The sequence below is a fragment of the Streptomyces amritsarensis genome (assembly GCF_001953875.1).
Classification (GTDB): Bacteria; Actinomycetota; Actinomycetes; order Streptomycetales; family Streptomycetaceae; genus Streptomyces; species Streptomyces amritsarensis.
Genome location: NZ_MQUR01000014.1, coordinates 1 through 55,113 on the forward strand (window position 1 = coordinate 1; position 55,113 = coordinate 55,113).

Here is a 55,113-nt window from a genome sequence, read left to right on the forward strand (position 1 = left end):
CGAGTTCGGGCCCACGGCCGTGCCGCGCCCGGGGAGCAGCGCCGTCGTACGGCCCCGTCTCCCCGAACCCGCGCGCGTGATCGGGCCGCTGCCGGGTACCCGCGCAGCAGATATCCGAACGCGGACAACTCCCAGGAGAGGAAAGCCCCATGACGCTGATACCGCACGTGAACGACAAGTCCGTCCCCACCTCGGCGGAGCTCCGCCGACAGGTCGCCCGCGCGACCGACCGGCTGAGGGACACCGCCGTGCACGTCGGGCGGCTCGTCGAGGACAAGACCCCCGACCCCGTTCTGGCCGGGGCGTTGCGGACGGCGACGCGCGTCCGGGACACGGCCGCCCGTGCCGGGCGGCTCGCCGGGCACCGCGACCTCGACTCCGTGCGGGCGAACGCCGGCCGGGCCGCGACCGCGGCGCGGACCCACCGCACCGCGCTGGCCACGGCCGCCGGCGTACTCGCCGCCGCCGCGCTCGCCCGGCGCGCCCGGCGGGCACGGCGCGCGAAGTAGGGCGTCCGAAGCCGGCCCGGCCCGGAGCCGACGCGACCCGGTCCCGGTCGGGCCGGGCCGTGCGCGGCGGCTCCGGGCCGGGCCGCCGACGTTCACCCCCGAGGTCCGGCCGCCGGCCTGCGCGCCCGCTCGGCGTTGAACTGCGCACCCGTCAGCAGGGCCAGGTTCGCGAACCAGAGCCAGATCACGAAGACCACGATCCCGGCCAGCGACCCGTACAGGCGGCCGTACGTGTCCAGTTGCGTGTACAGCGTGAAGAGCCCCGACGCGGCCAGCCACAGCAGCGCCGCCAACACGCCGCCGGGCAGGCCCCGCCGGGTGCCCCGGCTCTGGACCGGGCCGGTCCGGAAGAGGACCAGCACCAGGAGGGTCACGACCACCAGGAGCACGGGCCAGCGCAGCAGCGCGACAGCCTGCGGGCCGCTCCCGCCGACCGCCCGTGCGGCCCACCGGGCCGGCGGCCCGGACAGGACCAGCCCCACCGCGCCGACCACGAGCAGCACCAGCAGCAGCCCCGCGTGGACGAGCAGTGTGTGCGCGGCGCGCAGCGGACGCCGTGTGTCCGGCACCCGGTGCATGGTGTGCAGGGCGCGGCGGAACACCGCCAGGTAGCTGCACGCCGACCACAGCGCGCTCGCCACCCCGCCCAACAGCAGGGCCCACATCGACGACTGCCCCTCCGGGAGGCCGCCCAGCGCCTCGCGGAGCACCTGCGCCGACTGCGGGGGTGCGTACGCGGTCAGGTCCGCGACGAGGCGGTCGCGCCGCGCCCCGCCCAGCAACCCCACGACGGATACGGCGATGACGAGCGCGGGCAGCAGCGCGAGCAGGGCGTAATAGGTGAGGGCAGCCGCGTGGTCGGCCAGGTTGTCCGTCCAGACGCGGACGGCCGTACGCCGCAACTCGGCGCGCGTGCGCGCCGCGAGGGCGGTGGGGGTGGTGGGGGCGACGGCGCAGGAGGGCGGGCCGCCGGGCTGCGATGCGGTGCGGGGGATGTCGGTCACCCCGTGCGCGTGCCCTCTCGGGGACGCGCGCATGCGCCCGCGGGGCAGCCGCGTAGGGGCCCGTCCGCCGGGTACACGCGCCCTCATGACATGGAGCCGCGCGCGACGGCGCGACGCACAACCGCGGGAAGCGGTGCAACCGGCCACGGCAACGGCGGCCAAGACCCGCCCGGCACACCCGGCGGTGCGGGCGCTGGCCATGCTGGCCGCCTTCGCCGGGACCGTCCTGTTCAGCGTGGTCCTGGCCCGGCTGACGCTGGAGCCGTCCGCGGCTTCGGCGGCCCTCGTGCACAGCAACCTCCGGCCGGGCCGCTCGATCGACGCCTACCTGGAGCACGCGCCGGCGCTCGAAGCGGCCCGTCAACTCGGCGGCAACCTGCTGCTCGGCGTGCCGTTCGGCGTGCTCCTGCCCGTCCTGCTGCCCCCCGCACGCGGACTGCTGCGGGTCGCCGCGGTGACCGTGTGCCTGATGACGCTGGTGGAGTTGGTCCAGGGCGCCCTCGTCACCGGACGCGTCTTCGACATCGACGACGTCATCCTCAACACGGCCGGAGCGCTCCTCGGGTACCTCTTCATCGGCCTGCGCCTCGGCCGCGCCGTACACCCGCGCCGCAGGCACTGGTGGCACCGCCGTCCTTCGTGAGGCGTGAGTACGGCCACGGCCGGGTCTGCCACCGGCCGAGGGAGCAGGTGGGAACAAGGGGTACGCCGCCTTCTGCGACGCCGGCCGCTGGTCCTACGACGCGCCGTACTGGCGGGGCCGGCGAGAGCTACCCGCCCACGTTCTTCCGATGCCCGAGCGGCTCGAACTGCCTGCCTGTCCTGCCGGCCACCGGCTGCGCCGCGACCGGGCCGCTGGCGCGGCTCGCGGGCCTCGAACGCGTACCGGCCGTACGCGGCACCTTCACCGTCGGCGACGGCCGGCGCGGGGCCCGCCCGAGGACCTGGCAAGCCCGACGCCCACCCGTTGTCGGCCGGTACGGGCGTCGTCCCTCGGTGAACGAACCGACAGCATCACGCGGCTGTCCCCGGACGGGAGATGGACGCCACTGCGGGGATTCGGCTCCGCCGCGGCGGGTCTCCCCCTTGAGCACCGGAGCCGTCCCGCCCCACCCGCCCCGTAGGACCGGAGGCAAGGGTTCACACCCCGCGCCCCGAATCCCCGCGCCCTCACACCTCGCGCCACCGGGCCATCGCCCAGGAGAACGCCCCGAAGAGGACGAGCCCCACGGCGACCGCGACCAGCAGCCACGGACCCGCCGGTGTCCCGGCGAACGTCCTCAGGGTGTCGTCGAGCCCCTTGGCCTGCCCGGGGTCGTAGCGCAGCGCCGCGTACACGACGAAGCCGCCGGCCGCCGCGAACACGGCCCCGCGGGCCAGCCCGCCGGTCACCCCGAGGAAGTCGACCGCCTTCCGCCAGCCTCGCGAGGCACCTCCCATCGCGAGGTGCTCGCGGAAGCGGCACCGTGCCGCCTGTACCGCGATGACCACGCCCGCGATGGCGATCCCGACGCCGACGGCACCCACCAGCCACTGGCCGGCGGGCAGACCGAGCGACTTCGCGGTCATGTCACGCGACTGCTCGTCCCCGGAGCTCCCGCCGCCGCCCGAGGCGAACACGAGGACGGAGAAGGCCGCCACCGCATAGAACACGCACCGGCCCGCCGAGGCCAGGCGTTTGGCGGGCTTGTCGCCGTCCGGACCGGCCGCGCCGAACACCGCCTCCGACAGCCGCCACAGCACCATGCACACGAGGCCGATGCCGACGGCCCAGATGAGGACCGAGCCGAAGGGCTGGTCCGCCAGCTCCTGGAGGGCACCCTGCCGGTCGGCCTCCCGGTCGCCGCCGCCGAAGGCGACGCGGACGGCCAGCACCCCGATCAGCGCGTACAGCACCCCGCGCGCCACCAGCCCGGACCGGGCGGTGACCTCCCGCAGCGTGCCGCCGCGCGACGCGGCCCGGGCGCCCTTGCGCGCGGTCTCCCCGCTCACCCCGCTCACCCCGCCGCCCACCCCGCTCACCCCGTTCATCCGGCCCATCGCGATCAGACCTCGCCGCGCCAGGCGCCCGTCTCGACCCCGCGGGACTCGATGAACAGCTTGAACCGCTTCAGGTCACCGCCCACCTGGCGCTTGACGAAGCCGAGCTTGTCGGCTGCGGCCTCGGCGATGCCGTCGGGCACCCAGTTCATCTGCAGGACGACCTTGGTGGTGGTCGCGTCGATCGGCTGGAAGGTGACGAGGCCGGCCTGGCGGGCCTCACCGTCGACCGTCATCCACGCGACGCGCCGGTCCGGGAGCTGCTCGGTGATCTGCGCGTCGAACTCGCGCCGGACCCCGTTCACGTTCGTCACCCAGTGGGTGAGCGTGTCACTGCGCTGCTCGATGCGCTCGACCCCCTCCATGAAGGCGGGGAAGTCCTCGAACTGCGTCCACTGGTTGTAGGCCGTGCGTACCGGGACGTTGACCTCGACATACTCCTCGACGTGCGACATGCGCACTCCTTCCGCGTCATCGGCGATCCCGCACCCCCGAGGTGCGGGGCGTCCGTCTGGACGTCTCGAGGCGCGGCTACCCGGACCTCCGCACGGCATGCGACCCGTACGGCGCGTGTACGGCCGACGACGCAGGGCACACGCGGGTGCATGACCGTAGTGAAGACAAGCGTCATCGTCCTGGACTGCGCGGACCCCGAGCCTCTGGCCCGCTTCTACGCTGACCTGCTCGGCGCGACGGCGGGCCCCGCCGCCGACGACGGCGACCTGTTCCTCGTCACGGGCCGCGCCGGCGTGCTGCTCGGCATCCGCCGCGACCCGCAGCACACACCGCCGACCTGGCCGCTGCCGGAGGGGAGCCAGCAGGTCCACCTGCGGATCCTGGTGGCGCAGGACTCCCTCGACGAGGCCGAGCGCGAGGCCGTCGCCCTCGGGGCGCGGCCGGTGGCGGCGGAGGAGGACGGCACCCGCCCGGACAAACGCACGACCCTGCGCCGCTACGCGGACCCGGCGGGCCACGCGTTCGTCCTCGCGTCCGTCCGGTCGGCCGGCGGCTGACCGCTCAAGGACGCGCTCCGCCGAAGGCGGCGCCGCAGGTCGGGGCGGCCGAGCCGGCCCGGACCTGACCCGGCTGCCGCCGCGGGGGGAAACCGGGCGCGCCCGCCTGGGCGGAGGCCCCGAACCGATGGCCGCGGCAGCAAGGGCTCGCGGTCGGCGAGCTGTTCGGGGCGGACGCCTCGGGCCGTCCGCTGCCGCAGCTCGGGCGCCGCGCGCCGCCCCGCCGATCCGCATTCCTATGCCCCCGCGGACCGCGGGGGCGCCTCCACCACCCGCGGGCGCGGGCGGTCTAGTGCTGTGGCCGGAAAGGTGTGCCGGGGCGCGGCGTCCGGTGCGGTGCATCGCAAGGCGGAGGGCCGCGGCTCGTACTGGACGTACGTGCGCGGTCCGACAACGCGGCGAGGTGCCGTGCCGGGCGTCGCGACCCGGTGAACCCTGCCGGTCACAGCACTAGGGAGGCGGCCGGTCCGGGAACAGCGCCGGGGGTCAGCCCTCGTCGCCCGCCAGGTGGCCGAAGTCGCGGTGGAAGTCGGAGGGAAGGGTCGTGTCCAGGCCGTAGTGGTGGTAGAGCTGGAGTTCCTGCTCGGGAGAGAGGTGGCGGCCGACGCCGAAATCCGGTGCGTCCTTGATGAGGGAGCGTTCGAAGGGCACCCGCAGGGTCTCGCCGACCATCTCGCTCGGCTCCAGCGGGACGAAGGCGTCCCGGCTGAACAGGCCGGTGCGGACGGCGGCCCACTCCGGGACGCCCGTGGCATCGTCGAGGTAGACCTCGTCGATGGTGCCGATCTTGGCACCGTTGCGGTCGAATGCCTTGCGGCCGATCAGGCTGCGCGGATCGATGTCGGTCTGCACGGTCCCTCCAAATGGTCGCAACTGTCGCAACTGCTCCGTAGTGACAACAGAAGAGCATTTCCGCAGAGGAGGCCACTCGGGGAGCCTCTTGAACCCCGCTGGTAGTCTGGGTGACGGCTGTCGACCCTGTGCGGGAGAGTCCTCCGAGTGAGCAAGACGGAGGCGCCGAAGGAGCAAATCCTCCCCGGAATCTCTCAGGCATACGTACCGCACGGACGAGGCCACTCTGGAAAGCAGGGCGGGTACCGGGCGCGCAGTGCCGGTCCCCCTCCTCACCGACGGTGAAAGCCGGATCTCTCGGGAGACCCCCGTGACTCCGGTGAAACTCTCAGGTGCAGATGACAGAGGGGGAGGCCGTCCGGGTGCCCGCGCCGTGGTGCCCCTCGCAGGTCATATGACCAGGAGGCCTCCGTACATGACCGCCAACCGCATTCCGCTCTCCCAGCTGGAGCGAGGCATCCCCTTCGAACAGCGCCACATCGGCCCGGATGCCGAGGCGCAGGCGAAGATGCTCGCCCAGGTGGGCTACGGCTCCCTGGACGAACTGACCGCCGCCGCGGTCCCGGATGTGATCAAGACCGCCGACGCGCTCGCCCTGCCCGAGGCGCGGACCGAGGCCGAGGTGCTCGCCGAGCTGCGCTCGCTCGCCGACCGCAACCAGGTCCTCACCTCCATGATCGGCCTCGGCTACTACGGGACCTTCACCCCGCCGGTGATCCTCCGCAACGTCATGGAGAACCCGGCCTGGTACACGGCGTACACGCCCTACCAGCCGGAGATCTCGCAGGGCCGCCTCGAGGCCCTCCTGAACTTCCAGACCGTGGTCGCCGACCTCACCGGCCTGCCGACCTCGGGCGCCTCGCTGCTCGACGAGGGCACCGCGGCCGCCGAGGCCATGACCCTGGCCCGCCGCGTGGGCAAGGTCAAGGGCAACGTCTTCCTCGTCGACGCCGACGCCCTGCCGCAGACCGTCGCCGTCATCGAGACCCGCGCCGAGCCGATCGGCATCGAGGTCGTCGTCGCCGACCTCTCCGACGGCATCCCCGCCGAGATCGCCGAGCGCGGCGTCTACGGCGTACTGATCCAGTACCCGGGTGCCTCGGGCGCCGTCCGGGACATCAAGCCGGTCATCGACCAGGCGCACGAGCTCGGCGCCATCGTCACCGTCTCGGCCGACCTGCTCGCCCTGACCCTGCTGACGTCCCCGGGCGCCCTCGGTGCGGACATCGCGGTCGGCACCACCCAGCGCTTCGGCGTCCCGATGGGCTTCGGCGGACCGCACGCCGGCTACATGGCCGTCCAGGACAAGCACGCCCGCTCGCTGCCCGGCCGCCTCGTCGGCGTCTCGGTAGACGCGGACGGCAACAAGGCGTACCGCCTGGCGCTGCAGACCCGCGAGCAGCACATCCGCCGTGAGAAGGCCACCAGCAACATTTGCACCGCGCAGGTGCTGCTCGCCGTCATGGCCGGCATGTACGCCGTCTACCACGGCCCGGACGGCCTGCGCACGATCGCGCGCCGCACCCACCGCTACGCGACGCTGCTCGCCGCCGGTCTGCGGGCCGGCGGGGTCGAGACCGTGCACGGCTCCTACTTCGACACGATCACGGTCCGCGTCCCCGGCCGTGCGGCCGAGGTCGTCGCCGCCGCCCGCGAGGGCGGGGTCAACCTGCACCGCGTCGACGCCGACCTCGTCTCCATCAGCTGCGACGAGACCACCCTGCGCGCCGACATCGAGGCCGTGTGGGCCGCCTTCGGCGTCACCGCGGACATCGAGGCGCTCGACGAGGCCACGGCCGACACGCTGCCCGAGGCCCTGCTGCGCTCGGACGCCTACCTGACCCACCCGGTCTTCCACCAGCACCGCTCCGAGACCGCGATGCTGCGCTACCTGCGCAAGCTCTCGGACAAGGACTACGCGCTGGACCGCGGCATGATCCCGCTGGGCTCCTGCACCATGAAGCTCAACGCGACCACCGAGATGGAGCCGGTGACCTGGCCCGAGTTCGGCCAGCTGCACCCCTTCGCCCCGGTGGAGCAGGCCGAGGGCTACCTCACGCTCATCAACGAGCTGGAGGAACGTCTCTGCGAGGTCACCGGCTACGACAAGGTCTCCATCCAGCCGAACGCCGGCTCCCAGGGTGAGCTCGCCGGCCTGCTGGCCGTGCGCGCCTACCACCGCGCGAACGGCGACGAGCAGCGCACCATCTGCCTCATCCCGTCCTCCGCGCACGGCACCAACGCCGCCAGCGCCGTGATGGCCGGCATGAAGGTCGTCGTCGTCAAGACCGCCGACGACGGCGAGGTGGACGCGGACGACCTGCGCGCCAAGATCGAGCAGTACCGCGACGAGCTCGCCGTGCTGATGATCACCTACCCCTCCACGCACGGTGTGTTCGAGGAGCACGTCGCCGACATCTGCGCCCAGGTGCACGAGGCCGGCGGCCAGGTCTACGTCGACGGTGCCAACCTGAACGCCCTGGTGGGCCTGGCCAAGCCGGGTCACTTCGGCGGCGACGTCTCGCACCTGAACCTGCACAAGACCTTCTGCATCCCGCACGGCGGCGGCGGTCCGGGCGTCGGCCCGGTCGGTGTCCGGGCGCACCTGGCCCCGTACCTGCCGAACCACCCGCTGCAGCCGACGGCCGGCCCCGAGACGGGCGTCGGCCCGATCTCGGCCGCGCCGTGGGGCTCGGCCGGCATCCTGCCGATCTCCTGGTCCTACGTGCGCCTCATGGGCGGCGAGGGCCTCAAGCGCGCCACCCAGGTGGCGGTGCTCGGCGCCAACTACATCGCCAAGCGCCTGGAGCCCCACTACCCGGTGCTCTACACCGGCCCGGGCAACCTGGTCGCGCACGAGTGCATCATCGACCTGCGCCCGCTGTCGAAGGCGACGGGCGTCAGCGTGGACGACATCGCCAAGCGCCTGATCGACTACGGCTTCCACGCGCCGACGATGTCCTTCCCGGTGGCCGGCACGCTCATGATCGAGCCGACGGAGTCCGAGGACCTCGCCGAGATCGACCGCTTCTGCGACGCGATGATCGCCATCCGCGGCGAGATCGAGCGGGTCGCGGGCGGCGAGTGGCCGGCGGACGACAACCCGCTGGCCAACGCCCCGCACACGGCGGCTTCGCTGGGCGGCGAGTGGAACCACCCGTACACCCGCGACGAGGCCGTCTTCCCCGGCGGCGTCACGGCCGCCGAGAAGTACTGGCCGCCGGTGCGCCGCATCGACGGTGCGTTCGGCGACCGGAACCTGGTGTGCTCCTGCCCGCCGCTGGACGAGTACGACAACTGAGGCGCCCGCCTGTGACGGCCGCCGCGTGACGTGACGAAGGGGCCGACCGGGAGACTCTCCCGGTCGGCCCCTTCGCCGTACGACGTCGGCTACGCCGCCGCGAGCGGGCGGTGCGGAGCGATGATCTGCCCGTCCGGCAGCAGCTCACCGGTGTCCTCGAAGAGCAGGACGCCGTTGCACAGCAGGCTCCAGCCCTGTTCCGGGTGGTTGGCCACCGGGCGAGCGGCCTCCCGGTCGGCGGATTCGGCAGACGGGCAGGCTGGCTGGTGCTGGCACATGGATGCGTTCTTTCGCTGCGGTGTGGTCTGTGTGCTACGGCTCGTTACCTGATTCATGGCCGTCCCCCTGGGTCATCCCCGCAGCCGCGGGGCGCTTGCCATCAGTGTTCCCCCACGACAGCCGCTTCGCAGGGATTTCCCGGCAGCTGTCCTCATGGATTGATGACGCATCACTCGTGCGGGCGGTTCAGGCCAACTACCCTGTCATTTCGGATGGTTCGCGGGTGGCCCGGCCGGACTAGGCCGAATGGGCGAATCAGGTCAGGCGGCGGGCGCGGCCAGCGACGGCGGGACCGGCGCCGTCGCGGGCGTGAGCCGGTGGGTCAGCACGGGCAGGAGCTCGGAGACCGGATGCGGCCGGTACGCGGCGATGCCGGGCGGGGCCGGGGCCAGCGGCACCAGCAGGTCCTCGCCGGCGGGCAGTCCGGCGGCGGCGTCCGCGCCCACCGCCCCGTGCAGCCACAGCGTCAGCATGTAGAGCTCCGGTACGGACAGCAGCCGCGGCTGGTAGCCGGTGGCGAGCAGTTCGGCCTGGCGCAGGGCGCGCTCGGTGGCGGCGACGTAGGGGCCCTCGAAGAAGTGGGAGAAGGCCCAGCCGTCGGGCGTCAGCCGGGTGTCGGCCGCCGCGACGTGGCGGTCCCCGCTGCGGATCAGGAACCGCCAGCCGACCAGGCGCGTCCGGGGCGGCCGGCCGGCGGACGCGAGGTCCGAGAGGTTCAGCCGGTCCAGGACGTGGACCGGCAGGGGGAGTTCGGCGGTCAGCGGCCCCTGGATGGAGCGCAGGGCCGGAGTGTGCGCCTCGTGGACGGCGGTGGGGGAACCGAGTGCCGCGAGGACGCTGCGCAGGGCGGGAGCGGGAGCCGGGGGGACATGCAGCGGCATGGTGGGTCGCCTCTCACTTGGGAGACCTGTGGAACGGGGGCAGGTGCGGGACGGCGCTGTCGCATTCTGGGGCCAGAGGGGGGCCGAGGGGCAATGGCCGCGCGCCAACTCTCTGCCTCGTTTGCGGAGTTTATACGACATGTGTTCACGCAGTGTTTCGGCTAGCTGTCCCGCCTATTGCCGACAAGGCGCTTACCGGTCCCGCTGACATGGCATTCATGCCGGATGTGCGCGAACGTGCCGCGCTGACCTCGGAGGTTACCGGAAGGGGGCTCGGCTGGAAAGCACCTGTTTTCGGGAGCGGGCAAATGTCAAGATGAATTTGCATGAGGCGACTTGCCAGGTGAATGTGCCGAAGCGCCCTTCGGCCAACCCGGCGCGCGCTCCTCGCCACGCACGCCCCCTCCGCGTTATGGATCACGATGCCGGGGCATCATCGACCGTAACGCGCGCCTGGGTGCCCCGGGCCAGGCCCACTCGAGGAGGGACGCTTCGATGGGGGAGAAGGTCGTGGCGGGCGGATTCGACCTGTCCGATCGGCAGCGGTATCGAAGGAAACTCCACGAGTGTCTGGAGGGACTGGAGCGACTTCTGGCGGAGAAGAGGTTCGATCGTCCGAAGAACATGATGGGGCTGGAGATCGAGTTGAATCTCGCGGGAACCGACGGGTTGCCGCGCATGGTGAATGCCCAGGTGCTGGAGCGGATTGCCAGCCCTGATTTCCAGACCGAGCTGGGAATGTTCAATCTGGAGGTGAACGTTCTGCCGCACCGGCTCGACGGCCGGGTATTCGACCGGCTCGCCGAGGAACTCAGCGCGGGGCTGGGATACGCGCACCGGCAGGCCGCGGAGATCGACGCCGGAGTGGTGATGATCGGCATCCTGCCGACGATCTCCCGGGCGGACCTGGTCACCGCGAACCTCTCGGCGGTGGACCGCTACTCGCTGCTGAACGAGCAGATCCTCATGATGCGCGGGGAGGACTTCACCCTCGACATCGACGGCGTCGAGCGGCTGACCTGGACCTCCGGGTCGATCGTGCCCGAGGCCGCCTGCACCTCCGTACAACTGCACCTCCAGGTGACGCCGGCCCGGTTCTCGGCCGTGTGGAACGCGGCGCAGGCGGTGACCGCCGCGCAGATAGCCGTGGGCGCCAACTCGCCCTTCCTGTTCGGGCGGGAGCTGTGGCGGGAGTCGCGGCCGCCGCTGTTCACGCAGGCCACCGACACCCGGCCGCCGGAGCTCCAGGCCCAGGGCGTGCGGCCGCGCACCTGGTTCGGCGAGCGGTGGGTGGACTCCGCGTACGAGCTCTTCGCCGAGAACGTCCGCTACTTCCCCGCCCTGCTGCCGATATGCGACGAGGAGGAGCCCCTGCGGGTCCTGGCCGAGGGCGGCGTGCCGAGCCTGCAGGAGCTGGTCCTGCACAACGGCACCGTCTACCGCTGGAACCGGCCCGTGTACGGGGTGGCGGGCGGGGTGCCGCACCTGCGGGTGGAGAACCGGGTGCTGCCGGCGGGGCCGACGGTCACCGACGTCGTCGCCAACGCCGCCTTCTACTACGGGCTCGTACGCACGCTCGCGGACGAAGCGCGCCCGGTGTGGACCCGGCTGCCCTTCGCCGAGGCGGAGGCCAACTTCGACGCGGCCTGCCGGTACGGGATCGACGCCCGGCTGCGGTGGCCGCGCCGGGGCCGGGCCGGCGGCCTGGTCAGCGTGCCGGCGGTACGGCTGGTCCTGGACGAGCTGCTGCCGATGGCGGCGGCCGGCCTGGACGCCTGGGGCATCGAGCCCGCGGACCGGGACCACTACCTCGGCATCATCGAGGAGCGCTGCCGGCGGCGCGTGAACGGTGCCACATGGCAGGTCGACACCTACCACCGGGCCCTCGCGGCGGGGCTGGAGCGGGAGGCGGCGCTGGCCGCGACCACCCGGCGCTACAGCGAACTCATGCACAAGGGCGACCCCGTGCACACCTGGCCCGTGGGGCTGACGGAGGAGGCGGGCGCGGCGGTGCCCGTCGCGCGCTGAGCCGCCGCGCAGCCGCCGGCCGCCTCCCGCGCCGCCTCCCGCGCCCCCCTCCCTCGGTGATCGTCCGCCCTGCCGACGAGGCAGTATGGGGTGGTCGCAACGGGATGGCAGGACGGGAGTCGGGCGTGCGGGCTGAGCCGGAGCCGGTGTTCGTGGAACTGGGCGAGGACGGGCGGCGGGACCTCCTGCGCACCGAGACCCTGCTCGTCCTGGCGTTGTCGCTGGGCGCGAGCGGGGTCTCGGCGCTGATCAGCTTCATCGGATCGCTGACCAGGCCGGGCGGTCTGAAGGACCAGGCCGCCACGCTCAACGGCTCCTACGCACCCGGCCGGCCGTGGCTGGACCTCGCGTGGCAGCTGTTCGGCATCGCGAGCGCGCTGGTCCCCGTGCTGCTGGTGGCGCACCTGCTCACCCGCGAGGGTGCCCCCGGGCTGCGGGTGCTGGGCTTCGACCGGACCCGGCCGCTGTGGGACCTGGGCCGGGGCGCCCTCGTCGCGGCGGGGATCGGGAGCGCGGGACTGGCCTTCTACCTGGGAGCGCGGGCCGCCGGCTTCAACCTCACGGTGGTGCCGGAGGCCCTGCCCGACGTGTGGTGGAAGTTCCCCGTGCTGATCCTGTCCGCCATCCAGAACGCGGTGGTGGAAGAGGTGATCGTGCTGGCCTACCTGCTGCGCCGGCTCGGCCAGCTCGGCTGGTCGCCGATGGCGGCGCTGGCCGCCAGCTCGCTGCTGCGCGGCTCCTACCACCTCTACCAGGGCATCGGCGGCTTCATCGGCAACGTGGTGATGGGCGCCGTGTTCGTGCTGGCCTACCGCCGCTGGGGGCGCGTAGGGCCGCTCGTCGCCGCGCACGCGCTGCTCGACATCGTGGCGTTCGGCGGGTACGCCCTGCTCGCGGGCAAGGTGGGCTGGCTGCCCACGCCGTAGACGCGGCGGCCCACCCGATCGGCCGCGCAGGGCGGGGCCGCTGTCCGCCGTGGTGCGACGCTGGGGGGAGTGAGGAGGCACGCGCGGTGGCTGTCATGGACTCCCTGGCGTCGTTCGCCCCGTTCTTCGTGCCCGTCATCAGCGGGCTGGTGGGCGGAGCCAGCCTCCTCATCCGGGACCGCCGCGAGGCGCGCAGCGCCGACCACAAATACCGCAGACGGCTGGAGAAGGCCCACCTGGAGATCCAGTTCATCACCGGATGGATCCAGGCCAAGGAACTGGCCCCGACCGACGGCCCCGCCCCCGACCCGGAACCGGGGCGCTGGCTGGACGAGTGCTACGCCTCCGTGCGCCGGGCCCACAACGACGTCGGCGGCCGGCAGCGGACGGGGCCCGTCTCGCTGCGGCGCCTGCTGCTGCTGGGCGAGGTGGCGGGCCCGGCCAGGAACATGCGCGTGGCGTACTGGATCTCCCTCGCCCTGTTCAACCTGGCGCTCGCATGGTGGGTGAACGCGCTCGTCTCCGGCGTACCCGGCTTCATGCACGAGGCGGGCGTCCCCGAGTCCGAGGAAGTCGGCTCCTACCTTCTGACGGCGGTCGTCCTCTTCGCGGTGTCGGCCGTCCTGTGGCTGTGGACCGTGCGTCTGGGCGCGGCCGAGCCGGGACAGGTCCATCGCAAGCGCATCGACTCCGAGGCCTGGGAGCGCACCGAGCAAGAGCGGCGGGCCGCGGCGCGGGCGAAGGCGCAGGCGAAGACCCGGGCGCAGGCGGCCCGCGGGGAGCGGGACGGGCCGACGGGCTGACCCCGCACCTCGTGTCCGCCCCTCGTGTCCGCCCCGCGCCGCGCGCATCCCGTGGCGTCCGACCCGCGCCCCTTGCGTGCAGCCTTTTTGCGGGCGCCCCCTTGCGTCCGCCCTCGCCTCCGGGCCCCTGCCGTGCGACCGCGCCCGCGCCCGCCCGTGCTCGCTTCTCAGCCCCGTCCGCTCACGGGGCCGTCAGGAGCTCCCCGTCGACGACGGTGACGGCGTGTCCGGTGAGCAGGGTGCGGTCACCCGCCAGGGTCACCCGTACGAGCCCCTGCCGGGCGCCGCCCTGGAGGCCGGTCAGTTCGGTGCGGCCAAGCCGCTGCGCCCAGAACGGGGCGAGCGCGGTGTGGGCGCTGCCCGTGACCGGGTCCTCGTCGATCCCGAAGGCCGGGAAGAAGCCCCGGGAGACGAAGTCGTAGCCGCTGGCGGGGTCCTCGGCGGCGGCGGTGACGATCACTCCCCGCTTGGCGAAGGCGCGCAGGGCGGCGTGGTCCGGCTCCAGCTCGCGGACGGTCTTCTCGTCGGCGAGTTCGATGACCAGGTCGCCGATGTGCGCGGCGGTGTCGTGGACGGAGAGGATCGGCGCGCCGCCGAGCGCGTGGTCCACGGCGGGCGGCGCGGGGACCGGGGTCAGTGAGGACGTCGGGAAGTCCATCGTGATCGTGCCGTCCGCGGCGGTCTCGGCGGTCAGGACGCCGCAGCGGGCGGAGAAGCGGATCAGCCCCTCGGCCAGCCCGTCGGCGGCCAGCACGTGCGCCGTGGCGAGGGTGGCGTGGCCGCACATGTCGACCTCGGCGGCCGGGGTGAACCAGCGCAGCGCCCAGTCGGCGTCCCCGCCGGGCGGCAGGGGATGGGCGAAGGCGGTCTCGGAGAGGTTCACCTCGGACGCCACCTGCTGGAGCCAGGCGTCCGGCGGGAACCCGCCCTCGAGGAGCAGGACTCCGGCGGGGTTGCCGCGGAAGGGGCGGTCGGTGAAGGCGTCGACGATTCGGATGCGCATGGAGCGACGTTAGGACGGTTCCTTGATCGTCGACAAAGGCCAATCCGGGGTGACTGGCCTTCTTGGGACCGCTCGGTGAAATAGTTTCCGATATATCGTTGACGGATCGCGATCGTTCATTGAGAGTGGATACATCGGAGAACCGGTGAAACGGACACCACGTGACGAGAGGAGCGCAGCCATGCGTTCACACGGACAGCACGGACAGCACGGCCACGGGCACGAGCACGGACGGGGCCACGGCCACTGCGGACCGGACCGTCGGGAGGGGTTCCAGGGATTCCGCGCGGCCTTCGGCCCGTTCGGACCCCCCTTCGGCGCGGGGCCCTTCGGCGGCCGCGGCGGCCGCGGAGGGCCGCGGGGCCGGGCGCGGCGCGGTGACGTGCGCGCCTCGATCCTGGCGCTGCTCGCCGACCGGCCGATGCACGGCTACGAGATGATCCAGGAGATCGGCGAGCGCAGCGGCGGGGCGTGGAAGCCCAGCCCGGGCTCGGTCTACCCCACCCTGAACCTGCTGGAGGACGAGGGGCTCATCAGCAGCGAGAGCGAGGGCGGCAAGAAGCTGTTCACGCTCACCGAGGCCGGCCGCGCCGAGGCCGAGTCCGGGCCGGACGCCCCCTGGGAGGACGCCGGGCGGGGCTTCGACTTCGAGGCGGCGCACGAGGCCCGGCAGGCCGCCGCCGGCCTGATGGAGGCCTTCGGGCAGGTCTTCCGGACCGGCTCGCCCGAGCAGCGGGAGAAGGCGCTCGCGGTGCTGGGCGACGCCCGCAAGAAGCTCTACCTGATCCTGGCCGACGAGCACTGAGCCCGGCGGCCGTACGTACGGCTGCGCGCCCCGCGGCCTCTCGTCGCGGGGCGCGCCGCCCTTCGGGCGCCGGTGGCAGCGGGCCGGGTCAGGTGACCAGGCCGGCGAGCTTGCGCAGCGATTCGTTCAGGGCGGCGGTGGCCGAGTCCTTCAGCTTGCCCGCCATGAGGGAGACGGCGGCCCCGGTGAACTCGCCGTCGATGCGGACGGTCGTGGCGCCGCCGTCCGGCGTCAGGGTGTAGCGGGTGAGGACGGCGACGCCCATCGGGCCCTTGCCGGTGATGGCGAAGAGGCGTTCGTCCTCCAGCTCCGAGACGGTCCAGACGACCTCTGCCGGAAAGCCCATCATCTTCATGTTCTCGGCGAAGGTCGCGCCGACCGCCAGGGCCTGCGGCCCGCCCTGCGGGAAGTTCGTGTGGGTCATGCTCCACTGCCCGTACGCGTCCCAGTCCGTCAGCTGGGACCAGAGCTGCGCGGCGGACGCCTCGATGCGTGATTGCGCGGTGACTTCAGCCATGCGACCACCCCTTCTCGTCGGGTTCGTGCGGCGGAAGGTAGCCCCGGCGACCGGAACATTCAATACTGACGACCTGTCAGATCCGGTGGGGGCGGGAGGGGCGTGATCTCAGGTCTGTCTCAACAGGTGTCACCGCAGTGACGCTCCTGACCGACCCTGTCATGATGGCCGGATGCAAGCGTCAGGGAAAAACGCCGGACTGGGCCTCGCCCTCGTCTCGGCGTTCGCGTTCGGTGGTTCCGGAGTGGCTGCGAAGCCGCTGATCGAGGCGGGTCTGGATCCCCTCCACATGGTCTGGCTCAGGGTGGCCGGCGCAGCGCTCGTGCTGTCCCCGCTGGCCTGGCGCCACCGCGACCTCCTCCTGCGCAGGCCGGCGCTGCTCGCCGGCTTCGGCCTGGTCGCCGTCGCCGGCGTGCAGGCCTTCTACTTCGCCTCCCTGTCGCGGATCCCGGTGGGCGTGGCCCTGCTGCTGGAATACCTGGGCCCCGCGCTGCTGCTCGGCTACATCCGCTTCGTGCAGCGCAAGCCCGTGACCCGCGGTGCCGCCGCCGGTGCGGCCGTGGCCGTCGTCGGCCTGGCCTGCGTGGTCGAGATCTGGGCCGGACTGAGCCTGGACCCGCTCGGTGTGCTCTTCGGCCTCGCCGCGGCCTGCTGCCAGGCCTTCTACTTCGTCTTCGCCGACCAGGGCGCCGACGGAGAGGACGCCCCCGACCCGCTCGGCGTGATCGCCTACGGGATGCTCATCGGCGCGCTGGTGATGACCGTGCTCGCCCGGCCGTGGGAGATCGACTGGCAGGTGCTCGGCGGGGAGGCCTCCGTCGGCGGGACGATGGTGCCCGCGCCGGTGCTGCTCGGCTGGGTCGTGCTCGTCGCGACCGTCTTCGCGTACGTGACCGGAGTGGTGTCGGTGCGCAGGCTCTCGCCGCAGGTCGCAGGTGTGGTGGCCTTCCTGGAGGCCGTCGTGGCCACCGTGCTGGCCTGGATCCTGCTCGGCGAGTACCTCTCGACCTGGCAGATCGTCGGCGGCGCCCTGGTGCTGGGCGGTGCCTTCATCGCGCAGTCCTCCCGGCCCGCCCCGCAGCCCGCGGGCGAACCGGTCCCGGTGGACCGCGAACCCACCAAAGCCCCGCTGTAGGGTGGCGGGCATGCATGCGACCGTGCTTCCGCCTCCCGCGTCCTAGCGGGCGGCGCCTCCACATCCGACGACCCGGCCCGGGGAGCACCCAGGGCGGGTCGGTGCTGCCCGCGAAGCGATGACCCGATCCCCTCATCCTTCACGCACGCGCGGAGAACACACGTGTCGAACCACTCGCCCGCTGCCGGGCGCAGCCTGCTGTACCTCGTCGTCGCCGGAGCCGCCTGGGGCACCGCCGGGGCGGCCGCCTCCCTCCTCTTCCTGGCCAGTGACCTCGGCCCGCTCGCGCTGTCGTTCTGGCGGTGCGCGGGCGGGCTCGTGGTGCTCCTCGGGGTGCTCGCCGCACGGCGGGCCCACGCCGGGCGCGGCCGCGCCCGGCCCGCGGCGGCCTCGACTGCGGCGGGGACGCCGTCGGCGGGTTCGCTGATCGCCACCGGGCTGTTGTTCACCCTCTTCCAGGCCGCCTACTTCGCCGCCGTGCGCGAGACCGGGCTGGCCGTCGGCACCGTGGTCACGCTCGGCGCCGGGCCCGTGCTCATCGCGCTCGGCGCGCGCTCCTGGATGGGCGAACGCCTCGGCCGCGGCGGCGCCGTCGCCGTCGTGGGAGCGCTCGCCGGCCTCGCCGTCCTGGTGCTGGGCAGCGGCGGCGCCGAGGTGCGCCCGCTCGGCGTCGGCTGGGCGCTGCTGTCGGCCGGAGGCTACGCCGCGATGACCCTGCGGGCCCGCCGGCTCGGGCAGCGCGGGGAGGCAGGGGACCCCCTGGTGACCACTGCCTGGTCCGTCGCGGTGGGCGCGGTGTGCCTGCTGCCGCTCGCCGCCGCGGAGGGCCTGCTGCCGCACACCGCGGACCTGGCGCGGGTGCTGTGGCTGCTGGTGTACGTCGCCACCGTGCCGACGGCGCTGGCGTACGCGCTCTACTTCACGGGCGCCGCGGCCGTGCGCGCCGCGACCGTTTCGGTGATCATGCTGATCGAGCCGGTGAGCGCGGCGGCGATCGCCGTCCTCGTCCTCGGGGAGCGGCTGACCGGCGCCGTGGTGCTGGGCACCGTACTGCTGCTCACCGCGGTCGGTGCGCTGATCGTCGCGGAGTCCCGCCGTCCGGCGGACCGGCCCGCACGGGCCGCCGCAACCGGGGGACCCGGGGGGCCCGGGGGACCTGACGGACCCGCCGCCGTGCGGCCGGCTTCTCAGAGCGCGGCGAGGTAGTCCGGGAGGGCGATGGCGGGGTCCAGGTCGGCGGCGGGCACGGGGGTCCCGTACGCCGTGCCGACCGGGACCACGCCCGCCCAGTGCGGCAGGCCCAGGTCCTCGGCGTCGTCGTTCGACGGTCCCGTGCGGAGCTTCGCGGACACCTCGTCCAGGTCCACCCGGATCACCGCCGTCGCGGCGAGCTCCTTGGCGTTGGCCGGCCGCACGTCGCGCGAGCGGCCCGGGGCGACGGCGTCGATCATGGCATCCAGGGCCGTGCGGCACTCCTCCTCGTCGGTCACCTGGTAGGCGGTGCCGTGGACGACCACGGAGCGGTAGTTGAGCGAGTGGTGGAAGGCCGAACGGGCCAGCACCAGGCCGTCGACGTGGGTGACGGTGACGCAGACGGGCAGGCCGGGGTCGGTGCGGCCGGCCGCGAGCAGCGGGCGGGACCCGGTGGAGCCGTGCATGTAGAGCGCTTCCCCGACCCGGGCGAACAGCGTCGGCAGGACCACCGGCGCGCCGTCGCGGACGTAGCCGAGGTGGCAGATGAAAGCCCCGTCGAGTATCGAGTGCACCGTCTCGCGGTCGTAGCGCGCCCGGTCGCGGGAGCGGGTGGGGACCGTGCGGGCGGTCGGCTCGTACGCACCGGTCGTCCCGGTGCTGTCCGTCGTCTCCGTGGCAGGCGTGGCGGTCATGGCGCGGACTCCATTGCACTAGTGCATAATATTGTTTGTGCTAGGAGAGTATCGGATCACAGGGCGTCGCACATCTGAAATCGCGGCCAGCGTCGAGGCGGGCGTGGCGTCGGGCGGGCTGCCGCCCGGATCGCTGCTGCCGCCGATGCGGGAGCTGGCGGGTGTGCTGGGCGTCAATCCCAATACCGTGGCGGCCGCCTACAGGACCCTACGCGAGCGCGGGGTCATCGAAACCGACGGGCGGCGCGGGAGCCGTGTGCGCTCCCGCCCGGCGAGCACTCCGCGGGACGCGCTGCGGATGGTGGTGCCGGCGGGCGTGCGGGACGTCGCGGAGGGCAATCCGGACGTGTCGCTGCTTCCCGCGCTGGAAGGGGCGCTGGCCGCGGCCGCCCGACGCCACCGGCAGGCGCCGACCCTGTACGGCGCGGACCCGGTCGCGCCCGACCTGGCGCGGATCGCCCGCGCCGACTTCGACGCCGACGGCGTGCCGCCGGGACCGGTCGCGGTGACCTCGGGTGCGCTGGACGCCATCGAGCGGGTCCTGGCCGCCCACCTGAGGCCCGGTGACGCGGTCGCGGTCGAGGACCCGGGGTGGGGCGGCTCGCTCGACCTGGTTCCGGCCCTCGGGCTGCGGGTGCTGCCGGTGGCGGTGGACGACGACGGGCCGCGGACCGACGACGTCGCCCGGGCCCTCGACGCGGGCGCGCGAGCGCTGGTGGTGACCTCCCGGGCGCAGAACCCGACCGGCGCGGCGGTCGGCGCGCAGCGGGCGGGGGAGCTGCGGGAACTCCTGGGGCGGCGCCCTGACGTGCTGCTGATCGAGGACGACCACGGGCACGGCATCGTCGACCTGCCGGTGTACCCGCTGGGCGGCGTGACCCGGCACTGGGTGATGATCCGCTCCACCGCCAAGGCGTACGGGCCCGACCTGCGGCTCGCCGTCCTGACGGGCGACGAGGTGACCCTGGACCGGGTGCGGGGACGCCAGCGGCTGGGCCCGGGGTGGGTGAGCCGGCTGCTCCAGTACGCGGTGGTGGAGCTGTGGGCCTCGCGGGCCGTGGACCGGGCCGCGGTCGCGCGGTCCTACGGGGAGCGGCGGGACGCGCTGGTCGAGGCCCTCCGGGAGCGCGGAGTGCGGGCGCACGGGCGGACCGGGCTGAACGTGTGGGTGCCGGTGGCCGACGAGACGGTGGTGGTGACGAGGCTGCTCGCCGCGGGGTGGGCGGTGGCGCCAGGGGCCATCTTCCGCGTGGAGGCGGGACCGGGGGTGCGGGTGACGGTGTCCCGGCTGGGGGTGGCGGAGATGCCGGTGCTGGCCGACGCCGTGGCCGCGGCGGTCCGGGCCGGCGTGCCGGGCGGGCGCAACGACTGACCGGGAGTTCCCGCGCAACGACCGACGGGGGAGTTCCGGCGCAACGACCGACGGGGAGTTCCTGCGCAACGACCGACCGGGAGGCCCGCGCAGGGACCGAACCGGAGTGCCGGCGGCGGGCGGGGGCGCCGGTCGGGGCCGTGCCCGCCGCCCCGGTGGTCCTGCCGACAGGACCACCGGGCGCGCGGGCTCAGAGTGACCCGAGCAGGCCGCCCAGGGTGAAGACGAGCCCGCCCAGCGAGAGCACCGAGGCAGGAACCGGTAGAAAGTGGTGGATGCCACCCGCGCCCCCGGGCCGAGATCACCCCGGGCGTGCCTCGCGAGCTCGGTGTTGGCGGCCGACCGGCGCGCCAGCGCGTCGGCGGCGCCCCGGATGTTCAGCGCCACCCAGGTCCCCGCGACGACAGAACGCACGGAGGCTGACAGGCGCCGCCTCAGGCCGGCTTGCGGGGGCCGGGGCGGGTCTGGGTGAGGGCGGCGCCCGCCAGGACGATCGCGGCCCCGACCGGGGTGTTCCAGTGCAGTTGCTCGCCGAGGACCAGCACGCCGGCCGTCGTGGCGATGACGGGGATGAAGTAGGTGACCATCTGGGCGGTGGTCGGGCCGACCTCCGTCACCAGGCCGTACTGCATCTGCAGGGCCATGCCGGTGCCGAGCGCCCCCAGCGCGATCACCGACAGGGTCGGCCAGAGCGGGAACGAGGCCGGGGCCGAGGTGAACAGGGCGCTGACCAGCGTGAGCTGGAGGGTGGAGACCATGAGCTGCCCGCCGGTGAGGGCCACCGGGGACCCGGGGGTGCCGGCCAGCGTGCGCCGGACGTAGATCCAGCCGATGGGGTAGCACAGCGAGGCCAGCAGGGCGAACGCGGTGCCCTTGGCGTCGACCCCGGAGAAGCCGTGCCAGGCGCCGAGCACGGTCAGCACGCCGAGGAAGCCGAGGCCCAGGCCGGCGAAGCGGCGGCGCGTCGGGCGGTCCTCGGAGAGGGCGATCAGCGAGAGCGCCATGCCCCACAGCGGGGACGTGGCGTTGCAGATGCCGGCCAGGCTGGAGGGGATGGTCAGCTCCGCGTACGCGAAGAGCGAGAACGGTGCCGTGTTGAGCAGGAGCGCCGCCACGGTGAGGTGGCCCCAGGTGCGCAGGCCCCGGGGCAGCCGCTCACGCCGGACCAGCAGTACGGCCAGGAGGGCGAGCGCACCGAACAGGACCCGGCCCAGGGCCACCTGGAAGGGCGCGTACGCCTCGGTGCCGACCTTGATCAACAGGAAGCTGAAGCCCCAGACCACCGAGAGGATCGCGAACCGCACGCGCCAGTCGAGGAGACCGCGCCGACGGGTCGCGGTGGCCGTGGCCGCGGACGTCGCCGTGGCATTCGTCGTGGCCGTGGCCGTGGCGGGGGCGCCGGACGGCGGTTCGGTGGTCGGCCGGGGGGCTGCGGGTGCGCTCATGGCCTTTACTGTGCTCGTATCAACTTCGTAGGACAAGCGAGAGTTTCTCCTGGCGACGGCGTAGCATCGCTTACATGTTGAATCTGGAGCGCCTGCGCACCCTCGACGCCCTCGCCCGCCACGGCTCGGTCAGCGGCGCGGCCGACGGGCTCCACGTCACCACCTCCGCCGTGTCCCAGCAGATGGCCAAGCTGGAACGCGAGGTCGGCCAGCCGCTGCTGGCGAAGAACGGCCGCGGGGTCCGCCTCACCGACGCGGGGCGACTCCTCGCCGACCACGCGGCCCGGATCATCTCCCAGGTGGAGCAGGCCCAGGCCGACGTCGAGGCCCAGCGCGGGTGCGCCGTCGGTGAACTGCGCATCGGGGCCTTCCCGACCGCCATGCGCGGGCTGCTGCCCCAGGCCCTGACCGCACTGCGCACCGGCCACCCGGACCTGCGGGTCCGGGTGCGCGAGCAGGAACCCGAGGAGAGCATGGCGGCCGTCGTGCGCGGCGACCTCGACATGGCGCTCGCGATCGATTGGCACAACAAGCGGATGCCGGTGCCCGCCGAGCTCACCCGGACGCACCTGCTGGACGACTCCGTCGACATCGCGGTCCCGGCCGGCCACCGGCTGGCGGACCGCGCCGCGATCTCCCTCGCCGAGTTCGCGGACGACGAATGGATCTCCTGGAACGAGGGCCAGTTCTGCCACGAGTGGCTGGTCTTCACCCTGCGCGGGACGGGGATCGAGCCGCGCATCGCGCACATCGCCGAGGAGCACCACACCCAGCTGGCCTTCGTGGAATCCGGGCTCGGGGTGTGCGTCGCGCCGAGGCTGGGCCGGGGCCCGGTGCCGCCCGGGGTGCGGCTGCTGCCCGTCTCCGACTCCGTACGCCGCCACGTGTACGCGGTCTGGCGCGCGGACGCCGACCGCCGGCCCTCCATCCGGGCCGCGGTCGACGCCCTGCGGGCGACGGCCGCCGAACTCCAGCAGGCGTAGCGCCGCCGGATCCGGCAGGGAGCGACGGCGCCGCGGCCGTCAGATCTTGCGGAAGTCCCAGGAGACGACCGTGTCCGGAGTGAGGCGGATCCACGCGTGCCGGCCGTCGTGCGGCATCTCCTCGATCCCGAAGTTCTTGACCGGGAAGATCCGCTCCGCCTCCGCCAGTTCGGGACACGGCTCGCCCGTGCGCGGGGCCTCGCCCACGAAGACCGCGCTGCCGGACAGCTCCACACCGCGCAACTCGTCGTAGGACTCGCCCGCGTCCACCACCACCGAGATCCGCGGATCCTTGCGCAGGTCCGCCCAGCGCCGGCTGCGGGTGATCGAGTACAGCCACAGCGAGCTGCCGTCCCACGCGAACCACAGGGCGCCCACGTGCGGGCGTCCGTCGGGCGAGACCGTCGCCACCCGGCAGGTCCGCTGCTCCCGCAGGAACGCGTCCACTTCGGCCTCGCTCATCATGATGCGGCGGCCCCGCCGCTGAGTCTCGTCCATCGGTCCCGCGCCCCTTCACATCTGACTGTGTGTCAGGAATCATGGGGGCTCTCGCGACGCCACGCCAGGGGGAAGCATGCCGGATCTCGATCCCGCCACGACCGCGCTGCTCACCGTCGAGTGCCAGAACGGCGTCGTGGGCGAGGAGAGCGCGCTGCCGGAACTCGCCAAGGAGGCGCGGGAGTCCGGGATGCTGGGGCGGGTGGCCGCGCTGGTCGACGCCGCCCGCGGGGCGGGCGTACAGGTGCTGCACGCGGTCGCCGAGCGGCGGCCGGACGGGCTCGGCGCCAACACCAACGCGCGGCTGTTCCGGGCCGCAGGGAAACTGCCCGTGCGGCAGCTGGCCGGGAGCCGTGCGGTGGAGGTGGCGGCGCCCATCACGGTGGCCGAGCGGGACCTCGTCGTACGCCGGCTGCACGGGCTCTCGCCCATGGCGGGCACCGACCTCGACGCGCTCCTGCGCAACCTCGGGATCCGCACGCTCGTCGTCACCGGGGTCTCCTCGAACATCGCCATCCCGAACACCGTCTTCGACGCCGTCAACCTCGGCTACCGGGTCGTGGTCCCGGCCGACGCGATCGCCGGAGTGCCCGCCTCCTGCACGGCGGAGGTGATCCGCAACTCGCTCGCGCTGGTGGCGGCCATCACCACCGCCGAGGCGCTGATCGGCGAGTGGGCCGCCGCGAGCTGACCGCGCTCGGCGCAGGACGACGGAGCGCGCACATCCGGACAGGCCGCCTCGTCTCCGCCGCCGCGCTCCTCCGCCTGGCCGGTGCCACGCATCGCCCGGGCCCGGCCCGAGAGCCTGTACGCACCCCCGGCCATGATCTTCCGCATCGCGCAGGGGGACGAGATGACCGCGCCCACCGTCCTGCGCGCCACCGCGGTCAGCCGCGCGCCCGGCGCCAAGGCCGCCGGCGGCTTTTTCGACCGGCTGCTGTCCACGCGGAACCAGGACCGGGCGTGCCCATGCACTACGCGCCAGTCACCGCGTCCGCGGCCGGCGTGTGGCAGGGCCGCCGTCCGGACGGGAAAGGGCGCGTCGGGCCCAGCCGGCCGCGGCTCTCACGCCGCCGGGAGCTCCTGCGCGGGCAGGCGGCCCGCCCGCACCGCGTCGACGAGGGCGTGGTGATCGCGTTCGTTCTGGTCGGCGTACGCCTCGGCGAACTCGGCGAGTGCCCGGTCGAAGACGTCGCCCCGGCCGAGGTAGGCGGCGATCGCCACCCGGTCGCCGGACCGCGCGTGCGCGCGGGCCAGGGTCATCCCGCAGGCGTTGCCGAACGTCTCCAGCTGCGCCGGCGACATCGTCTCCGGCATCGCGATGCCCTTCCAGTCGCGCAGTTGGCGGATGTAGAAGTCCCGCTTCCTGCCGTCGATGCCGTCCACCCGCTCCCAGCCGAGGAAGATGTCGCTCGCCGCCTGCATCAACCGCTGTCCCGAGACCACGCGTTCGCCCTGGTTGTCGTACAGGCTGGCGCCCACGTGGTCGGCGAGCACCGAGGTGTCGGCCTCCTTGGCCTGGAGGAAGAGCGGGTCGCGGCCGTCCCTGCCGAGCAGGAGCAGGATCCAGCAGCGGGTGCCGACACTGCCGACGCCGACCACCTTGCGGGCGACGTCCACCAGGCGGTAGTCCTCCAGCAGCGCCCGCCGGTTGCTCTCCAGCGTGCGGCCGTAGTGGCCGACCAGCGCAGCCAGCCGGTCCACGAGCTCGTCGCGCTCGGAATCCGGCAGCAGGTCGGCGAGCGGGACCAGCAGCGGGGGGTCCGCCGCGATCCTGGGCCGGCCGTCGACCACCTCGGTCAGCTTGTCGAACACCTGCAGGCTGTCCCGGGAGCGGGCCTTCGCCATCGCCGTGGCCAGCTTCTTGCGGCCGCGCTTGTCGAGCCGTTCGGTGACGAGGGCCTCCAGGCCCTCCGCGTCGATCTTCGCGTACCAGACGTCGAGATTGCCCATCCCGGCGAAGCCCGTCATCGCCTCGCGGTACGAGCGCACCGCGGAGTTCACGATGCGGGCGCGCTGGGCCTCGTCGAAGCCGTTCGCCCGGGCGGCGATGACGAGACTCGCGGACAGCCGCTTGACGTCCCACTCCCAGGGGCCGGGCAGCGTCTCGTCGAAGTCGTTGATGTCGAACATGAGCCGCCGCTCCGGCGAGGCCAGCAGGCGGAAGTTCAGCAGGTGCGCGTCACCGCAGAGCTGTACCGCGATGCCCGAGTCCGGGCTGCCCGCCAGGTCGGAGGCCATGATCGCGGCGGCGCCCCGGTAGAAGCGGAACGGGGACTCCGTCATCCGTGCGTAGCGGATCGGGACCAGCTCGGACACCCGCGTCGCGGACTGCGCCTCCAGGATGGCCAAGGGGTCCGGCCGGTCGGTAGACGGCTGGTACACGGCGTGCCCCGACCGGGGGCAACGGCGCCGGGCCTCCCTGCCCATCTCCACGCGCTCCTCGGGCGTGGCACCGGGCACCGCGCGCATCGCGGTGATCGCACTCCGGGACATGGAGCCCTCCTGACTCACTGCCTGCCAAAGTGACCGCCCCGCCCCACGCACGGCGGTCCCGACGCACGGCCCGGCCGATCGGGCCGACCCGACCCCGAGCGGTCGGACGGCCGACCCGACCCGACCCGACCCGGCCCGAGCCGGTCGGGCCGGCCGGCCCGACCGGTCCGGCTGTCGTTCCGCGTCAGCCCATGGCGTCCATCTCCGCCTGGGCCTCCGCCTCGGCGACGGCGATCGCCACGCCGAGCGCCCGGGTGATGTTGCCCGCCGCCGTCATGACACGGGCGGTGCCGACGATGGGCGCGATGGCGACCAGTACGTCCTGCAACTGCTCCGCCGTCAGGCCGGCCTTGAGCGCGGGGTCGATGTGGGCGAGGTAGGAGATCGGGGGAGCGTCCGAGGCGGCGAGCGCCGCGATCCGGGTCATGAGCAGCATGGACGGGTCCATGCCGCACCGCTCGAGCGAATCGACGGTCATGGCGGCGAGGGTGTCCAGAACCGGGGTTTCAGATGCAGTGGACATGTCGCATGCCCTCCTGGGGTTGTCGCGCCCTGGCGCGGGGACTGGGCCAAGGGAGCGGCCGCCCCGAGTCCCGGCACGCCACCTCGCCCTCAACTCTAGGTCTGCCGCCCGCCGGGCGCGCGAGGGCGGCCGGCCGTCACCGTGCGGGACGGACGCCGTACGCAGTGCCGCCGGGGAGCGCGCGTACGGGCTGCGGATGCGGGGACGCTCGGCGGTGCGCAGCATGGAAGCACCCTCGCCGGAACCTCACCGGGAGCCTGCCGTGAAGAGACCGCGCCCCGCCCCGCCGGCCCGCGCCGCCCCGGTCCTCCTCGCGGCCGCTCTCACCGCCCTCGTCGCCCTGCCGGGCGGCCCGGCCCACGCGTTCACCGGCGACCACCACGAGGCCATCACCCGGGGCGCCCTGCCCTGGCAGCCCGCCACGCTCGCGGAGATGGCCGACGCCCGCGACGGGGCGATCAACGCCAACGACAAGCGCCCGTACTTCGACGTCGGCCCCCTGCACTGCGACAACGCCGACTACCTCGCGCCCCGCCACGACCCCCGCTACCCCCGCACCCGGGACGAGGCCACCACCGAGCTCATCGCATGCGTCGGTACCTCCGTCGCACGCTTCCGCAACGCCGTACGGGCGGCCGACGGCCTCGTCGACGCCGACGGCAGGGTGCGCGCGGACCAGACCGACCTGTCCGCGCCCTGCACCTGGGACGAGCGGCCGGGACCGGCCAAATGCGACGTCCTCGAACAGCTCGGGCGCGGATGGCACCAGCTCGAGGACTTCTACTCGCACTCCAACTGGGCCGACGAGGCCGCCCCCGGTGCGATCGGTGTCGCCAACCCGCCGGGGCTGGCCCGCACCGGCGTCGCCCCGTTCTTCGACATCCGCCGCTACAGCGGGATGGAGGACGCCGACTGGAACCGGGAGGTCCGGGCCCTCGTCCCCGAGGACCTCGCGACCGGCTGCTACCCGGACTTCGACTCCACCGGAGTCAAGCCCGCCGACTGCGAAGGCCGCGTCGCCCACAACCGCGCCCTGAACAAGGACACCCCCGCGTCCGCCCGCGCACAGACGGGCGACAACTTCCGCCGCGCCACCGCGGGGGCCACCGCCGAGATCGCCCGGCAGTGGAAGGCCTTCGAGGCGGAGCTGCTCGCCGCCTACCCCGAGGACCGGCGCGGCGCCCAGATGGTCTGCGCCCTCGTCCACGACGATCCCGTGGCCGACTGCCCGGCCCATTGACCGCCGGACCGGTTGGCCACCCGGCCGGTTGACCACCCGGCCGGTTGACGGTCCGGCCGTCGACCGCCGGGCCGGCTGATTGTCCGTCCGGCTGACTCCCGGGCGGGTCGTCCGGGCGCTCCCGGGGACGGCTGGAAGCATGCAGCCATGGCATCCAGGGCAGGGACGGCGACCGGGAACCCGTCGAAGGCGCGACTCGTCCTGACGACACTGGCGGCGGGCCAGTTCCTGATGGCGCTCGACAGCTCCGTCATGAACGTCTCCATCGCCACCGTCGCCGGCGACCTCGGCACGACCGTGACCGGCATCCAGGGCGCCATCACGGCCTACACCCTCGTGATGGCCATGCTCATGATCCCCGGCGGCAAGGTCGGGGTGCTGATCGGACGCAAACGCGCCTTCCTGATCGGCTGCGTCATCTACGGCTGCGGCTCCCTCGTCACCTCCATCGCACCCAACCTCACCGTGCTGCTGCTCGGCTGGTCATTCCTCGAAGGGGTCGGGGCGGCGCTCATCCTGCCCGCGATCGTGGCCCTCGTCGCCGGGAACTTCCCCGCCGAACGCCGTCCCGCCGCCTACGGCCTCGTCGCGGCGGCCGGAGCCATCGCCATCGCGCTCGGACCCCTCATCGGCGGGATCGCCACGACCTACTTCTCCTGGCGGTGGGTCTTCGCCGGCGAGGTGCTGATGGTGGCCGGGATCCTCGTGCTCGCCCGCCCCATCGCGGACGCCGTGGGCGAGGAACGCCCGCGCATCGACCTCACTGGCGTCGCCCTGTCGGCGCTGGGGCTCGGGACGTTCGTCTACGGAGTGCTCCGTTCGGACGAGTGGGGCTGGTTCAGGCCGAAGGAGGGCGGGCCCGCGTGGTTCGGGGTGTCGCCGACCGTGTGGCTGATGCTGCTGGGGCTGTTCCTGGTCTGGCTCTTCCTCCGCTGGGAGGGCCGGCTGGTGGCGCGCCGGCAGGAGCCGCTCGTCGACCCGGCCATGCTGCAGAACAAGCAGCTCTCCGGCGGGCTGACCATGTTCTTCTTCCAGTACCTCGTGATGATGGGCGTCTTCTTCGTCGTCCCGCTCTACCTGTCGGTCGCGCTGGGCCTGTCGGCGCTGGCGACCGGTGCCAGGCTCCTGCCGCTGTCGATCACGCTGCTGGCGGCCGCGACCCTGATCCCGCGCTTCCTCCCGGACGTCTCACCGCGCCGCGTGGTGCGGCTCGGGACCTTCGCCCTGCTCGCCGGAGCGGTGGTCCTCCTGGGCGCGCTCGACGTGGACGCGGGAGCGGAGGTGGTCGCCGTCCCGCTGCTGCTGATCGGGTTCGGCATGGGTGCGCTCGCCTCCCAGCTGGGCGCGGTCACCGTGTCCGCGGTGCCGCAGGCGCAGTCCGCGGAGGTCGGAGGCGTCCAGAACGCCGTCACCAACCTCGGCTCGTCCATCGGCACCGCCCTCGCCGGATCCATCATGATCGCGACGCTCACGTCCTCCTTCCTGACCAGCGTCACCGAGAACCCGGCCGTCCCGAGCTCCGTCAAGAGCCAGGCGACCGTCCAGCTCGCGAGCGGCGCGCCCTTCCTGTCGGACGCCCAGCTTCAGACCGCGCTCGACGAAGCGGGCGTCAGCCCCGAGGTGGCCGACGCCGCGCTCGCGGCGAACGAGGAGGCCAGGGTCGACGGCCTGCGCGCGGCGCTCTCCGTGCTGGCCTTCGCCGCGCTCATCGCACTGTTCTTCACCCAGCGCATCCCGAAGGTCCAGCCCTCCGGGACGGCCCCGGGCGCCCCACCCGCGTGAGCGCCGGACCCGGCCCGAGCCGCCGGATGCCGCCCACGGCGGGAAATCCTTTGATCGCGCACCCTGCCCGCCCGATAGCCTGGGAAAATGCTCACAGAAGTGATCGCGACCCGCTATGTGACCCCCCTGCGTGAGGGCGGCTCGCTCCCCGGGATCGTCGAGGCCGACGATCTCGGCACGTACGTCATGAAGTTCACCGGAGCCGGCCAGGGCCGCAAGACCCTGGTCGCCGAGGTCATCTGCGGGCGCCTGGCCCAGCGGCTGGGCCTGCGGGTCCCCACGCTGGTGCAGATGCAGCTCGACCCCGTGATCGGGCTCGCCGAGCCCGACCAGGAGGTCCAGGAGCTGCTCAAGGCCAGCGGCGGACTCAACCTCGGCATGGACTACCTGCCGGGCTCCATCGGCTTCGACCCGCTCGCCTACCGGGTGGATCCGGCCGAGGCGGGGCGCGTGATCTGGTTCGACGCCCTGATCAACAACGTCGACCGGTCGTGGCGCAACCCGAACATGCTGGTCTGGCACGGGGACCTGTGGCTCATCGACCACGGCGCCACCATGATCTGGCACCACAACTGGCCCACGGCCCCGGCCGCCGCCGCGAAGCCCTACAACGCCTCCGACCACGTACTGGCCCCCGTGGGCCCGGACATCGCGGCCGCGGCCGCCGCGCTCGCGCCGCTGGTCACCGAGGAACTCCTCACCGAGGTCACCGCCGAGGTGCCGGACGAGTGGCTGGTCGACGAGCCCGGATTCGACTCCACGGACGCGCTGCGCCGTGCCTACGTGGAGGCGTTGCTGCCGCGCGCGGCCACGATCCACGAGAGGATCTCGCTGGAGGCCGAGGTGAGGGCGCCGGCCGGGCCCCCCGGCTGGCTCACCGACCACCTGCCGGAATGGCCCCACAAGACCCACAAGAAGAAGAGCGGCGACGAGTGACCAAGCGGGACGTGTTCGAGTACGCGCTGGTGCGCGTGGTGCCCCGGATGGAACGCGGAGAGTGTTTCAACGCCGGCGTGATCGTCTACTGCCGGGCGCATTCCTACGTCGCCGCGCGCACCCACCTCGACGAGGCGAAGCTCCTCGCACTGGACCCGGCGGCCGACGTGGCCGGCGTACGGGCCGCGCTGCGCGGGGTCGAGGGCGTGTGCGGCGGCGGCGAGGCGGCGGGCCAGGCGGCGGGTGACGACGCGGGACGCCGGTTCCGCTGGCTGATCGCCCCGCGCAGCACGGTGGTGCAGCCGGGGCCGGTGCACACCGGCCTGACGGCCGACCCCGCGGCGGAGGTGGAGCGGCTGTTGGACCTCCTCGTCCGCTAGCGGGAGTCCGCGGCCGGTGTCGGACCGGCGGCCGTTGACACGGGGTGCCATGACTCCTAGCGTCTCCTCAGCTGAAGCTACTAAGCGGTTGCTCACCTCTGGGCGGCCGTCTCTCAAGGGCGAGGAGAACCAGCATGTCCACCACCGAGCAGCGCGTCGCGATCGTGACCGGGGCGGCCCGGGGCATCGGCGCGGCCACCGCCGTGCGCCTGGCCGCCGAGGGCCGGGCCGTCGCCGTACTCGACCTCGACGAAGCGGCCTGCAAGGACACCGTGGAGGCCATCACGGCCGCCGGCGGCCGGGCCCTGGCGGTCGGCTGCGACGTCGCGGACGGCGCCCAGGTGGAGGCGGCCGTCGAGCGCGTCGCCGCCGAACTCGGCGCCCCCACCATCCTGGTCAACAACGCGGGTGTGCTGCGCGACAACCTGCTCTTCAAGATGAGCGAGACCGACTGGGACACGGTCATGAACGTGCACCTGCGCGGTGCGTTCCTGATGTCGAAGGCGTGTCAGAAGTACATGGTGGAGGCCAAGTTCGGCCGCATCGTGAACCTCTCCAGCAGCTCGGCGCTCGGCAACCGAGGCCAGGTCAACTACTCGGCGGCCAAGGCCGGTCTGCAGGGCTTCACCAAGACCCTGGCCATCGAGCTCGGCAAGTTCGGCGTCACCGCCAACGCCGTCGCCCCCGGCTTCATCGTCACCGAGATGACCGCCCAGACGGCCGCCCGCGTCGGCATGGGCTTCGAGGACTTCCAGGCGGCCGCGGCCACCCAGATCCCCGTCCAGCGCGTCGGCCGCCCGGACGACATCGCCAACGCCATCGCCTTCTTCACCGGCGACGCCGCCGGCTTCGTCTCCGGCCAGGTCATGTACGTGGCCGGCGGCCCCCTCAACTGACGCGACCGACGAGAGGCAGGGCGTACGCCATGACAGACAGCGGAACCGACAGCGGCAAGGTCGCGCTGATCACCGGCGCGAGCCGGGGTATCGGCTACGGCATCGCCGAGGCGCTGGTCGCCCGGGGCGACCGGCTGTGCATCACCGGGCGCAACGAGGAGGCCCTCAAGGAGGCCGTGGAGCGCCTCGGGGCGGACCGGGTGATCGGGGTGGCCGGGAAGGCCCACGACGAGGCCCACCAGGCCCATGCCGTCGAGCGCACGATGGAGGCCTTCGGCCGGGTCGACTTCCTGGTGAACAACGCGGGCACCAACCCGGTCTTCGGTCCGATCGCGGACCTCGACCTCGGGGTCGCGCGGAAGGTCTTCGAGACCAACGTGATCTCGGCGCTCGGCTTCGCCCAGCGGACCTGGCACGCCTGGCAGAAGGACAACGGCGGCGCGATCGTGAACATCGCCTCGATCGCCGGCGTCTCCGCCTCGCCCTTCATCGGCGCCTACGGGATGAGCAAGGCCGCCATGGTCAACCTCACCCTCCAGCTGGCCCACGAGATGGCGCCGGGGGTCCGGGTGAACGCGATCGCCCCCGCGGTGGTCAAGACGAAGTTCGCCCAGGCGCTCTACGAGGGCCGCGAGCAGGAGGCGGCGGCGGCCTACCCGCTCGGCCGGCTCGGGCTCCCGGAGGACATCGGCGGGGCCGCGGCGTTTCTTACATCTGCACAAGCGGAATGGATCACGGGGCAAACTCTGGTGGTCGACGGTGGGATGTTCCTCAATGCCGGGGTGCACTGACCGATAATCGGACGTATTTGCCTCCGAAAGGGAGGTAAATGTGTATCGAATAGGCACGGAACCGGTCAAGTGCCTCACGAAACCAACCCATTGGATTCGTGGGGCACTGCGGTAGGGTCTGCCGCACCCCTGGCTGATCGAGGAGCGTGCACGTGTTCAACCGGACCAGATGCCTGCAGATCACTGCAGCCCTTGCGTCCATATCCCTGCTCGCCGGTTGCGGCCTGCTGTCGGATGACGACGGCGACGAAGCGAAGCGGATCGTCGTCGGGACCACGAGCGCGCCGAGCACCCTCGACCCCGCCGCGGCGTGGGACGGCTCCTGGGAGCTGTACCGGAACGTCTACCAGACCCTGCTGGCGTTCCCCACGGGCTCCACCAAGCCCCAGCCGGACGCCGCCCAGAACTGCGAGTTCACGGACGGCGCGAGCCAGGCCTACCGGTGCACCCTGCGCAAGGGCCTGAAGTTCTCCAACGGCGAGGCCCTCGACGCCAAGGCCGTCAAGCACTCCCTCGACCGGATCCGGACGATCGGATCCAAGGTCGGCCCGAAGGACCTCTTCGGCAGCCTCGACAAGATCGAGACGCCCGACGCGCTGACCGTCGTCTTCCACCTGAAGACCTCGGACGCCACCTTCCCCTACGTCCTCGGCTCGCCCGCGGCCTCGCTGGTCGCCCCCAAGGACTACCCGGCCGACAAGGTGCGGGAGGACGGCAGGATCACCGGCTCGGGCCCCTACGTGCTGGACTCGTACAAGGAGGGCGGCGAGGCCGTCCTCACCGAGAACAAGAGCTACGCCGGCTTCGCGAAGCGCCAGAACAAGGCCGTGACCATCCGCTACTACGCGGACTCCCAGAAGATGGTCGCGGACCTGAAGGCCAAGGAGCTGGACGCCACCTACCGAGGCCTGTCGGCCCCGCAGATCACCGACCTCCAGAGCCCCGCCGCGCACACGCTGGGCGTCCAGGTCGTCGAGAACGTCGGCGCCGAGATCCGCTACCTGGTCTTCAACCCGAAGGACCCGGCGGTCAACAAGCTCGCCGTCCGCCAGGCCATCGCCCAGATCATCGACCGCGGCACCCTCGTCTCCAAGGTCTACCAGGGCACCGCCGAGCCGCTGTACTCGATGGTCCCCAAGGGCGTCGTCGGCCACAAGACGCCGTTCTACGACAAGTACGGCGCCGCGGACGTCGGCAAGGCCAAGAAGATCCTCAAGGAGGCCGGGATCAACCAGCCGGTCGACCTGACCTTCTGGTACACCACCGACCGGTACGGCTCCTCCACCGCCGAGGAGTTCACCGAGATCAAGCGGCAGCTCGACGAGAGCGACCTCTTCCGCATCACCCTGCGCAGCCAGCCCTGGAAGGCCTTCCAGGAGGGCTACAAGGGCCAGGAGTACCCGGTCTTCGGCCGAGGCTGGTTCCCCGACTTCCCGGACCCGGACAACTTCATCGCGCCGTTCGTCGGCAAGGAGAACGCGGTCGGCACCCCCTACGAGCAGAACGAGATCCTGACCGACCTGCTGCCCAAGTCCCGCCGCGACAGCGACCGCTCCTCCGGGGTCCAGCAGTTCGAGAAGGCCCAGCAGATCTTCGCCGAGGACGTCCGGCTGCTGCCCCTGTGGCAGGGCAAGCTGTACGTCGCCGCACGCGAGGACATCGCCGGCGCCGAGCGGGCCCTCGACCCGCAGACCGCCATGCAGATGTGGGAGCTGTACCGCAAGACGAGCTGGTAGCCGCGGTCCCGCCCGGGAGATTCCCCGGGCGGCCGCCGCGTTGTCAGTGGCCCCCGGTAGGTTCTGGAGCAGTTGCACGAACATGTACCGGAGGTTGTCGCCGTGACCCAGATGCTGCCCGAGTCCTGGCTCCCCGTCCTCGGCGGGGAGCTGGACCAGCCCTACTTCAAAGAGCTCACCGAGTTCGTCGAGAAGGAGCGGGCGAACGGGCCGGTCTACCCGCCCCGCGAGCAGGTGTTCGCGGCCCTGGACGCGACGCCCTTCGAGCAGGTCAAGGTGCTCGTCCTCGGACAGGACCCCTACCACGGCGCCGGCCAGGGCCACGGCCTGTGCTTCTCCGTGCGGCCCGGCGTGAAGACCCCGCCTTCGCTGCGCAACATCTACAAGGAGATGAAGGAGGAGCTCGGCCTCCCCGTCCCGGACAACGGGTACCTGATGCCGTGGGCCCAGCAGGGCGTCCTGCTGCTCAACGCGGTGCTCACCGTCCGGGAGGCCGAGCCGAACTCGCACAAGGGCAAGGGCTGGGAGAAGTTCACCGACGCCGTGATCCGCGCGGTGTCCGAGCGGCCCGACCCGGCCGTCTTCGTCCTGTGGGGCGCCTACGCCCAGAAGAAGATCCCGCTCATCGACGAGGAGCGGCACGTGATCGTCAAGGGTGCGCATCCCTCCCCGCTGTCCGCCAAGAAGTTCTTCGGCTCCCGGCCCTTCACGCAGATCAACGAGGCCGTCGCCGCCCAGGGCCATGAGCCGATCGACTGGCGGATCCCGGACCTCGGCTGACGTCCCACCGCGCCTCGGCGCCATAGCCGGTGCCTCCGGCTAGCTTCTTGACGACCGGACCGGAGCAGGTCCGGCAGAGCAAGCCGGAGGCCGCCGTGACCGAGCAGCAGGAGGCGTCGGAGGACGCCGTCATGACGAGGATCGGCCAGGCGGTCATCCTGCTGCACGCAGGGGACCGGGAGGAGGCCCGCAACCGGCTCGGCGAGATCTGGCAGGAGATCGGCGAGGAGGGGGACTCCCTGCACCGGTGCACCCTCGCCCACTACATGGCCGACGCCCAGGACGATCCCGCAGACGAGCTGGCCTGGGACCTGCGGGCCCTGACCGCCGCCGACGCCCTGCGCGAGCGGCCCGGCAGCGGCCGCGGGGACGGGCGCCCGGCACAGCGGGAACCACGTCCCGCGATGCGCGTGTTCTACCCGTCCCTGCACCTGAGCCTGGCCGCCGACTACCTGAAGCTCCAGCGGCCGGAGGCCGCCCGGGTCCACCTGGCGCGAGCCCGCGCGGCCGCCGGGGCCCTGTCCGACGACGGCTACGGCAACGGCGTACGGGCGGCCATCGCCCGCCTGGAGCGCCGCCTCGCCGCAGAACCGGGCGCCGACCGCCCCCGGCCCTTCCCCGAACAGTCCTGAGGGCCGCTCCGCCGGTCCGGCGGGCCCGCGGGGCCCGGTGCCTGATCGGCCCGGGGGCCGCGGCACCCCCGCCCGGTCCTCAGCCGCCGTGGACGCCCGCGCAGATCCGGGCCTCCGGGCTGTCGGGGTGCCAGCGGCCGTGGCGCCTGCCCAGCGCGCAGACGTCGGCCGGCCGCACCGGCAGCTTCCGCACCAGCTCCCGCTCCGCGTCGGCCTCCGTCCCGGCCCGGTGCCGGGGGCCGTCAGGGCGCCCCCGGGCGGGCTCGGCCGCCCGGCGGGGCTCCGGGATGTCGGGGACCGGCGGAGCGTCCGCCACGGGCCCGCCGGGGGCGCCCTGGGCGGGCCGCTGAGCGGTCCGCACGGCCGAGGCGCCCGCCGCCGGCTGCGCGGGCCGCTCCGGGGCCGCCTCGACCGCCTCCAGGGCCTCCAGGGCGGGCGCCCGAACGGCCACCGGCGCGGCCCCCGGCCCGCCGCGCGGCTCGTGCCGGGGCGGGACCCCGGCGGCGGGGGCCGCCGCGGGCTGAGCGGGTCCGGGGCTCACATGGACGCAACCGGAGACCGCCGAAACGGCACAGGCGACTCCGAGCAGCAGCTTCGTCGTGGTTCGCGTGGGATGCACCCGCGCAACTCTGCTGTGCGAGGACCCCGTTGTGAAAACCCGGAGCCCATATTCACCCCGCACGGGTGACGGGCGGCGCGGTGACCGGCGGATCGCTGGCCACTCCGCGCCGCCCGTCGGCTCATTCGCCGGTGGCGCCGTCTATCTGCTCGCGCAGCAGGTCCGCGTGGCCGTTGTGGCGCGCGTACTCCTCGATCATGTGCGTGTAGACCCAGCGCAGGCTGAACACCTCGCCGCGACGGTGGCTCTCGGCCTTCGACACCAGGTCCAGCGACCGTCCCGCCGAGGCCTGCCGCGCCAGTTCGACCTCCGCCCGCCACACCTGCTCGGTCTCGGCCCAGGTGGCCGCCTCGGTGAAGTGGAAGTCGCCGTCCCGGTCCTCGGCGGTGACGTACAGCTCGGGCAGGTCCTCGCCCAGCATGATCTCCCGGAACCAGTAGCGCTCCACTTCCGCCATGTGCCGCACGAGCCCCAGGAGGCTCAACTCGGAAGGTGCGAGCGGGGTCCTGCGCAGCTCTTCGTCCCGCAGGCCCTCGCACTTCCACAGGAGGGTGGCGCGGTGGTAGTCGAGCCAGCCGTCGAGCATCTCGCGTTCGTCGGCGGTGGTGGAGGGTTCGGGGCGGTGTGATCCTGAACTGGTGGTCATGGGGCCCATCCTGAGCGAAGCGGGCCGCCGGTCACCAGGGATTAAGCTGCCAAGATCCCACAGGACCGAACTTGGAGGCCCCGGTGAAGGTCGGCTGCATCGGACTCGGCGACATCGCGCAGAAGGCGTATCTGCCCGTCCTCACCACCCGCGCGGACATCGACCTGCACCTGCAGACCCGAACCCCCGAGACGCTGGAACGCGTCGGCGCGATCCACCGGGTCCCCGCCGCGCACCGGCACACCGATCTCGACGCCCTCCTCGCCGAGGGGCTCGACGCGGCCTTCGTGCACGCGCCGACCGGTGCCCACCCGGAGATCGTCTCCCGCCTGCTGGAGGCCGGTGTCGCGACGTACGTGGACAAGCCGCTCGCCTACGAGTTGGCGGCGTCGCGACGCCTGGTGGAACTGGCCGAGGAGCGCGGGGTCGCCCTCGCCGTCGGCTTCAACCGCCGCTTCGCGCCCGGTTACGCGCAGTGCGCCGACCACCCGCGCGACCTGATCGTCATGCAGAAGAACCGGATCGGCCTCCCCGAGGACCCGCGCACCCTGGTGCTCGACGACTTCATCCACGTCGTCGACACCCTGCGCTTCCTGCTGCCCGGCGAGGTCGAGCACACCGACGTCCGGGCGGTGATGCGCGACGGCCTGATGCGCCAGGTGGTGCTGCACCTCTCGGGTGCCGGTTTCAGCGCGCTCGGCATCATGAACCGCCTGTCCGGATCCAACGAGGAGGTCCTGGAGGTCTCCGGGGCCGACACCAAGCGGCAGGTCGTCAACCTGGCCGAGGTCATCGACCACAAGGGCCAGCCCACCGTGCGCCGGCGCGGGGACTGGGTGCCCGTCGCCCGCCAGCGCGGCATCGAGCAGGTGGTGGACCACTTCCTGCAGGCGGTCGCGGCGGGCCGGACGCTCAGCGCGCGCGACGCCCTGCTCACCCACGAGCTGTGCGAGCTGGTGGTGAACTCGGCTCTGGAACAGGCGGGGAAGGCCTCCTGAGCGAACGGGCGCCGACCGCACCGCAGGCGAAGGCCAGGGCGGCGAGGGCCGCGGTCACCGGCCAGTCCCCGAAGCGGACGTAGAGGGTCGAGCCGCGGGCGAGCGGCACCTCGTACACCTCGGCGGTCCGCGCCGACGTGGGCAGGGGGGACCCGATGGGCTCGCCCGACGGGCCGTTCACGACGCTGACCCCGGTCAGGGTCGCGTGTACCATCGGGCGGCCGTTCTCCGCCGCGCGCAGGGCCGCCAGGGAGGCGTGCTGGGCGGGTGCCCAGCTCTCCTGGAAGGTGGAGGTCGCCGACTGGGCGATCAGCAGGGAGGCCCCGTCGCGGGTGAGGCGCCGGCTCATGTCGGGGAACGCGGACTCGAAGCAGACCAGCGGGCCGAGACGGACGGCCGTGCCCCCGTCGCGTCGTCCCGGCAGGTCCATGACCACCGGGGCGTCCCCCTGCATCCGGTCCTCGCCGGCCGCCCTGCCGACCGAGGTCGCCCAGCCCAGCAGCGCGCGGGCCGGCACGTACTCCCCGAAGGGGACCAGCCGCATCTTGTCGTAGCGGTCACCCGTCGGGCCGCCCGGCCCGACCAGTACCGCGCTCTTGTAGATCCCGGGGCGGTCCGCCCGCCGCGCGTCGACGTTCACCAACAGCGGGGCCCCGACCTCCGCGGACAGCGCCGCCAGCCGGCGCGCCAGGTCCGGGCGGGCCGCCAGGTCCTCGCCCACACTGCTCTCGCCCCACACCACCAGGTCGACCCGCTGCCCGGACAGGGGCCGGGTCAGCCGCTCACCGGCAGCGAACCTCCGCTCCGCGCTGTCGGGCCCGTCGGGCACCGGACCGGGCTGTACGACGGCCACGCGCAGCACGCCCGCCTCCGCGGGCCGGGCCGCCCACACCCACACCGCGCCCGTCAGCAGCGCACACCCGGTGAGCCCGGCCACCGCCGGCACCCGTGCCCCGGGTACGGCGACCAGCAGCACCAGGGCGCAGTTCACCGCCACCAGCAGCAGGCTGATCAGCCACACCCCGCCCACCGACGCCAGCCGCAGCGCCGGCGGGACCTGCCACTGACTGGCCCCCAGCAGCCCCCACGGCCCGCCCAGCCCCTGCCAGGAGCGGACCAGCTCCGACAGCAGCCACCCCGCCGGTACGAGGACCATCGCGCAGGCCGCCCGGCCCGCGGACGGGCGGCCGCCGAGCAGCCGCCGCACCAGCAGCGCCCAGGGGATCCACAGCACCCCCAGCAGAGCGGCCACCGGGACCAGGAACACGTGCAGGCTCGGCAGCAGCCAGTGGTGCACCGCCAGGATGAACCCGACGCCGCCGAGCCAGCCCTCCAGCGCCGCCCGACGCCCGCCGGGAGCCGACCTCAGCAGCAGCATCCAGGGCACGAGGGCCGCGTAGGCGAACCACCACAGCGCCGGCGCGGGGAACGCGAGGGCCGGCAGCGCCCCGGCGGCGACCGCGGCGGGCGCGCGCCAGCGGCGGGACCACCCGTCGTGCTTCGGGATCATGGCGCGCCTCCGCTTCCAGTGTGGCAGTGCCGGCACCGACCGCCCTGCGGGCCGCGCGGGCGGGGCCCGCAGGGCACGCTCACACGGCCATGTGCCGCCACTTCTCGTGCACGGTGACGCGCGTGAGCCGCCAGCCGTCCCGGGTGCGGGCCAGGGCGAACGTGTAGCGGCCGGCGGCCACGAAGTTCGGGGAGGTGACCGTGCCGTCCGCCTCCGGCGCCGCCAACCGCATCGGGTTGAGGAAGTCGGCCCGGACCTCCGCGCTGTCACCGGGCGAGCCGGCGACGTCCTCCAGCCGGATCGACCGGTTGACGATCAGGTGCTGGCGCACGGGGAAGAGCTCCATGGTCTGCGCGAGCCACTGCGCCACCTGCCCCGCCGGACCCTCGATCCCGCCCGCCGAGCTGTAGTCGGCCCGCCCGCCGGCGGTGAACAGGGCCCGGTACGCGGCCCAGTCGCCGTCGTCGACGGCCACCGCGTAGCCCGTGACCACGTCGTCGATCGCCAGCCGGTCCATCACCGTCGCCAGATCCACACGCTGAGTCATCGGGTCAGTGTGGGGCTGCACGGGCGCCAGGCCAAGGGGCGTGCGCCGACCGGATCTCCGCGCGGCCCGTCAGTGGCCGGAACGGGCCTCCCGCTGACGGACCACGACGAGGAACGCGTCGCTGGCGAGATCCATGACCACCTCGGCCGGCACGCCCTCGCGCATCCGCTGCGCCGCATACTCCTCGGCGGGCCAGCTTCCCCGCGGACTTCCGGCCGGAAAACGCTCCAGTACCACGCGCCCCATGGGACACCCCCTGCTGCTTGCCTTCCGCTCTCTTCGTGAACAACGACGCGGAGGCCGCCCGGGAACGTTCCCGGGCGGCCTCCGATTCACGCGAAGAGGTGGAATCCGGCCCCGCTAGGAGCCCGACTCGCCGGCGTGCGGGCTCAGCACGCCCATGCCGATCAGCACGAACAGCAGGATGCCGAGCAGGATCCGGTAGATCACGAAGGGCATGAAGCTCTTGGTGGTGATGAACTTCATGAACCACGCGATCACGGCGTAGCCCACGACGAAGGCGATGACCGTCGCGAAGACCGTCGGGCCCCAGGAGATGTGGCCGGGCTCCTCGATCACGTCCTTGATCTCGAAGGCGCCCGAGGCCAGCACGGCCGGGATGGCGAGGAGGAAGGAGTACCGGGCGGCCGCCTCGCGGGTGAAGCCCAGCAGCAGGCCGCCGGAGATCGTCGCGCCGGACCGGGAGACACCCGGGATCAGCGCCATCGCCTGGCAGAAACCGAAGATCAGACCGTCCTTGACGCCGAGCTGCTGGAGCGTCTTGCGCTCACGGATCGCCCGGTGCCGGCCGCCCTCCTCGTCGCGCGCGGCCAGCCGGTCGGCGACGCCCAGCACGATGCCCATCACGATCAGGGTCGTGGCCGTCAGCCGCAGGTCGCGGGCCGGGCCGACGATCGCGTCCTTGAAGACGAGGCCGAGGATGCCGATCGGGAGCGAGCCGACGATCACCAGCCAGCCCATCTTGGCGTCCTGTTCGGAGCGCAGGGCCTTCGTGTACAGGGACCGGAACCAGGTGGAGACGATCCGCGCGATGTCCTTGCGGAAGTAGATCAGAACGGCGGCCTCGGTGCCGATCTGGGTGATGGCGGTGAAGGCCGCTCCTGGGTCGTGCCAGCCGGCGAATGCCGCGGTCAGCCGCAGGTGGGCGCTGGAGGAGATCGGGAGGAACTCCGTAAGCCCCTGGACGAGACCGAGGATTAGGGATTCGAACCAGCTCATGTCGGGGTGCGCTCGTCCTTGTGATCGTCGGGCAGTTCGGGTCCGATGCTAGGGCCCGTGCGAAGCGCCGCTGACCACTGGGGGGTGCTGGGAGGTCAGTTCATACGCCGGACCGCCGGTCCGAGGGGGTGCGAGGCGGTGCCTTTTGCGCCAGCCGACGACTCCCGCGGCCACCACGGAGACCACGATGAAGCCGAACGAGATGAGGAACGCGGGGGATCCCGGGGAGGACGCGCTGGCCCCCGCGATCACGTACGCCGTGGTGTTCGGGACCACGCCGAGCGCCGTCGCGAGCAGGAACGGAGCCCAGCCGCAGCGGGACACCGCAGCACAGTAGTTGGCCACCACGAAGGGCACTCCGGGGAAGAGCCGCACCGCCAGCATCGAGCGGAACCCGTGCCGGCTGAGCTGCCCGTCGGCCGCTTCCAGCCACCGCCCGCGCAGGAACGGACGCAAAGCCTCCTGGCCCATGACCCGGCCGAGCCCGAAGGCGATGCCGGCGCCCAGCACGGTGCCCCCGACCGCCGCGACGAGGCCGAACTGCGTGCCGAAGACGGCTCCCGCGGCCAGGTTGAGCAGGGGGCGCGGCACGAACGCCGCCGAGCACACGCCGTACGCGGCTGCGAAGAGCAGGACAGCCGCGCCCACCGGGAGACCCGGGGGCCAGCCCTCCGAGAGGATCCGCTGGGGCTCGTAGACCAGCACGCTCACGCCGGCCGCCGCGAGCAGCACGACGAGCAGCGCGAGCCGGGTCCACGGCGCGAGGAGGAGGGACATCCCGGGAGACTAGCCCAGCCTTGCGGCATTGCGCCGTAATCTGGGCCTCATGCTGTCGAACGACGGGCGACCCCCGAGGGTTCCCCGCAGCGCCCTCGCGGACACCCTGCTGGAGCGGCTGACACAGGCGTACGCGCCCGCGGCCGATCCCGCGCGGGCCGCGGCCATGACCGCGTACATGCGACACGTCGCCCCCTTCCTCGGCATCCCCGCACCGCTGCGCCGGGAACTGTCGAAGACAGTGACGAAGAACACGCCCCGCCCCACGCAGGCGGACGTCGCGGCGCTCGCGCTGCGCTGCTGGCGGCTCCCCGAGCGGGAGTACCACTACTTCGCGGTGGACTACCTGCGCCGCCACGTCGGCACCTGCTCCGCCGGGTTCCTCCCGGTCGTCCGCCAGCTGATCACCACCGTCCCCTGGTGGGACACCGTCGACCTGCTCGCCGCGCACACGGTCGGCCCGCTGGTGGCCGCCGACCGCGGCCTCGCGCCCGTGATGGACGAGTGGATCGGGAGCGAGGACCTGTGGCTCGCCCGCACCGCCCTCCTGCACCAGCTCCGCTACAAGGACGCCACCGACACCGGCCGGCTCTTCGCCTACTGCCGCCGCCGGGCCGGCCACCCGGACTTCTTCCTCCGCAAGGCCATCGGCTGGGCCCTGCGCGAGTACGCGAAGACGGACCCCGAGGCGGTGCGCGCCTTCGTCGACGCCGAACGCGCCGCCCTGTCCCCGCTGTCCGTCCGGGAAGCGCTCAAGAACTGCTGAGCCCGGGCGGGTTCACCCGGTAAACCATTCGACGGGCGCGGGGCGGTCCGGCAGGATCGGGGACATGTCCCGGTATGCCTTCCCCGCAGCGCCGTCCGCAGTCGCGGACGCGCCGAAGGCTGCCGCATTCGCGGACGCACCCGTCCCCACCGCATTCGGCGGCGCACGAAGCTGACCCTTCCCGGATCGTCCGGCGGACCCCGCAGGGGGAGGGTCGGCTCGGTTCAGGGGTCCCGTCCACGCTTCGAGCAACGGGAAGAAATCATGGCCAAGACGGCCTTCGTGCGGACCAAGCCGCACCTCAACATCGGCACCATGGGTCACGTCGACCACGGCAAGACCACCCTCACCGCCGCCATCACCAAGGTCCTCGCCCGGCGCGGGGGCGCGTCCTTCGTGCCCTTCGACCGCATCGACCGGGCCCCCGAGGAGGCCCGCCGGGGCATCACCATCAACCTCACGCACGTCGAGTACGAGACCGACACCCGCCACTACGCCCACGTCGACATGCCCGGTCACGCCGACTACATCAAAAACATGGTCACGGGAGCGGCCCAGCTCGACGGCGCGATCCTCGTCGTCTCCGCGCTCGACGGGGTCATGCCGCAGACCGCCGAGCACGTCCTCCTCGCCCGCCAGGTCGGCGTCGACCACATCGTCGTCGCGCTCAACAAGGCCGACGCCGGGGACCCCGAGCTGACCGACCTGGTCGAGCTGGAGGTCCGCGAACTGCTCACCGCGCACGGGTACGGCGGTGACGGCGCACCCGTCGTGCGGGTCTCCGGACTCGGGGCGCTGGAGGGCGACCCCCGGTGGACGGGGGCGATCGAGGCGCTGCTGGACGCCGTGGACACGTACGTGCCGACACCCGTGCGGTACACGGACGCGCCGTTCCTGCTGCCCGTGGAGAACGTGCTGACCATCACCGGGCGCGGGACGGTCGTGACCGGTGCCGTCGAGCGGGGCGGCGTACGCCTCGGCGACCGCGTCGCCCTCCTCGGCGGCGACGGGGAGCCGATCGAGACGGTCGTCACCGGCCTGGAGACCTTCGGCAAGCCGATGGAGTCCGCCGAGGCCGGAGACAACGTCGCGCTGCTGCTGCGCGGGGTGCCGCGCGACGGCGTGCGCCGCGGGCACGTGGTGGCGGCCCCCGGCAGCGTGACGCCGAAGCGGCGCTTCCGCGCACAGGTGTACGTGCTCTCCGGGCGCGAGGGCGGCCGAACGACACCGGTCGCCAGTGGCTACCGGCCGCAGTTCTACATCCGCACCGCCGACGTGGTGGGGGACGTGGACCTCGGCCTCGCGGGTGTCGCCCGGCCCGGTGAGACGGTCACAATGACCGTCGAGCTCGGACGGGACGTCCCGCTGGAGGCGGGGCTCGGCTTCGCGATCCGCGAGGGCGGCCGGACCGTCGGCGCCGGGACGGTGACGGCCGTCCTGGGCTGACCCGCCCGACCGGTACCCCGCCGTGGTGGCGGCAGGAAGGCTGCGCCAGACTGCCGTCACCACAGGCATGCGCACGACGGAGGGGGCGGGCGGGATGGGCGGCGGAACGGCACTGGTGCTCGGCGGCGGCGGACTGACCGGCATCGGCTGGGAATGCGGAATCCTCTACGGGCTCGCCCGCGCGGGCGTGGACCTCACCACCGCGGACCTTGTCGTCGGCACCTCGGCCGGCTCCGTGGTCGGCGCCCAGCTCACCTCCGGGCGGCTCGGCGTGCAGGAGCTGTACGAGCGCCAGCTCGGCGACGCCGCGGGGGAGGCCGTCGCGAAACTGGGAGCGGGCGTCCTCGCCCGGTACGCGCTGGCGATGGTGCGTTCACGCAACGACGCGGCCGCCTACCGCCGGCGGGTGGGGGCGATGGCCCTGGCCGCGGACACCGGCCCCGAGGCCGAGCGCCGCAAGGTGCTGGCGGCCCGGCTGGTCTCGCACGAATGGCCCGAGCGGCGGCTCGTCGTCACCGCCGTGGACGCGCTCACCGGTGAGCTGGAGGCCTTCGACCGGGACAGCGGCAGCGGGCTGGTCGACGCGGTGGCGGCGAGCTGCGCGGTGCCCGGGGTGTGGCCCCCGGTGACGGTGGGCGAACGCCGCTTCATCGACGGAGGCATCCGCTCCGCCACCAACGCCGACCTGGCCGCGGACCACGCCCGCGTGGTGATCATCGCACCGATCTCGCTCGGCTCCGGGCTCGTCCCCGCACCGGCGGTGCAGGCCGCCCGGTTGCGCGAGGCGGGGGCGAGGGTCCTGCTCATCACTCCGTCGGCCACGGCCCGCAAGGCCTTCGGGCGCAACGTCCTGGACCCGGCCCGGCGGGACCCGGCCGCCCGCGCGGGGCTCGCGCAGGCGGCGGAGCACGCCGCCGAGGCGGCTGCCGTCTGGTCGGGCGGGACGGACTGAGGCCGAGCGGCCGGGCGAACGGGGCCGAGCGGCCGGGCGGGCCGAGGCCCCCGCTCCGGTACCCCGGCGCCTGCCGGACAATGGAGCGGTGAGCGACGAACGGATCCCGGTGATACGGGACGTGGGCCAGGGCACCGCCAAGCTGATGCCGGACGTCGACGGGGAACGGGCCTGGCTGCTGACCGTCGACGGAGCCCCGCAGTCCTATGTGGACCTGGACGATCCGCAGCACCTGGAATTCGAGTACGTACGCCGCCTCGCGCACGTCCTGGACTGCGCCGCGGAGCCCGGGCTGCCGCTGGACCTCCTGCACCTGGGCGGCGGCGCGCTCACCCTGCCCCGCTACGCCGCGGCCACCCGGGCCGGATCCCGGCAGTCGGTGGTGGAGTTCGACGCGGGCCTGGTCGAGCTGGTCGCCGAGCACCTGCCGCTGCCGGAGGGGGCCGGGATCACCGTGCACACCGCCGACGCCCGGGCGTGGCTGGAGGCGGCGCCCGCGGGCAGCGCGGACGTGGTGGTGGCCGACGTGTTCGGCGGCTCGCGGGTGCCGGCGCAGCTGACCTCGCTGGAGTACGCGCGGGAGGCCGCCCGGGTGCTGCGGCCCGGCGGGCTGTACGCGGCGAACCTGGCGGACGGGGCGCCGTTCGACTTCCTGCGGACGCAACTGGCGAACTTCGCCGCCGCCTTCGCGCAGCTCGCCCTCGTCGCCGAGCCGTCCGTGCTGAGGGGCCGGCGCTTCGGGAACGCCGTGCTGCTGGCCTGCGACGCCCCGCTGGACGTGGGCGCGCTCGCCCGGCGGTGCGCGTCGGATGCCTTTCCCGCCAGGGTGGAGTACGGCGACGGCCTGGCCCGCTTCGTCAGGGGAGCGGCACCCGTCTGCGACGCGGACGCGGCCCCCTCGCCGGCGCCGCCGGAGGGCGCCTTCAGCCTGGGGTGAGGCCGGCGGAGGACGCCGGTGCCTTCGAGGCGGCGGCGGGGTCGGAGCCGACGGGACCACCGCTGTGGTGGACGGAGGCCTTCCGCGTCATGCGGCGCACGTCCGGGACCAGCAGGACCAGAGCCGTCACCAGGACGACCAGGGCCGCGCAGCCCCACAGGGCCTCGGTGCGCCCGAAGGCCGATTCGACCGGCCCGGCCAGGGCCGTGGCCAGCGGGAGCATCGACACCGAGCCGAACCAGTCGTACGCGGAGACCCGGGAGAACTTCTCCTCCGGGATCTCCTGGTGCATCGTCGTCATCCAGTTCACGCCGAAGACCTCGATGGCGGCTCCGCTGACGAACATCACCGCGCACAGCCCCCACACGGGCAGCGGCACGGCCAGCCCGGCCGACGGCAGCGCCAGCGGGAACACGCACAGCGTCCCGACCAGCAGCAGCCGTCGCGGCTTCCACGCGACCATCAGGACGGCTCCGGCGATGGTGCCGACGCCGAACAGTGCCAGGGCCAGGCCCCAGGGCGCCGGCCCGCCCAGCCGGTCCCGGGCCACCAGCGGGCCGTAGACCGCCTCGGCGGCGCCGACGACGGCGACGACGACGGAGAACTGGAGCACGATGCTCCACAGCCAGGGCCGGGTGCGGAACTCCACCCAGCCCTCCCGCAGATCGGCCAGCAGACCGCCGCCGGGGGCCCGGTCGGGCGTGTCGCCGACATCGAGGAAGGCGCGCAGCGCCCCGGCGATCGCGAACGCGGCGGCGTCGACGGCCAGCACCCAGCCCGGTCCCATCGCGGCGATCATCGCCCCGCCGAGGGCCGCTCCGCCGATGCCGGCGCCGTTCATGGCCATGCGGAAGAGGGCGAAGGCGCGGTTGGCGTGTTCGCCGGAGACCGTGGAGAGCAGCATGCCCTCGGCCGCCGGGTTGAAGAAGGCCGTACCGGTGCCGCACAGGGCCGTCAGCAGCATCATCTGCCACAGCTGCGGGTCGCCGGTGAGGACGAGCAGTGCGAAGAGGCCTTGCGAGAGGCAGTTCAGGGCGTTGGCGGCGACCATCACGCGGTGGCGCGGCAGCCGGTCGGCCACGGCGCCGCCGACGAGCAGGAAGAGGACGAGCGGCAGCGTGCGGGCGGCCGCGACCAGGCCCACGTCGCCGCCCGAGCCGCCGGCTTCCAGGACGGCGAACGCGGAGGCGATGAGCGCCCCGTGACTGCCGAGGTTCGTGACCACCGCCGCACCCGTGAGCAGGGTGTAGTTGCGGCCGGCCCACTCCGGCCGGCTGCGGCGGGAGCGGGGCGCGGGTGTGCGGTGCGGTGCGTCGGGGGGAGAGCTCACCCCGGGACTATCCCCGCCCCGGGCCGAGAAATCCAATTGGATGACCGGTCCGGGGCGGGTCGGTTCAGCCGGAGATCATCCGGTGGTGAGCCGGATGGAGCTGAGGATCTTGTCGGAGATGTCCGTGGGGACCTCTTCCTTCACACCGGCCGCGGTGACCAGGGCGAAGCTGGCGAAGTCACCGGCGGCGTTCTTGAAGGCGAAGCCGACCGCCTTGCCGTCGGTGGAGCACTTGTGCTCCTTCTTCACGTTCGGCGCGGTCGCGACGACCATGTGGCCCTTGATCCCGGAGGACGTCGTGAACTCCTTGGGGTCGGTCACCTTGACCGTCCCCTTGGGCTCCTTCTGGGCGAAGCCGGCCCACACCCACGTGCCGGTGTTGTCGGTCGCGGCCTGGGCGGTGTCCTTGGCGCCCTGGGCCCCCTTGACGCCGGAGTCCGCGATCGAGAATTTCTCGAGGTTGCCGTCGGCGTCCTTGTCGACCGTGCACCACTCCCGCTTGAGGGTGGCGGTGCCGGACATGGTGATGACCGGCTTGCCGTCGTTCTTGACCTCGTCGTCGTAGAAGAGGGAGACGCCGGGGTCGTTGACGTTCCACTCCGGGGGCACGTCGTAGGCGACGTTGTACTTCGTGTTGGTGACGACCTTCCAGCCCGGGATGACGGGCTGCATGGCGCCGCCGGCCCGCGGGTTGGCGCTGCTGCCGGCCGGGGCGGGCGCCTCGACGGGTGCGGAGGAGCTCGTGGCCGGCTTGCCGTCGGCCTCGGTGTTCTTGTCGTCCCGGGTCAGGACGTACGCGCCGGTCGCGGCGGCCGCCACGACCACCGCGGCGGCCGCGACGATGGCCACCGTCTTCGTCGAGTACGGGCTTCCGCCGGAGGGCTGGGGCTGCTGGGGAGCCTGGGACTGGCCCCAGGGCTGGCCCGGTACGGTCGGGGGCTGCTGGTAGCCCGGTTGCTGCGGGTAGCCGGGCTGCTGCGGGTATCCGTAACCCGGCTGCTGGTACGGGTTCGGCTGCGCCGGCTGTCCCGGCGGCTGCGCGTACGGGTTCTGATGCGCGTCCTGGGGGTTCTGTTCGCCCCCGGGCGGCTGCTGCTGTCCTGGCCACATGGCCGGTAACGATAGTGGGAGCGGTCTCCGGCAGCCACGGCCGCCCCCCGAAGAGCTCTGGCCAATCCTGTCTACTCGCGGGTAACATCGCGTTTCATGAGCGCAGATCAGATGAACGTGGGCGAACTGCTCGCCGCGACCGTGCCGATGGCCCGGACCCTGAACCTCGAGTTCCTGGAGACCACCCCCGAGCGTGCGGTCGTCCGCCTCCCGGACCAGCCCGACTACCACAACCACGTCGGCGGCCCGCACGCCGGCGCCATGTTCACCCTCGCCGAGTCCGCGAGCGGCGCCATCGTCCTCGCCGCCTTCGGCGACCAGCTCTCCCGGGCCGTGCCCCTCGCCGTGAAGGCCGAGATCGGCTACAAGAAGCTCGCCAAGGGCGTCGTCACCGCCACCGCCACCCTCGGCCGCCCGGCCGCGGAGGTCGTGGCCGAACTCGACGCGGGCGGCCGCCCCGAGTTCCCGGTCACCATCGCCATCCAGCGCGAGGACGAGGCCGTGACCGGCGAGATGACGGTCGTCTGGACGCTGCGCCCGAACGCGTAACGTCCCGCCCGGTACGTGCCCGCCGCCCCCCGGGGCGCCGGGCACGTTCTGCCGACGGCGCCACCGAGGCCGACATCGGCCTCGACGCCGAGCTCACGGTGCAGGCGACGGTGCTCGCCGCGGCCGGCTCCCCGCGGGACGCGGTGGAGGCCGGCGTACGGGACTGCATCACGCGCGGGCAGCGCAGGCGAGGCGCGCATCCAGCGCCAGGACGAGCCCGGGCGCACCACCGACGGCCTGCCGCCCCTGCCGGAGGGCTGAACCTGGGCGCCCCCGGTGGCGCGTCCGGCCCGGTCCCGCCGGCCCGCCGCGCACAGTGGCACGGGGAGCGGTCCGGCGCGGGCCGCTCCCGCCGACCCACGCCGCAGGGAGCACCCATGAGCGAGGACGTGTCCAGACGTTCGGCGATGCGGCTCATCGCGGCGGCGGGCGCGGTCGGCGCCGGCCTCGGAGCCGGCGGCTGCGCTCCCGCCGTACCGCCGCCCGGAGCCGTCCCCCGGGGGGCCGCGAGCGGCGCGCCGGGCGCACCCGCCGCCGGCAGCGGGACCGGCACCGGCACCGGTGGCGCCGCCCGGATCGACGCCCTGCTGGAGCGGCTCACCTTCGAGGAGAAGACCGCCCTGCTGCACGGGGCCCCCGACCCCGCCTCCCGGGGCCAGGCCGGGTACGTGCCCGGCGTACCACGGCTGGGCATCCCGGCCCTGCGGCTGGCCGACGGCCCCGCCGGGGTACGGGTCGACCGGCCCGCCACCGCACTGCCCGCGCCGGTGCTGCTCGCCTCCGCCTTCGATCCGGCACTGGCCCGCGAGTACGGACGCGTCATCGGCCGCGAGGGCCGGGCCCTCGGCCAGGACGTCGTACTGGCCCCCATGGCCAACCTCATCCGCACCCCTTACGCCGGCCGCAACTTCGAAACCCTCTCCGAGGACCCGCACCTGACCGCCGACCTGGTCGGCGAGCTGGTCCGCGGGATCCAGGACGAGGGGCTCGTCGCCGCCGTCAAACACTTCGCCCTCAACAACCAGGAACAGGGCCGCGACACCGTCGACGTGACCGTCGGCGAGCAGACCCTGCGCGAGACCGAGCTGCGCGGCTTCGAGGCCGCCGTGGCCGCCGGCGCGGGCGCCGTCATGGGCGCCTGCAACAAGGTCAACGGCGTCCACGCCTGCGAGAGCAGGACCCTGCTCGACGAACTCCTCAGGGAAGGCTGGGGATTCGACGGCTGGGTGCTCTCCGACTGGGGAGCCGCCCACAGCACCGTCGCCGCCATCCGCGCCGGCCTCGACATGGAGATGCCCGGCGGCACGCACTTCGGCGAGCCGCTGCGCGAGGCGGTGCGCGGCGGCTCCGTGCCGGAGGCCGCCGTGGACCAGGCCGTCCACCGGATCCTGACCACGATGGACCGCTTCGGGCTGCTCGCCGCCCGGCAGCCCGCCCGGCCCCCGCGCGACGCCGCGGCCGGGGCCCGGGTCGCCCGCAAGGTGGCCACGGCCGGGGCGGTGCTGCTGCGCAACGAACACGGCACCCTGCCGCTGACCGGGGCCGCGGCCCGCTCGATCGCGGTGATCGGCCCCACCGCCCAGGTGCCCTTCACCGGCGGCGGAGGCAGCTCGCACGTGGTCCCCGACGGCGCGACCGCCCCCCTCACCGCCATCCGGAAGCGGGCCGGGAACGGCGGGGCCGTGCACCACGCCCTCGGCGAGGACCTGTACGGCCGGCCGCTCCCGGCGAAGCTGCTGACCCCGGCCGCGGACCTGGAGGCCCGCGAGGTCGGCCCGGGGCGCGTCTGGACGTACGAGGGCGAGTTCCGCCTGGCGGCGGACGACGAGTGGACGCTGCTGGTCCACTACACCGGGAAGCGGCCCGGTGTACGCCTCGACGGGGAGGAGCTGTTCCCCCTCCAACAGGGCGTGGCCGAGCACTACGCGGGCGGACTGCTCGGCTCCGCACCCGACGGGATGGCCGTGCGCCGCCGCACCCGCACGCTCAAGGCGGGCACCCACCGGCTCGCCGTGACCGCCGCCGGCGGGGACAAGGGCCAGCGGCTGCGCCTGCGGCACATCACCGGGGCGATCCGCGCCGCGGACCTCGCCGAGGCCGTGCGGACCGCGAAGGCGGCCCGCAGCGTGGTCCTGTTCGCCCACGAGGACTCCACCGAGGGCAGGGACCGCCCCTCCCTGGCGCTCCCCGGCGGGCAGGAGCGGCTGATCGAGGCGGTGGCCGCCGCGAACCCCCGTACGACCGTCGTGCTCAACACCTCGTCCGCCACCACCATGCCGTGGCTGCCCCGTACCGGAGCGGTCCTCCAGATGTACTACCCGGGGCAGGAGGGCGCCGGAGCCACCGCCGACATCCTCTTCGGCGACGTGGACCCCGGGGGGCGCCTCACCCAGACCTTCCCGGCGGACGAGCGGAAGACCCCGGTCGGCTCGGACCCGTCGCGCTACCCGGGGGTGGGCGGCCGGCAACAGTACGCGGAGGGCGTCCACGTGGGCCACCGCTGGTACGACACCGAGCGGGAGACCCCCCTCTTCCCCTTCGGTCACGGCCTGTCCTACACCACCTGGCAGTACGAGAAGCTCACGGTCCGGCCGCAGCACAGCGGGCTGCGCGTGGAGTTCACGGTCCGCAACACCGGCCGGCGCAAGGGCACGGACGTGGCCCAGGTGTACGTGGGCCCGTCCGATGAGCTGCGGCTCGACCAGCCGGTGCGCGCGCTCGCCGGCTACCGGCGGATCACCCTCGCGCCGGGCGCGGCGCAGCGCGTCACCATCGACATCGACGCCCGGACGCTGTCGTCGTGGGACCCGGACAAGCACGCCTGGGTGCTCGGCCCCGGCCGCCGCGAGGTGTTCGCGGGACGTTCCTCACGGGAACTGCCGCTGAGGTCAAAGGTCGTCCTGAGGAGCCGCTAGGCTGCCGGTTCGGCGTGCCACAGGAGGTGCGCCGGGGACGATTCGGGAGGACGCACCGGTGCACATCCAGGAATGGCTGGAGACGATTCCGGCGGTCAGCATCTATCTCCTGGTGGGCCTGGTCATCGGCCTGGAGAGCCTCGGCATCCCGCTGCCCGGCGAGATCATCCTGGTCAGCTCGGCGCTCCTGGCCTCGCAGCACGGGGAGATCGACCCCGTGGTACTGGGGCTCTGCGCGATCACCGGCGCCATCGTGGGCGACTCCATCGGCTACGCCATCGGACGCAGGGGCGGCAAGCCGCTGCTGGAGCGGCTGGGCCGGCGCTTCCCGAAGCACTTCGGACCCCGGCAAGTGGCCCTGGCGGAACGCTCCTTCGACAAGTGGGGCATGTGGGCAGTCTTCTTCGGCCGGTTCGTGGCGCTGCTGCGGATCTTCGCCGGGCCGCTCGCGGGCGTGCTGCACATGCCGTACTGGCGGTTCCTCGTCGCCAACGTCCTCGGCGGGATCCTGTGGGCTGGCGGGACCACCGCCGTCATCTACTCGGTCGGCATCGTCGCGGAGCCCTGGCTGAAGCGGTTCTCCTGGCTGGCCCTGGGTCTCGCCGTGGCCTTCGGGCTCGTGGTGACCCTGGTGATGCGCAACCGGATGAAGAAGGCGGCCGAGGCCGCCGGGCCGGCCGGCGCGGAGCTCCCCGCGCAGCCGGCGGCCCGCGCCGCCGTGGGCGAGTGACGGCGGCGGAGCCTGCGGCCCCGGCCGCCCGACCGCCGGAACCCCTGGTTCTCAGGGGGTGACCGAGGCGCGGTGCTGCTTGGCCAGCTCCACGTACATCAGGGCGTTGACGCGGATGTGCTCGCGCTCCTCCTCCGTCAGCTCGCGCCGCACCTTCGCGGGGACGCCCGCGACCAGCGAGCCGGGCGGGACGACCATGCCCTGCGGGACCAGCGCCTGCGCGGCGACCAGGGAACCGGCGCCGATCACCGCGCCGTTCAGGACGGTGGCGCCCATTCCGATCAGGCAGTCGTCCTCGACGGTGCAGCCGTGCACGACGGCGTTGTGGCCGATGGAGACGCGCTCGCCGATGGACACCGGGAAGCCCGGGTCCACGTGGAGCGTGCAGTTGTCCTGCACGTTGCTGTCGGCGCCGAGCGTGATCGGGCCGCAGTCGGCGCGCAGCACCGCCGAGTACCAGATGCTGGAGCCGGCGGCGAGGGTCACGTCGCCGACCGCGACCGAGGTGGGCGCGGTGAAGGCCGTGGGGTGGATGTCCGGGGTCTTTCCGCCGACACCCGCCACGAGTGCCTGGGCCGCCTGGTGCGTCATGTTCTCTTCCTCTGGTCTGTCGTCCTGGTGCCGCGCCAACAGCACGGTAGGGCACACGGCCCGCCGTGCCCGCGATGGGGTGAAGATCACAGGATCGCCGTCCGGACGACCGGGGCGCGGCGCATTACCGTGGCCGGGTGCCGAAGAAACAGAACACGTTCTCATCCGTGGCGGCCCTGCGCCGCCGGCTGGCGAGCCGCGTGGTCCACACCGGCTGGCGCTGGATGCAGCAGGCCGGGGCCGTGACCGCGCAGACTCCGGGCCGGCTGCGGTTCGGCGCGATCGGGGACGGCACCCGGCTCGCCTTCCCGCAGGGCACGGTCTTCGGCGAGCGGTGGATCCGGCTCGGCGCGCACTGCATCATCGGCGAGCAGGTCACCCTCACCGCCGGCATGATGCCGGACCTCGACCTGGGCGCGGAGCCGATGCTGGTGCTCGGCGACGGCGTGGTCATCGGCCGGGACAGCCACGTCATCGCGGACGCCCGCATCACGATCGAGTCGAACACCTTCTGCGGGCCCGGCGTCTACATCACGTCCACGAACCACAGCTACGACGATCCGCACGAGCCCGTCGGACGGCAGTGGCCGCGCAGCGCGCCGGTGGAGATCGGCCCCGGCTGCTGGCTCGGCACCGGCTCGGTGATCCTGCCGGGTGCACGGCTGGGCCGCAACGTCGTGGTGGCCGCGGGGGCCGTCGTACGGGGCGAGGTGCCCGATCACGCCGTGGTGGCGGGGGCGCCGGCGCGGATCGTGCGGCGCTGGACGCCGGAGACGGGCTGGCAGCCGCCGCTGCGGACTCCGGCGCCCGTGCCGATCCCCGACGGGACGACCCCGGAGCAACTGCGGGTCCTGGCCGAGCTGACCGAGGCGGAACTGGCCGAGGTGGAGCGAGCCGCGGGCGAGCGTGCGCAGGCCGGGCGGGCGCAGGCCGAGCGCGCCGCGGGCGAGTCGGCCGAGGTAGAGCGTGCCGGGACCGGGCGGGCGGAGGCCGAGTGCGCCGGGGGCGAGCTGGCCGAGGCCGAGAGGTAGGGCCCCGCGGGGGACCGCTCAGCCGGCGGCGAGCAGTACCGTTCCCGCGAGGGCCAGGCCGGCACCCGCCGCCTGGACGGTGCGCAGCCGCTCCTTGAGGACGGCGAAGGCGGCGAGCGCGGTGATCACCGGGTAGAGCGAGGACAGTACGGCGGCCATGGTGACCGGGCCGTTCTGGGCGGCGACGGAGTACGTGCCGTTCGCCGCGACGTCGGCCAGGCCGACGAAGGCCAGCGCGGGCAGCAGCCCCCACAGGATGCGCGGGCCGGTGCCCTCCGGGAGGGCGGGGACACCGCGCCGGGACTGCGCCCAGAGGGCGGCGCCGCCGACGGCGACGTTGGTGACCCGCTGGACGAACAGGGCGAGGAAGAGCCCGGTGATGGTGGTGGAGGCCTGCGCGATCAGGGCCATCACCGCACCGAAGCCGAAGGCCGCGACCAGGGTGAGGACCACGGCCTGCCGCTGGACGGGGGCGCCGCGCAGCTCGGGGCCGCCGGCGAGGACGATGCCGACGACGGCCACGGCGATGCCGGCGAACTGGCCCGGGCCGGGCCGCTCGCCCAGCATCAGCCCGGCGGCGACGGGCACGACCACGCCGAGGGAGCCGAGCGGCGAGACCACCCCCATCGGGCCGAGGGCCAGCGCCTTGTAGAAGCTGAGCATGGCCACCGGTCCGACGACGCCGGCGGCGACCGCGAACCACAGTCGGGGGTCGGCCTCGTGCCAGGCGCCGGTGGCGAGGACCAGGGCGCCGAGCACGACGACGGCGACGACCTGCGAGACGACCACCACTGTGAGCGCCGGTATCTTGCGGGTCAGCAGCCCGCCGCCGAAGTCGGCGAGACCCCACAGCACGGCTGTGGCCAGGGCGAAGAGGGCGGTCATCGGGGGGCCTCGCAGTACAGTGCAGTGAACGCCGGAGTGCAGCATCGAATACGGAACACGTTA

General features: G+C 73.4%; 55 protein-coding genes and 1 riboswitch. Of the genes, 31 read left to right on the plus strand and 24 right to left on the minus strand.

From position 1 onward, the window contains the following. Positions 1–149: 149 nt before the first annotated feature. Positions 150–509, plus strand: coding sequence for a hypothetical protein (locus tag AVW11_RS08800; RefSeq protein WP_060178654.1), 360 nt, complete (start codon positions 150–152; stop codon positions 507–509). Between the two features lie 92 nt (positions 510–601). Here AVW11_RS08800 and AVW11_RS08805 read toward each other — a convergent pair whose 3' ends face one another. Then, positions 602–1,513 (minus strand): YihY/virulence factor BrkB family protein, encoded by a 912-nt coding sequence (locus AVW11_RS08805; RefSeq protein ID WP_234330980.1) that lies wholly within the window; start codon positions 1,511–1,513, stop codon positions 602–604. Between the two features lie 85 nt (positions 1,514–1,598). Here AVW11_RS08805 and AVW11_RS08810 point away from each other — a divergent pair, with 85 nt between their 5' ends. After that, the gene (locus AVW11_RS08810) at positions 1,599–2,156 is read left to right on the plus strand and encodes a VanZ family protein (protein WP_324616155.1); all 558 of its coding nucleotides are present in this window, start codon (positions 1,599–1,601) and stop codon (positions 2,154–2,156) included. 527 nt (positions 2,157–2,683) lie between these two features. Here the strand turns inward: AVW11_RS08810 and AVW11_RS08815 are convergent. Together AVW11_RS08815 and AVW11_RS08820 are read right to left on the minus strand one after the other, a co-directional pair. Further along, positions 2,684–3,544 (minus strand): DUF1206 domain-containing protein, encoded by an 861-nt coding sequence (locus tag AVW11_RS08815; RefSeq protein ID WP_076043730.1) that lies wholly within the window; start codon positions 3,542–3,544, stop codon positions 2,684–2,686. Between the two features lie 14 nt (positions 3,545–3,558). Continuing rightward, on the minus strand, positions 3,559–4,008 hold the full coding sequence (locus AVW11_RS08820) for an SRPBCC family protein (RefSeq protein ID WP_030844669.1): 450 nt from the start codon (positions 4,006–4,008) through the stop codon (positions 3,559–3,561). A 150-nt stretch (positions 4,009–4,158) separates the two neighbouring features. On the opposite strand from AVW11_RS08820, the gene AVW11_RS08825 reads away from it, so the two are divergent. Further along, positions 4,159–4,566 (plus strand): VOC family protein, encoded by a 408-nt coding sequence (locus AVW11_RS08825; RefSeq protein WP_076043697.1) that lies wholly within the window; start codon positions 4,159–4,161, stop codon positions 4,564–4,566. Between the two features lie 486 nt (positions 4,567–5,052). Here the strand turns inward: AVW11_RS08825 and AVW11_RS08830 are convergent, their stop codons facing one another. Beyond that, on the minus strand, positions 5,053–5,418 hold the full coding sequence (locus AVW11_RS08830) for a PRC-barrel domain-containing protein (protein WP_107423251.1): 366 nt from the start codon (positions 5,416–5,418) through the stop codon (positions 5,053–5,055). 121 nt (positions 5,419–5,539) lie between these two features. Continuing rightward, positions 5,540–5,638: riboswitch (glycine riboswitch) on the plus strand. Between the two features lie 195 nt (positions 5,639–5,833). On the opposite strand from AVW11_RS08830, the gene gcvP reads away from it, so the two are divergent. Further along, entirely contained in the window at positions 5,834–8,719 is a 2,886-nt protein-coding gene (gene gcvP, locus AVW11_RS08835; RefSeq protein ID WP_030842420.1) for an aminomethyl-transferring glycine dehydrogenase, read from the plus strand. 89 nt (positions 8,720–8,808) lie between these two features. Here gcvP and AVW11_RS08840 read toward each other — a convergent pair whose 3' ends face one another. Together AVW11_RS08840 and AVW11_RS08845 are read right to left on the minus strand one after the other, a co-directional pair. Then, on the minus strand, positions 8,809–8,997 hold the full coding sequence (locus tag AVW11_RS08840) for a DUF5999 family protein (RefSeq protein WP_030009772.1): 189 nt from the start codon (positions 8,995–8,997) through the stop codon (positions 8,809–8,811). Positions 8,998–9,258: 261 nt separating this feature from the next. Beyond that, positions 9,259–9,879 (minus strand): hypothetical protein, encoded by a 621-nt coding sequence (locus AVW11_RS08845; protein WP_060179384.1) that lies wholly within the window; start codon positions 9,877–9,879, stop codon positions 9,259–9,261. A gap of 495 nt (positions 9,880–10,374) precedes the next feature. On the opposite strand from AVW11_RS08845, the gene AVW11_RS08850 reads away from it, so the two are divergent. The 3 genes from AVW11_RS08850 to AVW11_RS08860 all read left to right on the plus strand — a co-directional run bounded on the left by AVW11_RS08850 (position 10,375) and on the right by AVW11_RS08860 (position 13,636). Further along, the gene (locus tag AVW11_RS08850) at positions 10,375–11,907 is read left to right on the plus strand and encodes a glutamate-cysteine ligase family protein (RefSeq protein WP_076043700.1); all 1,533 of its coding nucleotides are present in this window, start codon (positions 10,375–10,377) and stop codon (positions 11,905–11,907) included. Between the two features lie 104 nt (positions 11,908–12,011). Next, positions 12,012–12,833: a CPBP family intramembrane glutamic endopeptidase gene (locus AVW11_RS08855; RefSeq protein WP_078093813.1), complete on the plus strand. Its 822-nt coding sequence runs from the start codon at positions 12,012–12,014 to the stop codon at positions 12,831–12,833. 86 nt (positions 12,834–12,919) lie between these two features. Further along, positions 12,920–13,636: a hypothetical protein gene (locus AVW11_RS08860; RefSeq protein ID WP_143568824.1), complete on the plus strand. Its 717-nt coding sequence runs from the start codon at positions 12,920–12,922 to the stop codon at positions 13,634–13,636. Positions 13,637–13,817: 181 nt separating this feature from the next. On the opposite strand, the gene AVW11_RS08865 is transcribed toward AVW11_RS08860, so the two are convergent. Next, on the minus strand, positions 13,818–14,639 hold the full coding sequence (locus AVW11_RS08865) for a PhzF family phenazine biosynthesis protein (RefSeq protein ID WP_076043701.1): 822 nt from the start codon (positions 14,637–14,639) through the stop codon (positions 13,818–13,820). A gap of 181 nt (positions 14,640–14,820) precedes the next feature. Here AVW11_RS08865 and AVW11_RS08870 point away from each other — a divergent pair, with 181 nt between their 5' ends. Next, positions 14,821–15,444: a PadR family transcriptional regulator gene (locus tag AVW11_RS08870; protein WP_076043702.1), complete on the plus strand. Its 624-nt coding sequence runs from the start codon at positions 14,821–14,823 to the stop codon at positions 15,442–15,444. A gap of 88 nt (positions 15,445–15,532) precedes the next feature. Here AVW11_RS08870 and AVW11_RS08875 read toward each other — a convergent pair whose 3' ends face one another. Continuing rightward, positions 15,533–15,961 (minus strand): type II toxin-antitoxin system Rv0910 family toxin, encoded by a 429-nt coding sequence (locus AVW11_RS08875; protein ID WP_030842401.1) that lies wholly within the window; start codon positions 15,959–15,961, stop codon positions 15,533–15,535. A gap of 172 nt (positions 15,962–16,133) precedes the next feature. Here AVW11_RS08875 and AVW11_RS08880 point away from each other — a divergent pair, with 172 nt between their 5' ends. Beyond that, positions 16,134–17,096 carry an EamA family transporter gene (locus AVW11_RS08880; RefSeq protein ID WP_076043703.1) on the plus strand — a complete coding sequence of 321 codons (963 nt, stop codon included), beginning with the start codon at positions 16,134–16,136 and terminating at the stop codon, positions 17,094–17,096. A gap of 162 nt (positions 17,097–17,258) precedes the next feature. Continuing rightward, on the plus strand, positions 17,259–18,302 hold the full coding sequence (locus AVW11_RS08885; RefSeq protein ID WP_079250565.1) for a DMT family transporter: 1,044 nt from the start codon (positions 17,259–17,261) through the stop codon (positions 18,300–18,302). Here AVW11_RS08885 and AVW11_RS08890 read toward each other — a convergent pair. Next, complete coding sequence (locus AVW11_RS08890) at positions 18,284–18,982, minus strand: pyridoxamine 5'-phosphate oxidase family protein (RefSeq protein WP_030842389.1); 699 nt, start codon at positions 18,980–18,982, stop codon at positions 18,284–18,286. The genes AVW11_RS08885 and AVW11_RS08890 overlap by 19 nt on opposite strands. 37 nt (positions 18,983–19,019) lie before the next feature. Between AVW11_RS08890 and AVW11_RS08895 the strand changes: the two genes are divergently transcribed. After that, positions 19,020–20,354: an aminotransferase class I/II-fold pyridoxal phosphate-dependent enzyme gene (locus tag AVW11_RS08895; protein ID WP_076043704.1), complete on the plus strand. Its 1,335-nt coding sequence runs from the start codon at positions 19,020–19,022 to the stop codon at positions 20,352–20,354. Between the two features lie 434 nt (positions 20,355–20,788). On the opposite strand, the gene AVW11_RS08900 is transcribed toward AVW11_RS08895, so the two are convergent. After that, on the minus strand, positions 20,789–21,799 hold the full coding sequence (locus tag AVW11_RS08900; protein ID WP_206281891.1) for a DMT family transporter: 1,011 nt from the start codon (positions 21,797–21,799) through the stop codon (positions 20,789–20,791). A 74-nt stretch (positions 21,800–21,873) separates the two neighbouring features. Between AVW11_RS08900 and AVW11_RS08905 the strand changes: the two genes are divergently transcribed. Continuing rightward, the gene (locus tag AVW11_RS08905) at positions 21,874–22,782 is read left to right on the plus strand and encodes a LysR family transcriptional regulator (protein WP_060179377.1); all 909 of its coding nucleotides are present in this window, start codon (positions 21,874–21,876) and stop codon (positions 22,780–22,782) included. A 39-nt stretch (positions 22,783–22,821) separates the two neighbouring features. Here AVW11_RS08905 and AVW11_RS08910 read toward each other — a convergent pair whose 3' ends face one another. Next, the gene (locus tag AVW11_RS08910) at positions 22,822–23,280 is read right to left on the minus strand and encodes a pyridoxamine 5'-phosphate oxidase family protein (RefSeq protein ID WP_030842376.1); all 459 of its coding nucleotides are present in this window, start codon (positions 23,278–23,280) and stop codon (positions 22,822–22,824) included. A gap of 76 nt (positions 23,281–23,356) precedes the next feature. Here AVW11_RS08910 and AVW11_RS08915 point away from each other — a divergent pair, with 76 nt between their 5' ends. Beyond that, on the plus strand, positions 23,357–23,971 hold the full coding sequence (locus AVW11_RS08915) for a cysteine hydrolase family protein (RefSeq protein WP_060179376.1): 615 nt from the start codon (positions 23,357–23,359) through the stop codon (positions 23,969–23,971). A gap of 374 nt (positions 23,972–24,345) precedes the next feature. Here AVW11_RS08915 and AVW11_RS08925 read toward each other — a convergent pair whose 3' ends face one another. Then, on the minus strand, positions 24,346–25,776 hold the full coding sequence (locus tag AVW11_RS08925) for a DUF2252 domain-containing protein (RefSeq protein ID WP_076043707.1): 1,431 nt from the start codon (positions 25,774–25,776) through the stop codon (positions 24,346–24,348). 184 nt (positions 25,777–25,960) lie between these two features. Beyond that, on the minus strand, positions 25,961–26,299 hold the full coding sequence (locus tag AVW11_RS08930) for a carboxymuconolactone decarboxylase family protein (protein WP_030842368.1): 339 nt from the start codon (positions 26,297–26,299) through the stop codon (positions 25,961–25,963). Positions 26,300–26,561: 262 nt separating this feature from the next. Here AVW11_RS08930 and AVW11_RS08935 point away from each other — a divergent pair, with 262 nt between their 5' ends. The 9 genes from AVW11_RS08935 to AVW11_RS08975 all read left to right on the plus strand — a co-directional run bounded on the left by AVW11_RS08935 (position 26,562) and on the right by AVW11_RS08975 (position 35,472). Continuing rightward, a complete protein-coding gene (locus AVW11_RS08935) occupies positions 26,562–27,539 on the plus strand; it encodes a hypothetical protein (RefSeq protein ID WP_076043708.1) in 978 nt (325 codons plus the stop codon). A 147-nt stretch (positions 27,540–27,686) separates the two neighbouring features. Then, a complete protein-coding gene (locus AVW11_RS08940) occupies positions 27,687–29,321 on the plus strand; it encodes an MFS transporter (RefSeq protein WP_076043709.1) in 1,635 nt (544 codons plus the stop codon). Positions 29,322–29,408: 87 nt separating this feature from the next. After that, on the plus strand, positions 29,409–30,257 hold the full coding sequence (locus AVW11_RS08945; RefSeq protein ID WP_199838216.1) for a HipA family kinase: 849 nt from the start codon (positions 29,409–29,411) through the stop codon (positions 30,255–30,257). Continuing rightward, complete coding sequence (locus AVW11_RS08950; protein WP_030658325.1) at positions 30,254–30,637, plus strand: DUF3037 domain-containing protein; 384 nt, start codon at positions 30,254–30,256, stop codon at positions 30,635–30,637. Before AVW11_RS08945 ends, AVW11_RS08950 begins: the two co-directional genes overlap by 4 nt. Positions 30,638–30,771: 134 nt before the next feature. Further along, a complete protein-coding gene (gene fabG / locus AVW11_RS08955) occupies positions 30,772–31,533 on the plus strand; it encodes a 3-oxoacyl-ACP reductase FabG (RefSeq protein WP_030842050.1) in 762 nt (253 codons plus the stop codon). Between the two features lie 29 nt (positions 31,534–31,562). Then, a complete protein-coding gene (locus AVW11_RS08960) occupies positions 31,563–32,324 on the plus strand; it encodes an SDR family oxidoreductase (protein WP_030842047.1) in 762 nt (253 codons plus the stop codon). 152 nt (positions 32,325–32,476) lie between these two features. After that, positions 32,477–34,060, plus strand: a complete 1,584-nt coding sequence (locus tag AVW11_RS08965; protein WP_030842045.1) for an ABC transporter substrate-binding protein — start codon at positions 32,477–32,479, stop codon at positions 34,058–34,060. Positions 34,061–34,171: 111 nt separating this feature from the next. Continuing rightward, positions 34,172–34,840, plus strand: a complete 669-nt coding sequence (locus tag AVW11_RS08970) for a uracil-DNA glycosylase (RefSeq protein WP_030842042.1) — start codon at positions 34,172–34,174, stop codon at positions 34,838–34,840. 95 nt (positions 34,841–34,935) lie between these two features. Continuing rightward, entirely contained in the window at positions 34,936–35,472 is a 537-nt protein-coding gene (locus AVW11_RS08975; protein ID WP_060179397.1) for a hypothetical protein, read from the plus strand. A gap of 79 nt (positions 35,473–35,551) precedes the next feature. Here AVW11_RS08975 and AVW11_RS37095 read toward each other — a convergent pair whose 3' ends face one another. Both AVW11_RS37095 and AVW11_RS08985 read right to left on the minus strand, forming a co-directional pair. Beyond that, complete coding sequence (locus AVW11_RS37095) at positions 35,552–36,091, minus strand: hypothetical protein (protein ID WP_240528152.1); 540 nt, start codon at positions 36,089–36,091, stop codon at positions 35,552–35,554. Between the two features lie 121 nt (positions 36,092–36,212). Then, positions 36,213–36,737, minus strand: coding sequence for a DinB family protein (locus AVW11_RS08985; protein WP_060179365.1), 525 nt, complete (start codon positions 36,735–36,737; stop codon positions 36,213–36,215). 83 nt (positions 36,738–36,820) lie between these two features. Here AVW11_RS08985 and AVW11_RS08990 point away from each other — a divergent pair, with 83 nt between their 5' ends. After that, positions 36,821–37,735: a Gfo/Idh/MocA family protein gene (locus AVW11_RS08990; protein ID WP_076043732.1), complete on the plus strand. Its 915-nt coding sequence runs from the start codon at positions 36,821–36,823 to the stop codon at positions 37,733–37,735. On the opposite strand, the gene lnt is transcribed toward AVW11_RS08990, so the two are convergent. From lnt to AVW11_RS09010, 5 genes are all read right to left on the minus strand, one after another. Beyond that, positions 37,671–39,245, minus strand: coding sequence for an apolipoprotein N-acyltransferase (lnt, locus tag AVW11_RS08995; protein WP_060179364.1), 1,575 nt, complete (start codon positions 39,243–39,245; stop codon positions 37,671–37,673). The genes AVW11_RS08990 and lnt overlap by 65 nt on opposite strands. Positions 39,246–39,324: 79 nt before the next feature. Continuing rightward, positions 39,325–39,792: a nuclear transport factor 2 family protein gene (locus AVW11_RS09000; RefSeq protein WP_060179363.1), complete on the minus strand. Its 468-nt coding sequence runs from the start codon at positions 39,790–39,792 to the stop codon at positions 39,325–39,327. 69 nt (positions 39,793–39,861) lie between these two features. Next, positions 39,862–40,038: a hypothetical protein gene (locus AVW11_RS36440; protein WP_106967693.1), complete on the minus strand. Its 177-nt coding sequence runs from the start codon at positions 40,036–40,038 to the stop codon at positions 39,862–39,864. A gap of 114 nt (positions 40,039–40,152) precedes the next feature. Continuing rightward, positions 40,153–41,031, minus strand: a complete 879-nt coding sequence (locus tag AVW11_RS09005) for an undecaprenyl-diphosphate phosphatase (RefSeq protein WP_030842022.1) — start codon at positions 41,029–41,031, stop codon at positions 40,153–40,155. A gap of 48 nt (positions 41,032–41,079) precedes the next feature. Next, complete coding sequence (locus tag AVW11_RS09010; RefSeq protein WP_037832642.1) at positions 41,080–41,808, minus strand: TVP38/TMEM64 family protein; 729 nt, start codon at positions 41,806–41,808, stop codon at positions 41,080–41,082. A 49-nt stretch (positions 41,809–41,857) separates the two neighbouring features. Here AVW11_RS09010 and AVW11_RS09015 point away from each other — a divergent pair, with 49 nt between their 5' ends. From AVW11_RS09015 to AVW11_RS09030, 4 genes are all read left to right on the plus strand, one after another. Then, a complete protein-coding gene (locus AVW11_RS09015; RefSeq protein WP_060179362.1) occupies positions 41,858–42,574 on the plus strand; it encodes a DNA alkylation repair protein in 717 nt (238 codons plus the stop codon). Between the two features lie 264 nt (positions 42,575–42,838). After that, positions 42,839–44,020, plus strand: coding sequence for an elongation factor Tu (gene tuf, locus AVW11_RS09020; protein WP_076043711.1), 1,182 nt, complete (start codon positions 42,839–42,841; stop codon positions 44,018–44,020). A gap of 67 nt (positions 44,021–44,087) precedes the next feature. Beyond that, the gene (locus tag AVW11_RS09025; protein WP_060179361.1) at positions 44,088–44,972 is read left to right on the plus strand and encodes a patatin-like phospholipase family protein; all 885 of its coding nucleotides are present in this window, start codon (positions 44,088–44,090) and stop codon (positions 44,970–44,972) included. 145 nt (positions 44,973–45,117) lie between these two features. Continuing rightward, positions 45,118–45,909: a spermidine synthase gene (locus AVW11_RS09030; RefSeq protein ID WP_199838220.1), complete on the plus strand. Its 792-nt coding sequence runs from the start codon at positions 45,118–45,120 to the stop codon at positions 45,907–45,909. Here AVW11_RS09030 and AVW11_RS09035 read toward each other — a convergent pair. Together AVW11_RS09035 and AVW11_RS09040 are read right to left on the minus strand one after the other, a co-directional pair. Beyond that, positions 45,896–47,239 carry an MFS transporter gene (locus AVW11_RS09035; protein WP_060179359.1) on the minus strand — a complete coding sequence of 448 codons (1,344 nt, stop codon included), beginning with the start codon at positions 47,237–47,239 and terminating at the stop codon, positions 45,896–45,898. The genes AVW11_RS09030 and AVW11_RS09035 overlap by 14 nt on opposite strands. A gap of 75 nt (positions 47,240–47,314) precedes the next feature. Further along, entirely contained in the window at positions 47,315–48,349 is a 1,035-nt protein-coding gene (locus AVW11_RS09040; RefSeq protein WP_076043712.1) for a DUF8017 domain-containing protein, read from the minus strand. 96 nt (positions 48,350–48,445) lie between these two features. Here AVW11_RS09040 and AVW11_RS09045 point away from each other — a divergent pair, with 96 nt between their 5' ends. The 3 genes from AVW11_RS09045 to AVW11_RS09055 all read left to right on the plus strand — a co-directional run bounded on the left by AVW11_RS09045 (position 48,446) and on the right by AVW11_RS09055 (position 52,543). After that, complete coding sequence (locus tag AVW11_RS09045) at positions 48,446–48,898, plus strand: DUF4442 domain-containing protein (RefSeq protein WP_173429180.1); 453 nt, start codon at positions 48,446–48,448, stop codon at positions 48,896–48,898. Between the two features lie 377 nt (positions 48,899–49,275). Further along, positions 49,276–51,813, plus strand: coding sequence for a glycoside hydrolase family 3 C-terminal domain-containing protein (locus tag AVW11_RS09050; protein WP_076043713.1), 2,538 nt, complete (start codon positions 49,276–49,278; stop codon positions 51,811–51,813). 58 nt (positions 51,814–51,871) lie between these two features. Next, the gene (locus tag AVW11_RS09055) at positions 51,872–52,543 is read left to right on the plus strand and encodes a DedA family protein (RefSeq protein ID WP_060179355.1); all 672 of its coding nucleotides are present in this window, start codon (positions 51,872–51,874) and stop codon (positions 52,541–52,543) included. A gap of 51 nt (positions 52,544–52,594) precedes the next feature. Here the strand turns inward: AVW11_RS09055 and AVW11_RS09060 are convergent, their stop codons facing one another. Then, the gene (locus AVW11_RS09060) at positions 52,595–53,134 is read right to left on the minus strand and encodes a gamma carbonic anhydrase family protein (RefSeq protein WP_076043714.1); all 540 of its coding nucleotides are present in this window, start codon (positions 53,132–53,134) and stop codon (positions 52,595–52,597) included. A 137-nt stretch (positions 53,135–53,271) separates the two neighbouring features. Between AVW11_RS09060 and AVW11_RS09065 the strand changes: the two genes are divergently transcribed. Next, on the plus strand, positions 53,272–54,165 hold the full coding sequence (locus tag AVW11_RS09065; protein ID WP_078093778.1) for an acyltransferase: 894 nt from the start codon (positions 53,272–53,274) through the stop codon (positions 54,163–54,165). An 18-nt stretch (positions 54,166–54,183) separates the two neighbouring features. Here the strand turns inward: AVW11_RS09065 and AVW11_RS09070 are convergent, their stop codons facing one another. Then, on the minus strand, positions 54,184–55,050 hold the full coding sequence (locus tag AVW11_RS09070; protein WP_030841987.1) for a DMT family transporter: 867 nt from the start codon (positions 55,048–55,050) through the stop codon (positions 54,184–54,186). Between the last annotated feature and the right edge of the window lie 63 nt (positions 55,051–55,113).

Coding starts and splice junctions, on each gene's coding strand:
- AVW11_RS08800 (WP_060178654.1), top strand. CDS start 150: ATGACGCTGATACCGCACGTGAACGACAAGTCCGTCCCCACCTCGGCG.
- AVW11_RS08810 (WP_324616155.1), top strand. CDS start 1,599: ATGACATGGAGCCGCGCGCGACGGCGCGACGCACAACCGCGGGAAGCG.
- AVW11_RS08815 (WP_076043730.1), bottom strand. CDS start 3,544: ATGAACGGGGTGAGCGGGGTGGGCGGCGGGGTGAGCGGGGTGAGCGGG.
- AVW11_RS08820 (WP_030844669.1), bottom strand. CDS start 4,008: ATGTCGCACGTCGAGGAGTATGTCGAGGTCAACGTCCCGGTACGCACG.
- AVW11_RS08825 (WP_076043697.1), top strand. CDS start 4,159: ATGACCGTAGTGAAGACAAGCGTCATCGTCCTGGACTGCGCGGACCCC.
- gcvP (WP_030842420.1), top strand. CDS start 5,834: ATGACCGCCAACCGCATTCCGCTCTCCCAGCTGGAGCGAGGCATCCCC.
- AVW11_RS08840 (WP_030009772.1), bottom strand. CDS start 8,997: ATGTGCCAGCACCAGCCAGCCTGCCCGTCTGCCGAATCCGCCGACCGG.
- AVW11_RS08845 (WP_060179384.1), bottom strand. CDS start 9,879: ATGCCGCTGCATGTCCCCCCGGCTCCCGCTCCCGCCCTGCGCAGCGTC.
- AVW11_RS08850 (WP_076043700.1), top strand. CDS start 10,375: ATGGGGGAGAAGGTCGTGGCGGGCGGATTCGACCTGTCCGATCGGCAG.
- AVW11_RS08855 (WP_078093813.1), top strand. CDS start 12,012: ATGGCAGGACGGGAGTCGGGCGTGCGGGCTGAGCCGGAGCCGGTGTTC.
- AVW11_RS08865 (WP_076043701.1), bottom strand. CDS start 14,639: ATGCGCATCCGAATCGTCGACGCCTTCACCGACCGCCCCTTCCGCGGC.
- AVW11_RS08870 (WP_076043702.1), top strand. CDS start 14,821: ATGCGTTCACACGGACAGCACGGACAGCACGGCCACGGGCACGAGCAC.
- AVW11_RS08875 (WP_030842401.1), bottom strand. CDS start 15,961: ATGGCTGAAGTCACCGCGCAATCACGCATCGAGGCGTCCGCCGCGCAG.
- AVW11_RS08880 (WP_076043703.1), top strand. CDS start 16,134: ATGCAAGCGTCAGGGAAAAACGCCGGACTGGGCCTCGCCCTCGTCTCG.
- AVW11_RS08890 (WP_030842389.1), bottom strand. CDS start 18,982: ATGACCGCCACGCCTGCCACGGAGACGACGGACAGCACCGGGACGACC.
- AVW11_RS08900 (WP_206281891.1), bottom strand. CDS start 21,799: ATGAGCGCACCCGCAGCCCCCCGGCCGACCACCGAACCGCCGTCCGGC.
- AVW11_RS08905 (WP_060179377.1), top strand. CDS start 21,874: ATGTTGAATCTGGAGCGCCTGCGCACCCTCGACGCCCTCGCCCGCCAC.
- AVW11_RS08910 (WP_030842376.1), bottom strand. CDS start 23,280: ATGGACGAGACTCAGCGGCGGGGCCGCCGCATCATGATGAGCGAGGCC.
- AVW11_RS08915 (WP_060179376.1), top strand. CDS start 23,357: ATGCCGGATCTCGATCCCGCCACGACCGCGCTGCTCACCGTCGAGTGC.
- AVW11_RS08925 (WP_076043707.1), bottom strand. CDS start 25,776: ATGTCCCGGAGTGCGATCACCGCGATGCGCGCGGTGCCCGGTGCCACG.
- AVW11_RS08930 (WP_030842368.1), bottom strand. CDS start 26,299: ATGTCCACTGCATCTGAAACCCCGGTTCTGGACACCCTCGCCGCCATG.
- AVW11_RS08940 (WP_076043709.1), top strand. CDS start 27,687: ATGGCATCCAGGGCAGGGACGGCGACCGGGAACCCGTCGAAGGCGCGA.
- AVW11_RS08945 (WP_199838216.1), top strand. CDS start 29,409: ATGCTCACAGAAGTGATCGCGACCCGCTATGTGACCCCCCTGCGTGAG.
- fabG (WP_030842050.1), top strand. CDS start 30,772: ATGTCCACCACCGAGCAGCGCGTCGCGATCGTGACCGGGGCGGCCCGG.
- AVW11_RS08960 (WP_030842047.1), top strand. CDS start 31,563: ATGACAGACAGCGGAACCGACAGCGGCAAGGTCGCGCTGATCACCGGC.
- AVW11_RS08970 (WP_030842042.1), top strand. CDS start 34,172: ATGCTGCCCGAGTCCTGGCTCCCCGTCCTCGGCGGGGAGCTGGACCAG.
- AVW11_RS08985 (WP_060179365.1), bottom strand. CDS start 36,737: ATGACCACCAGTTCAGGATCACACCGCCCCGAACCCTCCACCACCGCC.
- lnt (WP_060179364.1), bottom strand. CDS start 39,245: ATGATCCCGAAGCACGACGGGTGGTCCCGCCGCTGGCGCGCGCCCGCC.
- AVW11_RS09000 (WP_060179363.1), bottom strand. CDS start 39,792: ATGACTCAGCGTGTGGATCTGGCGACGGTGATGGACCGGCTGGCGATC.
- AVW11_RS36440 (WP_106967693.1), bottom strand. CDS start 40,038: ATGGGGCGCGTGGTACTGGAGCGTTTTCCGGCCGGAAGTCCGCGGGGA.
- AVW11_RS09005 (WP_030842022.1), bottom strand. CDS start 41,031: ATGAGCTGGTTCGAATCCCTAATCCTCGGTCTCGTCCAGGGGCTTACG.
- AVW11_RS09010 (WP_037832642.1), bottom strand. CDS start 41,808: ATGTCCCTCCTCCTCGCGCCGTGGACCCGGCTCGCGCTGCTCGTCGTG.
- AVW11_RS09015 (WP_060179362.1), top strand. CDS start 41,858: ATGCTGTCGAACGACGGGCGACCCCCGAGGGTTCCCCGCAGCGCCCTC.
- tuf (WP_076043711.1), top strand. CDS start 42,839: ATGGCCAAGACGGCCTTCGTGCGGACCAAGCCGCACCTCAACATCGGC.
- AVW11_RS09025 (WP_060179361.1), top strand. CDS start 44,088: ATGCGCACGACGGAGGGGGCGGGCGGGATGGGCGGCGGAACGGCACTG.
- AVW11_RS09030 (WP_199838220.1), top strand. CDS start 45,118: ATGCCGGACGTCGACGGGGAACGGGCCTGGCTGCTGACCGTCGACGGA.
- AVW11_RS09040 (WP_076043712.1), bottom strand. CDS start 48,349: ATGTGGCCAGGACAGCAGCAGCCGCCCGGGGGCGAACAGAACCCCCAG.
- AVW11_RS09045 (WP_173429180.1), top strand. CDS start 48,446: ATGAGCGCAGATCAGATGAACGTGGGCGAACTGCTCGCCGCGACCGTG.
- AVW11_RS09050 (WP_076043713.1), top strand. CDS start 49,276: ATGAGCGAGGACGTGTCCAGACGTTCGGCGATGCGGCTCATCGCGGCG.
- AVW11_RS09060 (WP_076043714.1), bottom strand. CDS start 53,134: ATGACGCACCAGGCGGCCCAGGCACTCGTGGCGGGTGTCGGCGGAAAG.
- AVW11_RS09070 (WP_030841987.1), bottom strand. CDS start 55,050: ATGACCGCCCTCTTCGCCCTGGCCACAGCCGTGCTGTGGGGTCTCGCC.